Source organism: Rahnella sp. EDr1-12 (assembly GCF_049206505.1).
Taxonomy (GTDB): Bacteria; Pseudomonadota; Gammaproteobacteria; order Enterobacterales; family Enterobacteriaceae; genus Rahnella; species Rahnella rivi.
This window is the reverse complement of sequence record NZ_JBLZNY010000009.1, coordinates 57672-115342: the sequence shown is the minus strand read 5'-3', so window position 1 is coordinate 115342 and position 57671 is coordinate 57672. Positions and strand designations below refer to the sequence as shown.

Below are 57671 nucleotides of genomic sequence, written 5' to 3'. Positions count from 1 at the left end.
AACATTGCAGCAAACCATATTGATAACGTGCAGATCATCCGCATGGCGGCCGAAGATTTCACACAGGCGCTGAACGGCGTGCGCGAATTCCGCCGTTTGCAGGATGTCGATTTAAGCGGATACGAATGCAACACCATTTTTGTCGATCCACCACGCAGCGGGCTGGATGATGAAACCGTGAAGATGGTGGCGGGCTACGACCGTATTCTTTACATCTCCTGCAATCCGGAAACGCTGTGCGCGAATCTGGAAACGCTGAGCAAAACGCACCGCGTGACGCGTCTCGCACTGTTTGATCAGTTCCCGTACACCCACCATATGGAATCTGGCGTACTGCTGGAAAAAATCTGATCACGGGAAACTGAAATGCAAAACGGGCACCTCGGCGTGCCCGTTTTTATTTCTGTCGTTCTAAGACCGTCAGTATTACAAATAGACGCGCAGATATTCTGACAGGCAAAGGATCGCCATCGCCTGCCCGTAAGGCATTGAGGTCAGAGCTATTTCACGGTAGAAATCGAGATCATTGCCCATCGCCGTGCCGAATGAGGTTTGCGTCAGTTCCCCGGCCGGATTGATGTGTTTGATCACTCCCTGAATGGCTTTCTCCGCCACCGGCGCATAAGACGCATCGATATAACGTTTACGCACCGCCTTCAAAATACCGTACGCAAAACCGGCAGTGGCCGAACTCTCCAGATAGGACTGCGGATCGTCGAGCAGCGTATGCCATAAGCCGCTGTCGTCCTGACATTTCGCCAGCGCGCTGACCTGGCTTTCCAGTACCTGTAACAAATAGCGGCGTGTTGCATTGTTCTCCGGCAAATCCACCAGTTCGAGGAATTCCGGAATGGCAATCGTCAGCCAGCTGTTGCCGCGCGCCCAGCGGGCCTGCGCAAAGTTATGATGACCGTCGAAGGTCCAGCCGTGGAACCACAGGCCGGTTTCACGATCCATCAGATATTGCACATGAACCAAAAACTGGTACGTCGCCTCTTCAACATACTCGGGACGGTCAAGCAATTTGCCGATTTTTGCCAGCGGCAGCACGCTCATCATCAGCGTGTCATCCCACATCTGCTGATGGTTTTCGTTGTTATAAACGATGTGCTGCATTGCGCCTTTGTCAGTGCGCGGCATTTCATGCATCACCCATTCCGCCCAGCGTTCCAGATAAGGGCGCCAGGCTTCATTGCCGGTTTCCTCATAGCGATACGCCAGCGTCAGGAACGGACTCATGGTATTGACGTTTTTGGTCGGCGTGCCTTCTGCCAGGCGGGCAGTAAACCAGTCGTCGATTACCGCGCGCATTTTTTCGTCGCCGGTCTGCTGATAATACTGATAAATCCCGTAAAGCCCGATGCCGTGCGTCCATTCCCAGCCTGCCCAGCCTTTGGTGTCAATCACGCGGCCATCGTCGAGGCGCAACAGGAATTCCCCGGTTTTATCTTCGATATTCACCAGATTGTTGGTCACGTTGTGGATCAGCGCTTTCAGTTCATTACGTGAAATGAAATGTTCAGGCTGTCGCAGCAAGGCACTGTGTTTAACTTCAAAAACTTTCATGGCGTTCTCCTGTGAATTCAAAATTTTACAAACGTCCCTGAACCGGCATTTCAGCGGTATTTTCCCGGGTCAGCTTTTCAGGTGGCGGGTTATTGCGATGCAGATAACCGATATTGTTATTGCCCCACAGAGATTCGTATTTCATCCCTGTCAGCATTTCGACGGTGGCGCGGTCTTGCGGTGTGATTTGCTCCGGCACGATGCGGTTGGCTTCACGCATCTTGTGCGTTTCGCGGGTCAGTACGCCGTGCGTTTTCTGATTCAGGCGGAAGAACAATGAAATGATAAAGCCCATGCTGAGCATCAGCAGTGAACCGATCACCAGCACACCCAGAATGGTGTGGCCGACCGCAGGTACCTGCTGGCTCTGTCCGGAAACAAACCCGGCGAGTTGCAGAATTATCCCTACCAGCATAACGGCACCGGCCTGAGAGGCTTTGCGGGTCAGCGTCATGACGCCAGCGAAAATCCCTTCGCGGCGCTGGCCGGTGATGGTTTCATCCACGTCAGCGATATAGGTGTAGATATTCCACGGCACATAGTTGATACCGCCACGCCCCAGACCGGCCAGCGCGGAAATCAGCAACAACAGTGACATCGAATCATTCATACCGGCGTAGTACAGACCGCCGTAAGAAATCGCGGCCAGCCCGAACAGCGTCACAGCCAGACGATAAGACGGCGCAGGTCCGAAGCGGATACACAACGGGATCATCCCGATAACCGCCACAAATTGCAGAATCGCCATCATGCCCATCAGGTTTGAGGCCACGGAGGCGCTTTGCATCAGAACGAACACCACGTAATAAGTGAACACGGCATTAAACACGTCCTGCGCGATGTACCCCCCCAGATAAAGCCCGAGATGCTGGCGGAAAATCTTGATGCGCAGCGTCGAAGACAATTCGACTTTCAGGCGTTTCAGGCTTTGTCCCAGCGTCAGTTGCTGACGTTCGCGCTCGATTTTTTTCGTTGCTTCGGATTTAAGCTCTTCCGGGCGTTCCCAGGTAAAGAAATACACCAGCGTCAGCACCAGTGAACAAATCACCGCGAAGACCAGACTCGAATAGAAGAAAGAAATGGCGTTATCTTTGCCGAAATGCTGCAACAAAATACCCGGCAGGAAGGCGGCGAGGATGGCCGACAACTGTGCCAGCGCGATACGCGCCCCTGAGAATTTGGTTTTCTGTTTGAAATCATCGGTCATTTCCGGCACCAGTGTTTCATACGGCACCAGAATCATGGTGTAGACGATATCGAACAGCAGATAAGTCAGCAGATAATAGACGTATCCCATTTCGCCCACCCACATAAAGCTGTAGCTGAAGACGCAGGGAATACCGAGCAGAATAAAGAACTTACGACGCCCAAAACGCTTGCCGAGCCAGGTGTTGCCGAAGTTATCCGTGAGATAACCCATCAGCGGACTGAGCACCGCATCGGCCACGCGCGCGGTGGCGAAAATGAAAGTCGCCTGGATGGGCGAAAGCCCGCAAAACGTGGTGTAGAAATACAGCAGCCAGGCTGCGGTCAGTGCAGTGGTACCCGCACCGAGAAAATCGCCGGAACCATAAGCGATGTAGGTAAAGAATCCGATCTTACGTGTTTTCATTGCCGTCTTGCCCCTGTTAAATCACTTTTAGGCCTAGGCTGAATGCGAACGAAACGACTTCGTCCGGCCATGATTCAAATTAGCGAGGAGACAGTGTGAAAACCTTTTGGTTTTTGCCACCCGGATGCACTTTATGGCAAAGAAATGAAGAAGTGGGCGATCTACATCTAAATATTGAACATGGGTTTGATATTAATGAAATGACAGTTCATTAAATGAGCCTGGAATTGTCAGGCGGGAAAGGGAATGACGCGAGGTGAAAGATAAAAAGGCAATCCGTGGATTGCCTTAAAAGACGGTGAAACTGTGGCGGTGTTTACGTCGATGACTTGCGCTTTTTCAGCTTCAGCCCAATCCAGAATACCAGTACAACGCAGATAAGCGACGGCAGAAAGTTTGAACCCAATTCAGGGTATTCCGCACGAACGATTGTGCTGTACAGCAGCAGGCCAAGCAGGAAACAGGCCGCGGACAGCACCGGCAACCCTTTCGGCATTTCACCTTTGTGATAGCGAACGTGCAAACAGTACACCGCTAACACCAGAGCAATAATCGGGAAAATCGAAAACGCGACGACGGCGCTAAACAATGCATCAAACGTGCCGCTGATCGACAGCCCGGCAATCAATGCTAAAACCAGAGTGCCATTATCCTGGTTAGCTTGTTCGGTCATCTTCTTTACCTCGGGTCTTATTAATCGACGTGACCGCCGTGCGTTCCTGCTGACGGCGATACCAGTAATATGCGCCTTTGGAAATCATTCGCAGTTGCAGCACCAGACGTTCTTCAAGCTGGCGGCGCTGTGCGAGGTCGACATCCAGCGCTTCCGCACCGGCGTTAAACACGATGATGACCATGGCTTCAGCCTGCGCTTCGGTAAAACTGCGCGGCATATGGTTTTCGAGTTGCAGATAGTCGGCAAGTTCCGCAATGAAATGCTGAATTTCACGGGCGACGGCGGCACGAAACGCCGACGACGTCCCGGAACGTTCACGCAGTAACAGACGGAAGGCGTTCGGGTTGTTGCCGATAAACTCCATAAACGTGGAGACAGAGGTGCGGATCACGCTGCCGCCCTTGGCGATACGCTGACGCGCCTGACGCATCAGCTGTCGTAGCATCAGACCGCTCTCATCGACCATCGTGAGCCCCAGCTCATCCACATCCCGGAAGTGCCGGTAAAAGGACGTCGGTGCAATGCCTGCTTCACGCGACACCTCGCGTAAACTCAGACTGGCAAAGCTACGCTCGGCGCTGAGCTGGCTAAAAGCCGCCTCAATCAGCGTGCGACGCGTACGCTCTTTTTGTTGTGCTCTGACTCCCATAACCTTCATCCGGATAGTGTTCTTCTTTTTAGTTGTTCGCCCGATTTCGTTTCACTATACCAAAATTTTTATCGGTCCGAGTCATAGAAACCACAGCATAAAGTGGGTCTGAATGTTGCAACATTCCCATTAAATGACAACCGCATGTGGGGTGAATAGGTGTAATATGTTACTTTCTCGTTGTGATTTTGTATAAAAATAGGTTTCGAACAATGCAACAGCACTCACATTTTGATGCCATCATCATTGGCTCAGGCCCTGGCGGAGAAGGCGCCGCGATGGGACTGGTTAAACAAGGCGCCAGAGTTGCTGTCATCGAACGCTATAACAACGTCGGTGGCGGTTGTACACACTGGGGCACCATCCCTTCCAAAGCACTGCGTCACGCCGTCAGCAGAATCATCGAATTTAACCAAAATCCGCTCTACAGCGATAATTCCCGCACAATGAGCTCCAGTTTCCCGGATATCTTGCGCCATGCGGATTCTGTCATTAACCAGCAAACCCGTATGCGACAGGGTTTCTATGAAAGAAACCAGTGCCAGCTGTTTTCCGGCGACGCCAGTTTTGTCGATGCCAATACCATCAGCATCCGCTACGCCGACGGCACGCATGAACAGATTACCGCTGACAACATCGTCATCGCCTGTGGCTCGCGCCCTTACCGCCCGGCCAACGTCGATTTTGGTCATCCTCGCATTTATGACAGCGATTTAATCCTCGAACTCAGCCACGAGCCCCGCCACGTCATTATCTACGGTGCGGGTGTTATCGGCTGCGAATATGCGTCGATCTTCCGCGGTCTGAACGTCAAAGTGGATCTGATCAACACCCGTGACCGCCTGCTGTCATTCCTTGATCAGGAAATGTCAGACGCGCTTTCATATCACTTCTGGAATAACGGCGTCGTTATCCGCCACAACGAAGAGTTCGAGAAGATTGAAGGCGTGGAAGATGGTGTGATCATGCACCTGAAATCCGGCAAGAAAGTGAAAGCCGACGCCCTGCTTTACGCTAACGGACGCACCGGCAACACCGACAAGCTCGGTCTGGAAAACATCGGTCTGGAAGCTGACAGTCGTGGTCTGCTGAAAGTGAACAGCATGTATCAGACCGCACTGTCGCATATTTATGCCGTCGGTGATGTGATTGGTTACCCAAGTCTGGCTTCCGCGGCTTACGATCAGGGGCGCATTGCCGCACAGGCGATGATCCAGGGCGAAGCCAAAGTACATCTGATCGAAAACATTCCGACCGGCATTTACACCATTCCGGAGATCAGTTCGGTGGGTAAAACCGAGCAGGAACTGACGTCAATGAAAGTGCCGTACGAAGTAGGCCGTGCACAGTTCAAACATCTGGCCCGTGCACAAATCGCCGGGATGAACGTGGGCAGCCTGAAATTACTGTTCCACCGTGAAACCAAGGAAATCCTTGGTATTCACTGTTTCGGTGAGCGTGCGGCTGAAATCATCCACATCGGACAGGCCATCATGGAACAGAAAGGCGAAGGTAATACTATCGAGTATTTCGTCAATACTACCTTCAACTATCCGACCATGGCAGAAGCCTATCGCGTGGCAGCACTTAACGGATTAAACCGCCTTTTTTAACGCGGCGGCGCTATCCCAGTAAGCCTGCATATGTTCTTTAATGGCTTCGGCCAGCTGTTCGTAACGCCCGCGCAGTGGCGAACCGGGACGATAAACCAGCGCAATCGTTCGGCGCGGTTCCGGTTTGTCACACGTCAGATAAGTCACCCCATCACGGCTGCGCTCACGCGGTACGGCCAGTGAAGGCAGCAGCGTAATCCCGCTTCCTGCCGCCACCATGTTTCGCAGAGTTTCCAGACTGGTGGCGCGGAAGTGGGTATCTTCATCGGCACCCGCCTGGAAGCAGAATCCGAGTGCCTGATCACGCAGACAGTGGCCGTCTTCCAGCATCAGCAATTTTTCACCCGCCAGATCGGCCATCGCCACGCGATCGCGGGATGCCCACGGATGATCGTCGTAGATCGCCAGCTTCATCGGCTCGTCAAACAGTGGCACTTCGATAAACGCTTCGCTCTCTTTTACCAGCGCCAGAATGGCACAGTCGAGCTTCCCGCTGTCGAGTTGCGCCAGCAACTGATGGGTTTGCGCTTCGTGCAGGTACATCTCCAGCTTTGGAAAGGTTTTGTGCAGGGTAGGGATAATTTGCGGCAGCAGATACGGCCCGACAGTCGGGATAAGACCGATGTGCATCGGCCCTGACATCGCTTCCCCCTGCTGACTCGCCATCTCTTTGAGCACTTTCACTTCACGCAAGACCGTGCGGGCCTGATCGACAAGTAATAAACCGGCCTGAGTGAACAGCACTTTACGGCTGGTTCTTTCCAGCAACATGACGCCGAGCTCATCTTCAAGCTTACGGATTTGCCCGCTCAGCGTTGGCTGGCTGACGTGGCAGGAATCTGCGGCGCGGCGGAAGTGGCGGAACTCAGCCAGTGCTACCAGATACTCTAAATCACGAATGTTCATTTTTCCCCCAATCCCTCATAGGCAATGCGATAGCCGTTAACGATAGATAAGATAGCAACCAACGATTATATCTATCAACCACAATCGTTAATAATGCCCCCCATCGAAACGGCACCGCCGTAAAAATTATCCATTTCATAGATTAATTAAGAGGTTATTCATGTTTGCAAGCCAGGAAGGGAAGCAGGTTCCACACGTTACTTTTCATACCCGTCAGGGCGACAAATGGGTAGATCTCACCACTGACGAGCTGTTTAAAAATAAAACAGTGATTCTCTTTTCACTGCCGGGTGCCTTTACCCCGACCTGTTCTTCCAGCCATCTGCCGCGTTACAACGAACTGGCTCCGGTGTTCAAAAGCCACGGCGTAGACAGCATTCTGTGCGTTTCCGTGAATGACACCTTTGTGATGAACGCGTGGAAAGCGGAACAAAGCGCCGCCAACATTACCTTCATTCCGGACGGTAACGGTGAATTCACCAAAGGAATGAACATGCTGGTCGAGAAAGCCGATTTAGGTTTCGGTCCGCGTTCATGGCGTTATTCCATGCTGGTTCGTAACGGCGTGGTCGAGAAAATGTTCGTTGAGCCAAACAAACCGGGCGACCCGTTTGAAGTGTCTGATGCTGACACCATGCTGAAATACCTGGCACCAGAATATAAAGTGCAGGAATCCGTCTCCGTGTTCACTAAACCGGGCTGTCCGTTCTGTGCCAAAGCAAAACAGATGTTGCAGGAACGCGGTATTCAGTACGAAGAAATTGTATTAGGTAAAGACGCCACTACCGTCAGCCTGCGCGCCGTGACCGGCCGTGCGACAGTGCCGCAAGTCTTTATCGGTGGACGCCACATCGGGGGAAGTGACGACCTGGAGGTTTACCTCCATTCAGAAACTGAAGAAGTGTGTGCCGTGGCACAATAATTTTCGACAGCCATTGATTGTAAGAAGTAAGACAAGAAATCCCTGCATTACCAACAATAAGCAAGTATGACTACGTGAACTTTCGGCGGACCCTGGGTCCGCCTTTTTTTATTGCATCTTCCCTTCAGAAGGGAAGATGCTCAGGTTTACAAGCCCAAACGCGCTTTCGCATCAGCAATCGCCAGCGCGACCTGCTGCGGAGAAACACCGCCTTTGGCGGCACGTTTGTCGAGGCAGGATTGCAGTTCGAGAATGGCGTAAACGTCATCGCCGATCGTGCTGCTGAATTTCTGCAAATCTGCCAGCGGCAATTCTTCCAGCGCTTTGCCCTGATGAATCGCTTCGACGACCGCTTCACCCACAATATGGTGCGCCTCACGGAACGGAACGCCTTTGGCGACCAGATAATCCGCCAGTTCGGTGGAGTTGGCATAGCCTTGCTGCGCAGCTTCTTTGGCACGCGGGCGTTTCACCTGAATACCGTCCAGCACCAGCGATGCCATGTTCAGGCAATCCATCCAGGTGTCGAGCGCGTCGAACAGCCCTTCTTTATCTTCCTGCATGTCTTTGTTGTACGCCAGCGGCAGACCTTTCATGGTCATCATCATGCCGGTCAGCGCGCCTTGCACGCGGCCACATTTGCCACGGATCAGTTCCAGCGCGTCCGGGTTTTTCTTCTGCGGCATCAGGGAGGAACCCGACGTCACGCGGTCGGACAAATCGATAAACGCCGCTTCACCGGTGTTGAAGAAGATCAGGTCTTCGGCGAAACGGGAAAGATGCACCATGCTGATGGCCGCGTTAGAAAGCAGTTCCAGCACGTGGTCGCGGTCAGACACGCTGTCGAGGCTGTTACGGGTTGCTGATGCAAAACCTAACCAGCCAGCCAGTTGTTCGCGATCCATCGGATAGGCGGTACCCGCCAGTGCGCCACAACCCAGCGGGCTGACGTCCAGACGGGTCAGGGTATCTTTCAGGCGGCTTTCATCACGCGCCAGCATTTCCACGTACGCCATGCACCAGTGCGCAAAGGTCACCGGCTGGGCGCGTTGCAGGTGGGTATAACCCGGCATCACGGCGTCCTGATTGGCTTCTGCCGTGGCGACCAGCGCCTGCTGTAAATGATGCAGCGCCTCGCCCAGTTCAACCACCTGCGCTTTGCACCACAGTTTGATGTCGGTCGCGACCTGATCGTTACGGCTGCGGCCGGTATGCAGTTTTTTGCCAAGATTACCGACTTTGTCGATCAGTTTCCCTTCGACCCAGCTGTGAATGTCTTCGGCATCACTGGCTAAAATAGCGCGGGGATTGGCACGGACTTCTTCCAGCAGCACAGTCAGCGCGTCTTCCAGCTGGATCTGCTCGTCAGCCGTTAAAACGTTGACGGTCACCAGTGCTTTGGACCAGGCCACTGAGCCCACGATATCCTGCTCTGCCAGCCGGTAGTCAAAACGCAGTGAGTCATTCAGTTCTTTAAACCGTTGATCTGCTGCCTGTGTAAAACGTCCGCCCCAAAGTGCCATTTTCCTGCTCCTGAAATGTTATGCAAAAGGGCGCAGCATGCTGCGCCCTGTTATCAATCCGACAAACCCTGCGCTTATTGTTTTTTCTTTTCGTTCAAAGCACGAATGCGTGAAGACAGAGAGAACAGACGGATGAAGCCGCCCGCGTGGCTGTGATCGTACACTTCGTCTTCGCCGAAGGTGGCGAACTCTTCCGAATACATGCTGTTTGGCGATTGTTTCTGAATCGCTGTCGCAGTGCCTTTGTAGAGTTTGATCACCACTTCACCGTTAACGTCTTGCGCCAGGGAATCCGTGGCTGCCTGAATAGATTCACGCAGCGGCGCGAACCAGCGACCATCGTACACCACGTAGGACATTTCGTGGCCGAGCTGCTCACGCCATTTGAAGCTGTCGCGATCCAGCACCAGTTGCTCAACGCCACGCAGCGCAGCCATCATGATGGTGCCTCCTGGCGTTTCGTAGCAACCGCGGGATTTAATGCCCACCAGACGGTTTTCCACGATATCGATACGGCCAATGCCGTGTTTCACGCCCAGTACGTTCAGCGCTTCAAGGCACTGGAACGGGCTCAGTTCGACGCCGTTAACGGCAACAACTTCACCTTTAGCCACTTTCACGGTCACCGTTTCAGCCTGATCCGGTGCGTCTTCCGGCGCAACAGTCCATGCCCAGCAATCTTTGTTTGCTGCATTCCACGGGCTTTCCAGCACGCCGCCTTCGGTGGAAATGTGCCATGCGTTTTCGTCACGGCTGTAGATTTTTTCGAGAGACGCGGTGGTCGGGATATTACGTTCTTTCAGGTAATCCAGCAGCGCTTCACGGGAACGTAAGTCCCACTCACGCCACGGAGCGACCACTTTCAGCTGTGGTGCCAGCGCGGTGTACGTCGTTTCGAAACGCACCTGGTCGTTACCTTTACCGGTCGCGCCGTGGCACAGGGCATCGGCACCCACTTTCAGCGCCAGTTCAACCTGAGCTTTGGCGATCAACGGACGCGCCATTGACGTCCCCAGCAGGTAGCTGCCTTCGTACAGTGCGCCGGATTTCAGCACCGGATACACGTAGTCTTTGATGAACTCTTCACGCAGGTCAACCACGTGGCATTCAGATGCACCGGTACGCAGCGCTTTTTGTTCGATGCCTTCCAGATCGGCACGTTCCTGACCGATATCAGCCACGAACGCGACCACTTCGCAGTCGCCATAGTTTTCTTTCAGCCATGGAATGATCGCTGAGGTGTCCAGACCGCCGGAGTAAGCCAGAACAATTTTCTTAATGCCTTGAGTTGCTGCCATGATGATTTCCTTCAAAAAATTCAATTAATCCAATGGGTTTTAAACGTGTCGATAGTGAACTACGCCAGAATGCGTGTTCCGATCGCGACGCCGTTAAACAGTGCCGGCAATTGCTCGGCGTGACGCCAGCTGGCGATATCAACCGGACGTCCGAGAGAACGTGCGGCGTCCAGCGCAGCGTGAACTTTGACGATCATGCCGTCGGTGATGATGCCCTGATCGATCAGCTGTTCAGCACGTTCCGCGCTCATTTCAGGAATACGCTGACCTTTGCCGTCGAGGATACCGCTGACGTCTGACAGCAGAATCAAATCTGCGCCCAGCGTGGCGGCCAGCGCCGTCGCCGCCTGGTCGGCGTTGACGTTCATCAGCTCACCGGTTGCGGTGATGCCGATGGAGCTGACAATCGGCAGATAGCCTGCGTCGGTCAGCGTCGTGATAAGTGCCGGATTACCCGCTTCGGCTTTACCGACGAAGCCCAGAGATTCATCCAGCTGGGTCACGCTGACCGTACCGCCGTCGGCCAGAGACAGGCCGACCGCGTTAATGTGATTTTTGACCGCCCACGCCAGCAGCGTTTTGTTGGCGCTCCCGGCGAGTGCACCGGTAATAATATCAATCTGGTCGGCTGGCGTGACGCGCAGACCGGCCTTCTTTACCACCGGTAGATTCAGCTTTTTCATCAGCTCATCCACCAGGCAGCCGCCACCGTGGACGATGACCAGCGGGCGCTGATATTCCTGACGATAAGCGACGACCGCCATGAACAGACGCTCAAGCGCTTCTTCATTATCCAGCAACACACCACCCAATTTGATGACTAACGGATTCATAGCTGTTTACGCCCCGACCGGTTGATTATGTTAATTAATAACAATACGTTTAATTTAATCTAACATCCCTGCGCATCTGAATAAACGCTCAGGGACGGTTGTTTTCTGTTTACTGACAATCTAACTGATTGTTAAAGCAGTGATTGCGTCTCAGGGAAACCGAAACGGATATTCATACACTGCACCGCCTGCGCCGACGCGCCTTTCAGCACGTTGTCTTCCGTCGCCACCACAATCAGATGTTCACCTTTCACTGCAAAGCCAATGTCACAGAACGGCAATCCGACCACGTCTTTCAGCGCCGGAACGCCTTTGGTGTAAAGACGCACCAGCGGTTTATTGTGATACGCATTGTGGAAGGCTTCCGCCACGTCCTGCTCCGTCACACCCGCGTTCAGACGGCAGGTGATGGTCGCCAGAATACCGCGCGGGAAGTTACCCAGATGCGGAGTGAAAATGACCGGCACGCCGAGATGCTCTGCAATTTCAGGCTGATGACGGTGGCTGAAAAGTTTGTAAGGTTGCAGGCTGACTTCGCAGAAGCTGTTGCCGAGCGTGGCTTTACGGCCTGCGCCGCTGACGCCGCTGGTCGCGTTAATCACCGGCCACTGGCTGTCATTGAGCAAACCGTTTTCGATAAGTGGTTTCAGCGCCAGCTGTGACGCCGTCGGGTAACAACCCGGCACGGCAATCAGCTGCGCGTCTTTCAGTTTGTCTGCCTGCCATTCGGCCAGGCCGTACACGGCGCTGTCGAGCAAATCGAGGTGCTGATGCTCAAAGCCGTAGAATTCGGTGTAAAACTCAGGTTTGCTGACGCGAAAGGCCCCGGACAGGTCAAACACCACACAACCGGCCGCCAGAAACTGCGGCGCCAGATCGTGGCTGACTTCATGCGCGGTCGCCAGAAACACGACATCGACACCTTTTGCCGCACCGGCAACATCCGTCAGCGGCAAAACAGGCAGATCGACAATACCTTTTAATTGAGGATGCAAATCAGAAAGCAATTTTCCTGCATCTGCACTTTGCGCTGAAACCGTTAAACCGGTTATGTTCATATGTGGGTGGCGATTCAGGTAAGCAGCGAGTTCAGCTCCGGCATAGCCTGTGGCACCAACAATCAGCGTATTCAACATAGGGTCTGTTCACCTTCTCAACTTATCTGTATGGCTTTGCGATACAGGGACTTCAACAGGTAACAGGTGGTCACCGCGTTGTACGCCGCTCACCCGCGAGATTCAGCCGTGTCGTTTTGACTAACGCGGAATTTTTTCCGGTTTCCTTACGCGCTGGCTTATTGTATTTTTATTCACAATTATTGCATGAATATGAATACTACCCTAACTAAAGGCTGTCAACAGTGAAGATGAAATTACCTCCTTTTATTGAGCTCTACCGGGCGTTAATCGCAACCCCTTCCATCAGCGCAACCGATGCGGCTTTGGACCAGAGCAATGAAACGCTAATCAACTTACTGGCAGGCTGGTTCGGCGATTTAGGCTTTAAGGTTGAAGTGCAACCTGTTCCGGGAACCCGAAACAAATTCAATATGTTAGCCAGCACTGGCGAAGGCGCTGGCGGTTTACTGCTGGCCGGTCATACAGACACCGTGCCGTTTGATGATGGCCGCTGGACGCGCGATCCTTTCACCCTGACCGAGCATGAAAATAAGCTCTACGGTTTGGGTACCGCCGATATGAAAGGTTTCTTCGCCTTTATCCTCGATTCACTGCGCGACGTCGATCTCACCAAACTGACTAAACCGCTGTATATCTTAGCGACCGCCGATGAAGAAACGACCATGGCCGGTGCGAGCTATTTTTCCAAAAATGCCAAAATCCGTCCTGACTGCGCCATCATCGGCGAACCGACGTCACTCAAGCCCGTTCGTGCGCACAAAGGGCATTTATCAAACGCCATTCGTATCACCGGCCAGTCCGGTCATTCCAGCGATCCGGCGCGCGGCGTGAACGCGATTGAACTGATGCATGAGTCGATTACCCATTTAATGACCCTGCGCAATACCCTGAAAACGCGTTACAACCACAGTGGTTTCGTGATCCCGTACCCGACCATGAATTTTGGTTACATCAACGGCGGCGATGCGCCAAACCGTATTTGCGCCTGCTGCGAAATGCATATGGATATCCGTCCGTTACCCGGCCTGACGCTGTCCGAAATCAACGGCCTGCTAAATGAGGCGCTGGAGCCGGTGAGTCAGCGCTGGCCCGGTCGTCTGGTTGTTGAGGAACTGCATCCGCCGATCCCGGGATATGAATGCCCGCCAGATCATCCGCTGGTGCAGGTGGTTGAGAAGTTGCTGGGCGTGGAAACCGAAATCGTTAACTACTGCACGGAAGCTCCCTTTATTCAGGAGCTGTGCCCGACGCTGGTGCTGGGTCCGGGTTCAATCGATCAGGCACATCAGCCAGATGAATATATCGATACCGCGTTCATTAAACCGACACGCGAGTTGATCACTCAGGTTGTGCATCACTTCTGTTATCACTGATCCTGAATCAGGGTTGATGAACAAACAATCAGGGCGCTCAGGGGCGCCCTTTGCTACTGTACAAATCAGGTCAGCAAACGTGGATTAGCCAAACTGATATCGTCGCTGATGTAATTAAATTTCAGCGACATTGCCAAAAAGACCATTTTTCACGTGAGTGATCGGGGGTTTTTGGGTTAAAACAAGTGCTGCTTTTAAAAAGTGTGGCCAGGTTGGCAGGGTGAACGGGGCAAGAATGCCTGACGGGTGAAAGTTATTTACAGAATATAAAAATTAAACGAGAGAACGGGTCAGAGGTGATATGAACGAACAATATTCCGCAATGCGAAGTAATGTCAGTACGTTAGGTAAACTGCTGGGCGATACGATCAAAGATACGTTGGGAGAACATATCCTCGATCGCGTTGAGCAAATCCGTAAACTGTCGAAATCCTCCCGCGCCGGAAACGAAGCGGATCGTCAGGAATTACTGTCAACGCTGCAAAATCTTTCTAATGATGAATTGTTACCGGTTGCCCGTGCATTCAGTCAGTTCCTGAATTTAGCCAACGTGGCAGAGCAATATCACAGCATTTCGCCGCACGGCGAAGCCGCCAGTAATCCTGAAGCGCTGGCGCTGTTGTTCGATCGTCTGAAATCCAGGAATCTCTCTGACCAGCAATTACGCGATGCCGTTGACCAGCTTTCTATTGAACTGGTTCTGACCGCGCACCCGACCGAAATCGCCCGCCGTACGCTGATCCACAAACTGGTCGAAGTGAATAACTGCCTCAAACAGCTCGACCACAACGATCTGGCCGATTACGAACGTAAACAAATTATGCGCCGCCTGCGTCAGCTGATTGCGCAGTCATGGCACACCGACGAAATCCGCAAGAACCGCCCTTCTCCGGTTGATGAAGCGAAATGGGGTTTTGCGGTGGTCGAAAACAGCCTGTGGGAAGGCGTTCCGGCGTTCCTGCGCGAGCTGAACGAACAGCTGGAAACCTCACTGGATTATAAAATGCCGGTGGAAGCCGTGCCGGTGCGTTTCACTTCCTGGATGGGGGGTGACCGCGACGGTAATCCGAACGTTACCGCGGATATCACCCGCCACGTTCTGCTGCTGAGCCGCTGGAAAGCCACTGACCTGTTCCTGCGCGACATCGCAGTGCTGGTGTCGGAACTGTCGATGACCGAATGTACGCCAGAGCTGCGCGAGCTGGCTGGCGGCAAAGATATCATTGAGCCGTACCGTGAAATCATGAAGCAGTTGCGCGCGCAGCTGACCTCAACTCAGGTCTATCTGGAAGCACGCCTGAAAGGCGAACGTGTCACGCGTCCGCACGATTTACTGGTGAAAAACGACCAGCTGTGGGCGCCGCTGTACGCCTGCTATCAGTCGCTGCAGGCCTGCAACATGGGCATTATCGCTAACGGTCAGTTGCTGGACACCCTGCGCCGCGTGCGCTGCTTCGGCGTACCGCTAGTGCGTATCGACGTGCGTCAGGAAAGTACACGTCATACCGATGCGATTGCCGAAATTACCCGTTATCTGGGGCTCGGCGATTACGAGAGCTGGTCGGAGTCTGACAAACAGGCTTTCCTGATCCGCGAACTGAATTCGCAGCGCCCGCTGGTCCCGCGTCACTGGGAACCGAGCGCCGATACCAAAGAAGTGCTGGATACCTGTCAGGTCATCGCCGAAGCGCCGGAAGGCTCGATTGCGGCGTATGTCATCTCAATGGCGCGCACGCCGTCTGACGTGCTGGCGGTGCATCTGCTGCTGAAAGAAGCCGGTTGCCCGTTCCCGATGCCTGTCGCGCCGCTGTTCGAAACGCTCGACGACCTGAATAACGCCGACGACGTGATGAAGCAGTTGCTGAGCATCGACTGGTATCGCGGTTTCATTCAGGGCAAACAGATGGTGATGATTGGCTATTCCGACTCCGCAAAAGACGCGGGCGTGATGGCGGCATCATGGGCGCAATACCGCGCGCAGGATGCACTGATCAAAACCTGCGAAAAAGCCGGTATCGCACTGACCCTGTTCCACGGACGCGGCGGTTCTATCGGCCGTGGCGGTGCACCGGCACAGGCAGCGTTGCTGTCTCAGCCTCCGGGCAGCCTGAAAGGCGGCCTGCGCGTGACCGAACAAGGCGAAATGATCCGCTTCAAATTCGGTTTGCCAGAAGTCACCATCAGCAGCCTGGCGCTTTATACCTCTGCGATCCTGGAAGCCAACCTGTTGCCACCGCCTGAGCCAAAACAAGCCTGGGTGGATATCATGGAGCAACTGTCTGACGTCTCCTGCAAGATGTACCGCGGTTACGTGCGTGAGAACAAAGACTTCGTGCCTTACTTCCGCGCCGCCACGCCTGAGCAGGAACTGGCGAAACTGCCACTGGGTTCACGCCCGGCGAAACGTAAAGCCAGCGGCGGCGTTGAAAGCCTGCGTGCCATTCCGTGGATCTTCGCCTGGACACAAAACCGTCTGATGCTGCCAGCCTGGCTGGGCGCAGGTGCCGGTTTACAGGCCGTGGTGGATGGCGGGAAACGTGATGAGCTGGAAACCATGTGCCGCGACTGGCCGTTCTTCTCCACCCGTATCGGGATGCTGGAAATGGTGTTTGCGAAAGCTGACCTGTGGCTGGCCGAATACTACGATCACCGCCTGGTGGAAAAAGAGTTGTGGCCGCTCGGTCAGCAATTGCGTGATCAGTTAGCCAGCGACATCAAAGTGATTCTGGCGATTTCCAACGACGATCATCTGATGGAAGATTTGCCGTGGATTGCCGAATCTATCGCCCTGCGTAACGTCTATACCGATCCGCTGAACGTGCTGCAGGCTGAACTGCTGCACCGTTCCCGCGAGCTGGAAAAAGACGGCAAGCAGGATGCGAACATCGAACAGGCATTGATGGTGACAATTGCCGGCGTGGCCGCAGGTATGCGTAATACCGGTTAGTTGCTGCTAAAAGCAGGAAAGCAAAAACCCGCGAATTCGCGGGTTTTTTTGTATTCAGTTCAGGGTAAAAAGATTAAGCGCGAACCGGTACGGCCACTTCAGGGCGCACACCCAGCGTATGACAAATCGCGTAACTCATTTCTGCACGGTTCAGGGTATAGAAGTGGAAGTCTTTCACCCCTTCGCGGCTGAGGATTTTTACCATGTCCATCGCGATATTCGCGCCGACCATTTTGCGGGTTTCGGCATCGTCATCCAGCCCTTCAAACATGCTGTTCATCCAGTGAGGCACGCGCACGTTAGTCATGGTGGCAAAGCGGGTCAGCTGTTTGAAGTTGGAAACCGGCAGGATCCCCGGCACGATCTCCACATCAATGCCCTGCCCGGCGCAGCGGTCGCGAAAACGCAGGTAACTTTCCACGTCGAAAAAGAACTGGGTAATGGCGCGGTTTGCACCGGCGTCAATTTTACGTTTCAGGTTAATCAGATCAGACTGCGCGTTTTTGGCTTCGGGATGCACTTCCGGATAAGCCGCGACGGAGATATCAAAGTCGCCGACTTCTTTCAGCAAATGCACCAGATCGGTCGCGTACATGTCCGGCTTGCCGCCGCCAGCAGGTAAATCCCCGCGCAGCGCCACAATATGGCGGATACCGCTCTGCCAGTAATCCTGCGCAATCTGGCGCAGTTCATCACGGCTGGCATCAATACAGGTCAGGTGCGGCGCCGCTTCCAGACCGGTGCGTTCTTTAATGCCTTTGATGATGCTGTGCGTGCGGTCGCGCTCACCGGAGTTTGCCCCGTAAGTCACCGAAACAAACTTAGGTTTGAGGCTGCTCAGGCGGTCGATTGAGCTCCACAACGTGTCTTCCATCTCGCTGGTTCGTGGCGGGAAAAATTCGAAAGAGACGTTAATCTGACCCTGCAACTCTGCCAGGTTTTGATTCAGCGCTTCGCGCTGGTTTGCGTGGAAAAAGCTCATAAACACTACCTCATGGATCACTGCGTTTTTATTATGGTTCGTTATGATAGACGTTTGGACGTCTAAACGTATAGATAGAAAATGACGGAAAGCGGACAAGGTGTCAACGTTAAAATGATGGCAGAGGATGATTAATCTTCACGCAAACTGAAAGAATTTCACTTTGGTGAAAAGGTGCTGTGGGGAAGATGAGGAAAAGTGGAGGTTTTTCACTGCTTCCCCTCCAGAGAGGGGAAGCAGCAAAGGATTACAGAAGTTGCGTCAGGCGGTTAAGGTCTGACTGTAACGCACCTGCGGTTACATCACGCCCGGCACCCGGCCCGCGGATGACCAGAGGATTGTCGCGATACCAGCGGCTTTCGATGGCAAAGACGTTATCGCACGGCAGCAGAGACGCCAGCGGATGGTCTTCACGCACGGCTTCAACGCCGACGCGTGCTTTGCCGTTAGCATCGAAACGCGCCACGTAGCGCAGCACCAGCCCCATTTCACGGGCGGCTTCCAGACGCTGCAACATCTGCTGATTCAGCGCCTCGCCATCTTCAAAGAACTGATCGACTGAGCCGGTGGCACAATCTGCCGGGACCAGAGATTCAACGCGAACCTGCGTCGGCTCGATGTCATATCCCGCCTCACGCGCCAGAATCACCAGCTTGCGCATGACGTCCTGCCCGGATAAATCATCGCGCGGATCCGGCTCGGTCAGCCCCTGCTGCCACGCCAAATCCACCAGTTCAGTGAAAGGCAGCGTGCCGTCAAATTGCAGGAACAACCAGGATAACGTGCCGGAGAAAATGCCGCTGATCGCCAGAATACTGTCGCCGCTTTCGCGTAAATCACGCACCGTATGGTTGACCGGTAAACCCGCGCCGACGGTGGCGTTGTACAACCAATGGCTGTCAGTTTTGGAAAACGCATCACGGATCTGACGGTATTTATTGCTGTCAGACGCACCCGCCAGCTTATTGGCGCTGATCACGTGGAAACCGTAGCTGGCGAAATCGAGATACTGATCCGCCAGTTCAGCGCTGGCTGTCACATCCAGCACCACCAGATCGTCATAAGGGTGCGCACGCATCCACAGGAACAGCGACTCTTCATCGTGTGCCTGAGATTCATCATCAAAGAAGGCCAGCGCGCGACTGGCGTCAAGACCTTCGTAATTGAGCAGGCTGCGTTTACTGTCCACCACACCGGCCAGCACAAATTCAAAACCGCTGCGCGCGGAAATGTTCTTTTGCTCACGGGCAAACAGCTCCAGCCAGCGCGAACCGATATTGCCTTTACCAAACAGCATCAGACCGATTTGTTTTTCAGCGCGGAACAGCGTTTTGTGCAGCCCCTGAATCAGGTGCGCCGTCGGACCGACGCGCAGAACAGCCACCAGGCTGATGCCGTCTTCGGCCTGCCAGATAAATTCGACCGGCTGATCTTTCATTTCCTGATAGAAACGATGGCTGTGCAGCGGATTTTTACACACGCCCGCACCGACCAGCGCCACCAGCGCCAGCCCTTCCCGCAGCGTCAGACGCCCCGGAAGTGCCGCCTCTTCCAGCACCTGCAATGCACTGCCCGCCACTTCGGAGGTGTAGCACAGTTGCAGTAAATTACGGTCGGGATGCACACCGGTACACAGTGGCTTGACCTGCGCACGCTTGAGCAACAGCTCGACGTCTTTGTGCGCCAGACCAAAATCATGACCGGAAGGGATCGCTACTTCGATAAGGCAAATATCATCATGGCTGGTGACAATCTTCGCGCCGGTGCCGGACGCCAGCACGCGTTCAATACGCGTCGAGCCCTGCTCAGGCTGGTAGCTGCAACGCAGCTGCAAATCGATATCACTGCCGGAAACGGGCTGCAAAGTGCGGGTGTGTAGCACCGGAGCGGCCAGTCGCGCCAGTTCGCTGGCTTCGTCCAGACGCAGCAACGGCAGCAGACAGGCATCTTTGACCTTACGCGGGTCAGCACTGTACACACCGGCAACGTCACTCCAGATGGTCACGCGGCTGGCATCGGCCAGTGCACCGATCTGTGTGGCGGAATAGTCGCTGCCGTTACGGCCAAGCAGCACGGTTTCGCCCGCGTCATTGCGCGAGATAAAACCGGTGACCACCAGATATTGCTGAGGATGTTGTGCAAGAAGCTGTTGCAGCAACGGATAAGAACGGCCTTCATCCACCTGCGGTTGCGCGGCGCGTTCGGCACGCAGGAATTCGCGCGCGTCCAGCCAGGCTGCCGGTAATTCGAGTTTGCACAAGACTGCAGACATCAGTCGGGCAGACCAGATTTCACCGTGGCCGACCACTTCGGCATAAATCGCATCGGTGATCTTGCCGTCGAGCAGCACGGCCAGACGTTCGAGATCGTGAATAAATGAAGCAATAAGCGGCTCGGCCATTTCCGGCGGCAGCAGGCCGGAAATCAAATCACTCTGATAACGGCGCAACGTCTGCTGGACCTGATGCGCGGAAATCCTGTCGGTCTGGCTAAGCTTCAGCCAGCTGATCAGCTGGTTAGTGGTGCTGCCCGCCGCCGAGACAACCATCATGTCGCCCGGTTTGGCGTATTCGGCCATAATGCCTGCGACGCGCAGATAACATTTCACGTCGGCCAGACTGCTGCCACCAAATTTGTGCAACTGCCGGCTTCCCGCCGGTGCTGCGACCGCTATTGCATTCATACTTACCTCGTTGCCACTGACTGGAATGCGTGTTCCAGATCAGCAATCAAATCTTCACTGTCTTCAAGACCTACAGAAATTCGGAGCAAGCTGTCAGAAATCCCGGCGGCTTTACGCGCTTCGGGCGCCATACCCGCGTGCGTCATGGTTGCGGTATGAGAAATCAGGCTTTCGACACCTCCCAAGGATTCTGCGAGGGTAAATAACTTCAATTCTTTCAGGAAATGACGCAGCTGCGCCTCATCACCGTTAAATTCAAAACTAATCATGGCACCAAAACCGCGTTGCTGGCGGCGGGCAATATCATGCCCCTGGTTTTCCGGCAGCGACGGATGATACAGCTTTTTGACCTGCGTTTGCTTCTGTAAATAGGCAACAATCGCCAGCGCATTTTCCTGCTGCTGCTTCACGCGCACCGTTAAGGTACGCAGGCCACGCAACAACAGATAACTGTCGAAGGCCGCTGCCGTCACGCCGATGTTATTCGCCCACCAGGCCAGTTCAGTCGCATGTTCAGCGGTCTTAGATATTACCGTACCGGCGACCACATCAGAATGCCCGTTAAGATATTTAGTACAAGAATGGACGACTAAATCCGCGCCAAGCTGCAACGGGTTCTGCAAGGCCGGGCTGAGGAAGGTGTTATCCACCACCGTTAACGCACCCGCTGCGTGCGAGGCGGCGCAAATAGCCTCGATATCCACCACACGCAATAGCGGGTTGCTTGGCGATTCGATCAGCACCAGCGCCGGCTTTTCCTTCAGCGCGTCAGCCAGCGCCTGCGGATCGCCCTGATCGACAAACAGCACGCGATACGCGCCGCGCTTGCTCAGGCTGTCAAACAAACGGTAACTGCCGCCGTAGCAATCGTGCGGGGCCAGCAGTAAATCGCCGGGTTTCAAAAAGACCGTACACACCAGATGAATCGCAGACATGCCACTGCTGGTCAGTACCGCGCCCGCACCGCCTTCCAGATCGGCCAGCGCACGCTGCGCAATATCACGCGTCGGATTACCGCGGCGTGAATAATCGTGGGCCCTTGGCTGATTGAAATCTTCAAAGTTGTAGGTGCTGGAAAGCGAGATTGGCGGAACTACACAACCATATTGCTGATCATTGTTCAGGCCACTGCCCACGGCAATGGTGGCTTGCTTGTGCGTCATAGTCTTTTTCTTCCTGCGATGTGCGAAGGGTGAGATGACAAAGAGTAACGCCCGGAGTTATAGACGTCAATACATCTGGACATCTAAACTTCTTTGCGTATAGATTGAGCAACAGAGCAATACCCGCTAAAATTATGGCGTTATGCGAATGTCTGGCCGATCCCGGACGCACAGGTAACCGGTCACGGCCCTGCGTCAGGCGACAAAATGAAGAATGCCACGGGGAAAATCGTGAGATAACCCTGTTAAATACGGACATTTATTTAGTGAGAACAGTGAAAATCGGGCATAATCACCGGGTTTTCAGAATTTTATTTTTTGATAAATTTAAGGTGTCCCATGGCTGAGTGGAACGGCGAATATGTCAGCCCTTACGCTGAACACGGTAAGAAAAGCGAACAAGTTAAGAAAATTACGGTATCCATTCCGCTGAAAGTCCTCAAAATCCTCACCGATGAACGCACTCGTCGCCAGGTGAATAACCTGCGTCACGCGACCAACAGTGAATTATTGTGCGAGGCTTTCCTGCACGCCTTTACCGGTCAGCCTTTACCGAATGACGAAGACCTGCGTAAAGAACGCAGTGACGAAATCCCGGAAGCGGCGAAGATCCTGATGCGTGAACTGGGTGTGGATCCTGATACCTGGGAATATTGATAGCGCTGAGCGCTGCTGAACATGCCCGTGCGGACGATTGTGCGGGTTTCAGTGTCTGTGATGATTAACGCTGAGTCGTGATCAGGAAGATGTGTCTGGCGGGAAGTGAAACGGCAGGCAACAAAAAAGGCGCCGTCGGCGCCTTTTTTTGCTCTCAAGCCAGCAATATTACTTGCTGCTTGGCATGCTGAAACGCTTGTTGAAGCGGTCAACACGGCCACCGGTAGCGACTTCACGTTGCTTACCAGTGTAGAACGGGTGACATTCGCCACAAACGTCCAGGTTCAGATCGTGACCCACAGTTGAGTGAGTTTTGATAACATTACCGCATGAGCAGTTTGCAGTAATTTCTACGTATTTAGGGTGAATACCTTGTTTCATGGGAAAACCTCTTCTTAAGGCCGCGTCGCTATCCAACCCTGTTCCGTCAGACACCACGCGTAGTGGATGATAGGCTTTGAGTACGAAATGCACCAAAGGCGGCGAATCATACAGAATCTCTGAGAACCGCGCAATCATGTTCATGCATTTCGAAGGACTCAGTGTACACTATCTCGTCATTTTTTTAAAGTCTGGACCCCCAATGCCTGTTGCCCACGTTGCTTTACCTGTTCCGCTTGCCCGTACTTTTGATTATTTATTGCCGCCCGACATGCAGGTCACGCAGGGTTGCCGGGTCAGTGTGCCTTTTGGTAAACGCGATGCAATTGGCATTGTCACGAAGATCAGCGATTCCAGCGAGTTTGGCCTGGAGAAGCTGAAACCAGTGCGTGAGGTCCTCGACCGTACCAGCCTCTTTACTCCCGACCTGTGGCGCATTCTGTTCTGGGCTGCCGACTATTACCATTTTCCGATTGGTGAAGTGCTGTTCCACGCGCTGCCGGTATTATTGCGCCAGGGAAAACCCGCTGAACTGACGCCGTTGTGGCAGTGGTTTGCCACTGAACAAGGCCGCGCGACCCCGCTCGACAGCCTGAAACGTGCGCCAAAGCAGCAACAGGCGATGGCCGCGCTGATGCAAAAGCCGGTGTATCGCCATCAGGTCGCCGATCTTGATCTCACGGATACCGCGTTGCAGGCATTGCGCGCCAAAGGGCTGACCGATTTACGCAGTATCGCGCCCGATGCAGCGGACTGGCGCAAAGATTTTTCAGTCGTGGGCGAGCGTTTGCGGCTTAACACCGAGCAGGCCACTGCCGTCGGTGCTATCCGCAGCGAAGATCAGCAGTTTTCCGCCTGGCTGCTGGCCGGGGTGACGGGTTCGGGCAAAACCGAAGTGTATCTCAGCGTGCTGGAAAATATTCTCGAACAGGGCCGGCAGGCGCTGGTGATGGTGCCGGAAATCGGCCTGACGCCGCAGACTATTGCCCGCTTCAGGGAGCGTTTCAGTGCGCCGGTTGATGTCCTGCATTCCGGCCTCAATGACAGCGAACGTCTTGCCGTCTGGCTGCGTGCACGTAACGGTGAAGCGGGGATCGTCATCGGCACGCGTTCTTCTTTGTTTACGCCGTTCGCCCGCCTCGGGGTGATCATTATTGATGAAGAACACGACAGCTCTTATAAGCAGCAGGAGGGCTGGCGCTATCACGCCCGTGATCTGGCGGTGTATCGTGCCCATGCCGAAAATATTCCGATTATCATGGGCTCGGCCACACCGGCGCTGGAAACGTTGCACAACGTCGAGTTGGGGAAATATCGCCAGCTGAAACTGACCAAACGTGCCGGTAACGCCAAACTCGCCCGCCAGAATTTGCTCGATCTGAAAGGAATGCAGTTGAAAGTCGGGTTATCGCAGCCGCTGATCCAAAAGATGCATGAACATCTGAAAGCCGATAATCAGGTGATGCTGTTTCTCAATCGCCGTGGCTATGCGCCTGCCCTGCTGTGCCATGAATGCGGCTGGATTGCCGAATGTCAGCGCTGCGACCACTATTACACGATTCACCAGAACCAGCGGCAGTTACGCTGCCACCATTGCGACAGCCAGCGTGCGGTGCCGCACCAGTGCCCGCACTGCGGCTCGACGCAATTGGTTTCGGTGGGCGTCGGTACGGAACAGCTGGAAAATGAGCTGGCCCCGCTCTTTCCCGATACCCCCATCACACGTATCGACCGCGATACCACCAGCCGTAAAGGCTCGCTGGAACTGCATCTGAATGAAATCCATCGCGGCGGAGCACGTATTCTTATCGGTACGCAAATGCTGGCGAAAGGGCATCACTTCCCGGACGTCACACTGGTGTCTTTATTAGACGTCGACGGCGCGCTGTTCTCGGCGGATTTCCGTTCTGCCGAGCGATTTGCCCAGCTCTATACGCAGGTTTCAGGACGCGCAGGCCGCGCCGGCAAACAGGGCGAAGTGGTGCTGCAAACTCATCATCCTGAACACCCGCTGTTGCTGGTTCTGTTGCAAAAAGGCTACGACGAATTTGCTCGGCAGACGCTTGCTGAGCGTAAAAGCGTCTTCCTGCCGCCTTATACCAGCCATATTCTGATTCGCTCTGAAGATCATGATAATCAGCAATCGGCGCTGTTCCTCCAGCAGTTACGTAATCTTCTGGAATCCAGCCCCCTGAAAGATGATTCGCTGTGGATTTTGGGGCCGGTTCCGGCGCTTGCCGCCAAACGTAACGGACGCTTCCGCTGGCAATTGTTATTGCAGCACCCTTCCCGCCGGGTTTTACAGCATCTGATCAAGAGTTCTCAGCCACTTATCGCCAGCCTTCCTCAGGCCAGAAAAGTGAAATGGACGCTGGATGTGGATCCGATTGACAGCTAATCCGCATGTAGCCCCGGTTTTTCTGCGGGGTGGATCGAAAAAAAGCATCTGCATCACACTTTTAATGCAAATTAGGTAACAAATCCTACTCACATTCTGTTTAGAATGTGATGAGCTACACAGCACGCAGGGGTAGCAGGTGAGGAATGTTGATGTTGTCGTGTCCGTTTGATGCAGTTGCAAGGAGAGATGCGTTGGAGCACAAGAAAGAATTACCCGCCGCGACAATGAAAGATGTGGCTGAACAGGCAGGCGTTTCAACAGCAACGGTATCCCGCGCGTTAATGAATCCGGAAAAAGTTTCCGCTTCCACCCGTCAGAAAGTGGATCAGGCCGTCATGGCCGTGGGCTATTCGCCCCATGCCATGTCGCGCAATTTAAAACGCAATGAATCACGCACCATTCTGGTGATCGTCCCGGACATCTGCGATCCGTTTTTTGCAGATTTGATCCAGGGGATCGAACGCACCGCCGCGCAAAGTGGCTATCTGGTGCTGATCGGCGATTGCGCTCACCAGAACCAGCAAGAAAAAACCTTCATCAATCTGATCATCACCAAACAGATTGACGGCATGCTGCTGCTCGGCTCGGATTTACCTTTCGATGCCAGTAAAGAAGAACAGCGAAATTTGCCGCCGATGGTGATGGCCAATGAATTTGCCCCGGAACTTGAACTGCCGACCGTTCACATTGATAACCTGACTGCCGCATTTGAAGCCGTACATTACCTTCTGAAACTGGGTCATCAGCGAATTGCCTGTATCGCCGGGCCGAAACATATGCCGCTGTGCCAGTACCGTTCACAAGGTTATATTCAGGCGTTGCGTCGTAATGGCATGAGCGTTGAGAGCGCTCTGACCGTTCATGGTGATTTCAGCTATGAATCAGGCGCGCTGGCGCTGACAGAGCTGATGTCACTGCCGACACCGCCGACGGCGATTTTCTGTCACAACGATGTGATGGCGATTGGCGCCATGTTCCAGGCAAAGAAAATGGGGCTGCGTATTCCGCAAGATCTGTCGATTGTCGGCTTCGATGACATCAAGGCCAGCCAGTTCACCGATCCTCCGCTGACCACCGTGGCGCAGCCAAGGTTCCAGCTGGGTCGTCAGGCCATGTTATTATTACTCGAGCAGTTGCAGGGAAATCCGGTACAAAACGGTTCACTGCTGCTCGACAGCGAACTCATCGTGCGTGAAAGTACCGCGGCGCCCAAAGCGTGAGTCATTTTTTATCCCACCATGAAGTTTTAATTTCAGTAAATGTTCAGGGTTAAGTAACATGACGCACTTCTTCTTTAATCATCACGACACAGCGAAACGATAGTGGCACAGAAAGACTATGTAAGCCGTGGGCGCTCAGGAGCGCGGCGGAAAAGTACCAGCCGGAGTAAAAAACGCAATTCCACAACGATCTCCAAAACCATGGTGGTGTTAGCCGTTGCGGTGCTGGTGGTGTTTGTCGGTGGCCTCTATTTTATTGCTCACAATAAGCATGAAGAAGCGGTCGTGGTGCCAACGCATCCTGTCCGTCCGGGTAACGGATTGCCTCCTAAGCCTGAAGAACGCTGGCGTTATATTAAAGAACTGGAAAACCGCCAGATGGGTGTGACCACGCCGACAGAACCGACGGCGGGTGGTCAGGTGGAATCCAAAACTCAGCTGACGCCGGAACAGCGCCAGTTGCTTGAGCAAATGCAGGCCGATATGCGCCAGACGCCGACACAGCTGTCTGAAGTGCCGTATAACGATCCAAATCAGGTCACGCGTACGCCGACGGCACCTGCGCAGCGTCAGGTTCAGCAACAGCAGCAGCAACCGACCTATGCACAGCAGCAGCCGGTGCAGACTCAGCCACGCCAGGTTCAGCAACAACCTGCGTACACGCCGCAAACGCAGCCAGTACGCGCACCGCAGGCTCAGGCTCAGACACAACCGGTACAGCAGAAACCTAAACCTGTGCCGAAAGAAACCGTGAAAGAACAGCCTAAAACACAGCAACCGGCCGCCATCACACAGGTGACGCCGGAGAAACCTAAAGAGCAGGAAAAGACCCAGCGCTTTATGGTTCAGTGCGGTTCTTTCCACGGCACCGAGCAGGCAGAATCTCAGCGCGCGAAGCTGGCCTTTGAAGGTTTTGAAGGCCGTATCACGACCGGCGGTGGCTGGAATCGTGTGGTGATCGGCCCTTATAACAATCGTTCCGGTGCCGACAGCACCTTAGCCCGCCTGAAGAACGCAGGCATCTCCGGTTGCATTCCCCTCGCAACCGGGGGTTGAAAACCCGTAATCCTTCCCCAATCTATACTTTCAATATGCCTCGTAAGCTTGTGAGACACCCAGCGTGTCCCACAAGCCTGCGGGGATCTTTCCCGTCTGCAACGAGGAACCGCTCGTGACAACAATTGTAAGTGTACGCCGAAACGGCAAGGTCGTTATCGGTGGTGATGGCCAGGCCACATTGGGAAATACCGTCATGAAGGGCAACGTCAAAAAAGTACGTCGCCTGTATAACGATAAAGTGATCGCGGGCTTTGCTGGCGGTACAGCGGATGCGTTCACGCTGTTTGAGCTGTTCGAGCGTAAGCTGGAGATGCATCAGGGTCATCTGGTGAAAGCGGCCGTAGAACTGGCGAAAGACTGGCGTACCGACCGTATGCTGCGCCGTCTCGAAGCGCTGCTGGCCGTCGCCGATGAAAACGCGTCGCTTATCATCAGCGGCAACGGTGATGTTATTCAGCCAGAAAACGATCTGATCGCCATTGGTTCCGGTGGCCCGTATGCACAGGCAGCAGCCCGCGCACTGCTGGAAAATTCAGAGCTGGGCGCCCGCGACATCGTGGAAAAATCGCTGAGTATCGCCGGTGACATCTGCATCTACACCAACCAATTCCACACCATCGAAGAATTGTCTTCTAAAGCGTAAGGATCGAAAATTATGTCTGAGATGACCCCGCGCGAGATCGTCAGCGAACTAGACAGCTACATCATTGGCCAGGACAAAGCGAAACGTGCCGTGGCCATTGCCCTGCGTAACCGCTGGCGTCGCATGCAGCTCGACGAAGCGCTGCGCCATGAAGTCACCCCTAAAAACATTCTGATGATCGGTCCGACCGGTGTGGGTAAAACCGAAATCGCCCGCCGTCTGGCGAAACTGGCGAACGCACCGTTCATCAAAGTCGAAGCGACCAAATTCACCGAGGTCGGTTATGTCGGTAAAGAAGTGGATTCTATTATCCGCGATTTGACCGACTCCGCCGTGAAAATGGTGCGCCTGCAATCCATCGAAAAGAACCGTTTCCGCGCCGAAGAACTGGCCGAAGAACGTATTCTGGATGTGCTGATCCCGCCGGCGAAAAACAACTGGGGCCAGGCAGACGAAACGCAGGAACCTTCTGCCGCGCGCCAGAATTTCCGCAAAAAATTGCGTGAAGGCCAGCTCGACGACAAAGAAATTGAAATCAGTCTGGCTTCCGGTCCTGTTGGCGTGGAAATCATGTCCCCGCCGGGCATGGAAGAGATGACGAACCAGCTTCAGTCCATGTTCCAGAACATGGCCGGACAGAAACAAAAACCGCGCAAACTGAAAATCAAAGAAGCCTACAAGCTGTTGGTTGAAGAAGAAGCGGCAAAACTGGTGAATCCGGAAGATCTGAAAGAACAGGCGATCGAAGCCGTCGAGCAGCACGGTATTGTGTTTATCGATGAGATCGACAAAATCTGTAAACGCGGCGGCCAGAGCTCCGGCCCGGATGTTTCGCGCGAAGGTGTGCAGCGCGACCTGCTGCCGCTGGTGGAAGGCTGCACAGTCTCTACCAAACACGGCATGGTGAAAACAGATCACATCCTGTTTATCGCTTCCGGTGCGTTCCAGACTGCCAGCCCGTCAGATTTGATCCCTGAACTGCAGGGGCGTCTGCCTATTCGTGTTGAACTGCAGGCGCTGTCGACTGAAGACTTCGAACGCATTCTGACCGAACCGAGTGCTTCGCTGACTCATCAGTACAAAGCATTGATGGCGACCGAAGGCGTCACCATTGATTTCACCGCTGACGGTATCCGCCGTATCGCCGAAGCCGCATGGCAGGTCAACGAAACCACCGAAAACATTGGTGCCCGTCGTTTGCATACGGTTCTTGAGCGTCTGATGGAAGATATCTCTTACGACGCGAGCGAAAGCAACGGTATTTCCATAAACATTGATGCAGATTATGTTAGGAGCCACCTTGATCAGCTGGTAGCTGATGAAGATCTGAGCCGTTTTATCTTATAATTTGCTCATACGTTCCGAAAGTGATCTTCAGGGAGGCGTTTGCCTCCCTGATTTTTTTTAGATTTCGGACTGACTTGTTCACCTGAGCGAATCCATCTATGAGCACTATGACTCCCTGCACTCCGACGACGCCCGCCCGCGCCTGGCTCGAAAGCCTGCGTCCCAAAACGCTGCCTCTGGCTTTTGCCTCTATCGTGATGGGTTCGGCCATTGCCAGCCTGCAAGGCGTTTTCCATCCGCTGACGGCGTTGCTGGCGCTGCTCACCGCCGGGTGTCTGCAAATCCTGTCCAATCTGGCGAATGATTATGGCGATGCCGAAAAAGGCAGCGATACGCCTGATCGCGTCGGGCCTTTGCGCGGCATGCAAAAAGGGATGATTACCGCCTCACAAATGAAACACGCGATTATGCTCACCATCGCGCTGACCATTATTTGTGGCGTCGCGCTGATCGCCGTGGCCTGTCATAAACCCAGCGACGTAGTCGGTTTTCTGATCCTCGGGCTGCTGTCGATTGGCGCGGCAATCACCTATACCGTGGGGACGCGCCCTTACGGTTATATGGGCCTCGGTGATATTTCGGTGCTGATTTTCTTTGGCTGGATAAGCGTTGCCGGTACGTTCTATTTGCAGGCGGGATACTTCGACTGGATTGTGATGCTGCCAGCAACGGCGACCGGCCTGCTCTCCACTGCAGTGCTCAACATTAACAACCTGCGTGATATCGACACCGACAGCGCCAATGGCAAGAACACGCTGGCCGTCCGTCTGGGGCCGGTCAATGCGCGTCGTTATCACACGGTCATCCTGACTGCCGCCGCAATTTGTCTGGCGGTATTCTCTGCCGTATATCTGCATCACTGGACCGGCTGGCTGTTTCTTCTGGCCGTACCGGTGCTGGCAATCCATATCCGCCGGGTGAATCGCGCAAAAACCTCAATGGAAGTACGCCCTCTGCTGGAGCACATGGTAAAAGCTGCGTTACTGACTAACGTATTGTTTGCAGTGGGTCTGTTACTGAATTGAAGAAAAGTGGCCTGGCGTGCGCTAATCGGGTCACTTTTCACATTTAACAATTGATGATTTTGCCAACATCCGCCGATAAGGGATATACTGAACGTTCATGCAGCAACCAGATGAAATCCTATGAAATACGATACTTCCGAACTTTGCGATATCTACCATGAAGAAGTGAATGTTGTCGAACCCCTGTTCTCCAACTTTGGTGGCCGTACTTCATTTGGCGGGCAAATCACGACAGTGAAGTGTTTCGAAGACAATGGCTTGCTTTATGACCTGCTGGAAGAGAATGGTCGTGGCCGCGTGTTGGTGGTCGATGGCGGCGGTTCTGTTCGTCGTGCATTACTTGATGCCGGTCTGGCACGTCAGGCATTGCAAAACGAATGGGAAGGCATTTTGATTTACGGTGCGGTTCGTCAGGTGGATGACCTGGAAGAGCTCGACCTTGGCATTCAGGCTATGGCAGCCATTCCGGCTGGCGCAGGCAGTGAGGGGATCGGCGAAAGCGACATTCGTGTTAATTTCGGCGGCGTGACCTTCTTCTCCGGCGACCACTTGTATGCTGATAACACCGGTATCATCCTGTCAGAAGACCCGCTCGATATCGAATAACCTTCGCTTACAGCAACAAAAAAGGACGCCTGGGCGTCCTTTTTTATTTGGAAAATGAAGCCGTTAGACTTCTTCCATTTTTCCCAACAGTGCACGCAGACGATCCTGCCAGACGTGTTGCTCTTCTTTCAGCTGTGCGTTTTCGCGCACCAGCGACTCGTGATTACCACTCGCCTGCTGAACTTCATGAGACAAGGTGTTGTTTTGCTCTTTCAGTTCTTCGATTTCCATCTGCAACAGAGTAATGGTATCGATCGCTTGCTGAACTTTAGCTTCTAGTTTCTCAAATACTTCAAATGACATTTTTCGGTCCCCTTATGTTCGCAAGGCGCACATCTTATGTTCTGCCGCATCGTCCGGACACGGCTCAAAAATTCCTGCACTTCGCCGATTTCTATAATAAATTCAAATCGCAATGACGTTTGAACTTCACCGGGATTTCAAAAAAACGGCGGGTGTCTTAACGAGTGATTGTATGTAGCCAGCCTTGCCCTGTCTACCAAGAACCCCTCTCTGCACGCAGTCTGTTGCAATTTTCACAGGCTGAGTATCAGGAAATGCTTAAAAAGCAGAGTCACCCTCCAGAAATGTCAGCGAATACCGAATACCCTGAGCGCCATCCGACATGCGCCTTTAGCTTCACAGCCTTCACGGGAATGTCACGGTGTGGGCTTTTTACCGGTCGGCAGGACCTTTCAACACGCGAAATCGCTCATTTTTATGACACAACACACAAAAATCGATTTCGCTATTTCTCGTTTATGCTCGTTAACGATAAATTCACATTACGTTCTCATTTAATGATGAACGGCAAAATCCGATTACGTTCACGTACGCATAACAGAAAAACTATAACTAACCATTAACATCATCCTTAGCAGGATCCAACTATGAGCCAAACCATGAGTTCCACATTAAAAGGTCAGTGCATCGCTGAGTTTCTGGGTACCGGGCTTATCATTTTCTTTGGTGCGGGTTGTGTCGCAGCAATGAAACTGGCCGGTGCTACCTTTGGCCAGTGGGAAATTAGCATTATCTGGGGTCTGGGTGTGGCAATGGCCATCTACCTGACCGCAGCGATTTCAGGCGCACACCTGAACCCGGCGGTGACCGTCGCGTTATGTTTGTTTGCAAACTTTGAAGGACGCAAAGTTCTGCCTTACATCGTGGCGCAGGTCGCCGGTGCCTTCTGTGCCGCAGCGCTGGTCTACGGTCTTTACTACAACCTGTTCTTCGATTTCGAGCAAAGCCATAATATGGTGCGCGGCAGTGTCGAAAGTCTGGATCTGGCCGGTATCTTCTCCACCTATCCAAACCCGCACATTAGCGTACTGCAGGCCTTCCTGGTTGAAACGGTGATCACTGCCATTCTGATGGCGCTGATCCTCGGCCTGACGGATGACGGCAACGGCATTCCACGCGGCCCGCTGGCTCCGCTGCTGATCGGTATTCTGATCGCGGTTATCGGTGCTTCAATGGGCCCGTTAACCGGCTTCGCACTGAACCCGGCGCGTGATTTCGGTCCGAAAGTGTTCGCTTACTTCGCTGGCTGGGGCAAAGTCGCCTTCACCGGTGCACGTGATATTCCTTACTTCCTGGTTCCGATTTTTGGCCCGCTGCTCGGCGCTTCACTCGGTGCCATCGCGTACAAAGCGTTGATTGGTCGTCATCTGCCACATCAGATCAATGATATTGCAGATGAAAAAGCGCCTCAGCCTTCCAAACAGCGTAAAGCCTGATCGGCTAAACTGTTCCAAAGCTAACTTATTCGCAGGATGAAAATTATGTCAGCAGATACGACTCACGAAAAAAAATACATCGTCGCACTTGATCAGGGTACAACCAGCTCACGCGCCGTAGTTCTGGATCACGATGCCAACATCGTCAGCGTTTCACAGCGCGAATTCACCCAGATCTACCCGAAATCCGGCTGGGTGGAACACGACCCGATGGAAATCTGGTCTTCCCAGAGCTCGGTGCTGGTAGAAGTGCTGGCGAAAGCCGACATCAACTCCGATCAGATCGCCGGTATCGGTATCACCAACCAGCGTGAAACCACCATCGTGTGGGAAAAAGAAACCGGCAAGCCGATTTATAACGCGATTGTGTGGCAATGCCGTCGTACTGCTGACATCTGTGAAAAGCTGAAGAAAGACGGGATGGAAGAGTACATCCGTCATAACACCGGTCTGGTGGTTGACCCGTACTTCTCTGGTACCAAACTGAAATGGATCCTCGACCACGTTGAAGGTTCCCGTGAACGCGCTGCACGCGGCGAGCTGTTGTTCGGCACCGTGGATACCTGGCTGGTGTGGAAAATGACTCAGGGACGTGTTCACGTAACTGATTACACTAACGCCTCGCGTACCATGATGTTCAACATTCATAATCTGGAATGGGATGAACGTATGCTGGAAGTGCTGGATATTCCGCGCGCCATGCTGCCGGAAGTTCGCCCTTCTTCTGAAATTTACGGTCAGACCAACATCGGGGGTAAAGGCGGTACGCGTATTCCTATCGCCGGTATCGCCGGTGACCAGCAGGCCGCGCTGTATGGTCAGCTGTGCGTACAACCGGGTATGGCGAAAAATACCTATGGTACTGGCTGCTTCCTGCTGATGAACACCGGCACAGAAGCGGTAACCTCCAAAAATGGTCTGCTGACGACGATTGCCTGTGGTCCGCGAGGCGAAGTGAACTATGCGCTGGAAGGTGCGGTATTCGTCGGGGGTGCCTCCATTCAGTGGCTGCGCGACGAACTGAAACTGATCAGCGATGCCACAGACTCCGAATATTTCGCCAGCAAAGTGAAAGACACCAACGGCGTGTATGTGGTGCCTGCCTTCACCGGCCTTGGCGCCCCTTACTGGGACCCGTATGCCCGTGGCGCGATCTTCGGTCTGAGCCGTGGTGCAAACAGCAACCACATCATCCGTGCAACGCTGGAGTCTATCGCCTATCAGACGCGTGACGTGCTTGATGCCATGCAGGCTGATTCCGGTACCCGCCTGCAGTCTCTGCGCGTGGATGGCGGTGCGGTAGCGAACAACTTCCTGATGCAATTCCAGTCAGACATTCTCGGTACCCGCGTTGAGCGCCCTGCCGTTCTTGAAGTCACCGCGCTGGGTTCTGCTTTCCTTGCCGGGCTGGCCGTCGGTTTCTGGAACGATCTGGACGAAGTGCGCAGCAAAGCGACCATCGAACGTGAATTCCGCCCAAGCATTGAAACCACAGAACGTAATGTACGCTACAAAGGCTGGCAAAAAGCCGTGGCACGCGTTCGTTCATGGGAAGATCACGACGAGTAATCGCCGCTTTTTTTTCGCCAACACCGTCCTAAAAAACTCCCCGCCGGGGAGTTTTTTTATGCGCCTTTCCCATTGTGCTAAAATCCCCCGCACAGATGAGCCTTTGCCTCACCGATCTCTTTTTTCTTCCTACAGGCTTTCCAATGAAACGTGAATTAGCAATCGAGTTCTCCCGCGTGACCGAAGCGGCCGCCCTGGCTGGGTATAAATGGCTTGGCCGTGGCGATAAAAACCTCGCTGACAACGCCGCCGTTCAGGCGATGCGCATCATGCTTAATAACGTCGATATCGATGGCACCATCGTGATTGGCGAAGGGGAAATTGACGAAGCGCCAATGCTGTATATCGGCGAAAAAGTCGGAACAGGCCGCGGCGATGCCGTGGATATCGCCGTCGATCCTATTGAAGGTACCCGCATGACGGCAATGGGGCAATCCAATGCACTGGCCGTTCTGGCCGTCGGCGATAAAGGCTCGTTCCTCAATGCGCCGGATATGTACATGGAAAAAATCGCCGTCGGGCCCGGCGCAAAAGGCGCGATTAATCTGGATCTGACGCTGGCGGAAAACCTCGTAAATGTTGCCCGCGCGCTGAACAAACCGCTGACCGAGCTGACCGTAGCCGTGCTGGCGAAACCGCGTCACGACGAGGCGATTCGTGAAATGCTGGCGGCCGGAGTACGGGTTTTTGCCTTCCCGGACGGCGATGTGGCAGCCACTATTCTCACCTGCATGCCGGACAGTGAAGTTGATGTGTTGTATGGCATCGGCGGCGCGCCGGAAGGGGTGATTTCCGCCGCGGTGATCCGCGCGCTGGATGGTGACATGCAGGGCCGCTTACTGGCACGCCATGACGTGAAAGGCGATACCCCGGAAAACCGCCGCATAGGCGAAGAAGAGCTGACACGCTGTCAGGCGATGGGCATTGAAGCAGGCAAAGTGCTGCAGCTGGATGACATGGCGCGTAATGACAACGTGATTTTCTCTGCGACCGGCATTACCAAAGGTGATCTGCTGGAAGGCATCAGCCGTCAGGGAAATATGGCGACGACCGAAACGCTGCTGATCCGGGGTAAATCCCGCACCATCCGTCGTATACGTTCGACGCATTATCTCGACCGTAAAGACGCCGCACTGCACGCGTTTATCATCTGACGCGAGACAAGAAAGGCAAAAGCAGAGCACCTGGCTCTGCTTTTTTTTCACCTGAGGAGAGGCTTAAACCCGATGCCCTTGCTCCTGAAGACGATTCGACATCGGCCACCAGCACAGCAAAATCAGTAACGACATCGCAAACATCAGCAACCCCAGACTGAACTGACCGGTTTGCGGCAACATCGCCGATAACCATGCCACCAGCCCCGATCCCATATTTTGTAATCCGCCCACCAGCGCACCGGCCGCACCGGCGAGATACGGGAAAGGCTCCATCGCGCCGGTGGTCGCCAGCGGGAATAACATCCCTGCGCCAAAGAAGAACAGGGAGGCCGGAACGATCAGCGTCCAGATGTTCATGATGCCCAGCCAGCCGGGGATCCACATCGTCAGCCCCGCCAGCAGACAGCTGATCACAGAATGCCACATGAGCTGCTGGAAACTTTTCTCAGACCGACCGGCATACCAGGCGCCAAAAAATGCCGCCGGGATCGGCAGAATAAACAGAATACTGACCATGACGCCGCTCAGCCCGAGAACGCCACCCATCAGCACGCCACAGCTGGCCTCAAACACCGCCACACCGGCCAGCGCACCCACCAGCATCACCAGATAACGACTGAAGTTACCGTCCGCCAGCAGCAGGCGCAGACTGCTGAGCATTTTACGAGGCTGATGGTCAGCAGTGAATTCAGGACGGGTTTCCGGCAACCAGCGGTACATTGAAAATGCAACGCCTGCGCAAAGCATCAGCAGAAAACCAAAGCTGGCGCGCCAGCCTAACCATGCAGACAGCGCGCCACCAATCACCGGCGCAAGCAACGGGCTGATCAGAATCCCCATATTCAGCAAACTGTTGGCGTGGCGTAACGCCCCACCACTGTAAAGGTCACGCGGCATTGTCCGCGCCATGACGCCCGCTACGCCGGTTCCCATTCCCTGCACCGCACTGGCCACGATCAGCATATTGAGGCTGGAGGACATCATCGCGCCCGCGGCACCCACCAGAAAAACCATCAACCCGGCCAGGATCACCGGCTTGCGACCAATGTTGTCTGACAGTGGCCCATACACCAGCTGCGAAGCCCCGTAGGTGATGAGATACGCAGCCATCACCCGCTGTACCGCGCCGGGTTTAACCGACAGACTGGTGGCCATATCGGCGATATTCGGCACGTAAATGGTTTGCGCCATCTGACCGACGGCCACCAGCAAAATCAACATTACCAGCAGGTGAATGTTTTCGAGATTTTTCATTTTTCAGTTCATTATCAAATGGAGTAGGGAAAGTGCAGAATAAATAACCGGTAAATCCGTTTATCTTACGGCGGCGCATAAGTTAACAAATTAAGATGAATAAGCGAGTGTTGCGGCAAACTCTCCGGTGCAACGGCTGGCAGCAAGGGGAGCCACTGGTGTAACGCACAGTGTACGGATTTCGACAGCAGATAACGGCAGAGGAACAGGCTGATAACATTTAACCGATAAGGGATCGTAAAAAATTGAAATAAAATCAGCACCTACATTCGGTAATCAAAAAAGACGGGAGTTTTTATGGCTGACTGGGTCACGGGAAAAGTCACAAAAGTTGAGCACTGGACGGATAATTTGTTCAGCATCACGGTCAATGCGCCAGCCGATCCTTTTACCGCAGGTCAGTTTGCGAAACTCTCTCTGGAGATAGGCGGCGAGCGGGTACAGCGCGCCTATTCTTATGTAAATCCCCCTTCCAGCGCTGATTTGGAGTTCTATCTGGTCAACGTGCCGGAAGGGAAGCTCAGCCCTAAACTGCACGTCATGCAGCCCGGCGACGAGATTCAGATCACCAAAGAGGCCGCAGGATTTTTCGTGATTGATGAAGTTCCGGAATGCGACCAGCTGTGGATGCTGGCCACCGGCACCGCCATCGGGCCGTATCTGTCCATTTTGCAGGAGGGCCAGGGGCTGGAACGTTTTAAACACATCGTTCTGGTTCACGCCGCGCGTTTCTCCGCCGATCTCAGCTATTTGCCTCTGATGCAGGAACTACAACGCCGTTACGAGGGCAAACTGCACATTCAAACCGTCGTCAGCCGGGAAGAAATCTCAGGTTCACTGTCTGGCCGTGTACCGGCACTGATTGAAAGCGGTGCGCTCGAGGAGGCCGTTGGCCTGAAAATGTCAGCGGAAGACAGCCACGTTATGCTGTGCGGAAATCCTCAGATGGTGCGCGATACCCAGCAAGTTCTGAAAGATACCCGGGGCATGCGCAAACACCTGAAACGTAAACCGGGCCATATGACCAGCGAACATTACTGGTAGGTTTCGCCGCAACGTTATTTGAATTTGACCTCGTCCGGCTCCGGGCCAAAGCGATTTGTGCCCGGCGTACCCACGAAAGCACCACAGTCGACGATCAGCATGATGAAAATCACCGAAGGCGCCAGACGGCCTAATACCCAGCTCCATGTCTGCGGCATCGCTGCCGCCCAGTTTCCGGCCACCAGCATCCATGCCAGCACAAACAGCAGCGCCCACCATGCCGATTTATTACGGTCATGCAACCTTTTCACCAGCACAGCGGCGGTCGGCCACAGTAAAACCACCAGTGCAAATCCGGCAGACTGATAGGTGACCCATCCCTGTGCAGCAAAGAAAAAATCTGCCGCCATCAGAATCAGCCAGCTGACCATCCAGAGCCAAAAATCCCGTCGGCCCATGCGGCCATTAAAAGAAAACAGTGCGTGCTGTAACGTCATTGACAATCAGTTCCGTAGAAGACAATGGGAGTAAAAAGTGAAGCCGGAGCGAGTGTAACCCAGCGATCGCCGCCATGAGAATGTTTACGGTCTCCTTTTGACATTACCCCCTGATCCCCGCTTTAATCGGTCTATACAGAGAGGATAAGAAAAATACTATGAATGCTGCAAAATCCATTTTATCTCTGGCGCTACCGGTTTTGCTGACGCTCGCAGGCCCGAACATTGCCCTTGCCGATCCGCCCGCTGAACATTCTGGCGCAGAAGAGATGCCGAAAGCACCTTACCTTTTGGCCGGCGCCCCGACGTTCGAAACAACCCTGATCAACTTTCGGGCAAAGTACAATGAAGCCAATCCAACGCAACAGATTGGTGAATTCCGCTCGATAAATGAAAAAGCGGCCAACAGCCCTCTGACCCGCGCGGCCAGTAAAATTAATGAAAATCTGTATGCCTCTACTGCACTTGAAAAAGGCACCGGTAAAATCAAAACGCTGCAAATCACTTATCTTCCTATCCAGGGGGCAGAAGAAAAGGCCGCCCGCACTCTGGCGATGAGCTATATGGCTAACCTGATGCGCCAGTTCGATGCCACCCTTTCGACAGAGCAAAGCGTGGCAAAAGTGGCGTCGTTGATCCAAAAAGGGAAAGGCCAGCAGTTTTATCAGCAGGAAGTTGGCGCGGTCCGTTTTGTGGTTTCGGATAATGGCGAAAAAGGCCTGACGTTTGCCGTTGAGCCGGTCAAGCTGGCCCTGGCTGAGCCATGAGATGACGGTTTTTAATGACGAAAAGCAAAGCCTTTATCTTCAATGATCTCTATACTGTTGCACAGGTAATCTGCTTGTTTGGCAGAAATTTTAATCGACATTCGCGTCCCCTTTTGGAGGAAAAAACATGCGACATCCATTAGTGATGGGTAACTGGAAGCTTAACGGTAGCACCCACATGGTTAACGAACTGATTGCTGCTCTGCGCACTGAACTGAGCACGGTCGAAGGTTGTGGCGTTGCGATTGCTCCACCAGAAGTTTACCTGTCACAGGCTAAACACGCTCTGGCTGGCAGCCGCATTGCGTTGGGCGCTCAGAACGTTGACGCTAACCTGTCCGGCGCATTCACCGGTGAAATCTCTGCCGACATGCTGAAAGATATCGGTGCGAAATACATCATCATCGGTCACTCAGAACGCCGCACTTACCACAAAGAAAGCGATGAGTTCATCGCCAAGAAATTCGGCGTGCTGAAAGACGCTGGCCTGATCCCTGTTCTGTGCATCGGCGAAACTGAAGCAGAAAACGAAGCGGGTCAGACTGAAGCCGTTTGCGCTAAACAGCTGGACGCCGTTCTGACCACCCTGGGCGCAAAAGCGTTCGAAGGTGCGGTTATCGCTTACGAACCCGTATGGGCGATCGGTACCGGCAAATCAGCCACGCCTGCCCAGGCTCAGGCTGTACACAAGTTCATCCGTGACCACGTTGCAAAACAAGACGCTGCGATTGCTGAACAAGTGATCATCCAGTACGGCGGTTCTGTTAACGCGGCTAACGCGGCAGAACTGTTCACTCAGCCAGACATCGACGGTGCACTGGTTGGCGGCGCGTCACTGAAAGCAGATGCTTTCGCTGTGATCGTTAAAGCGGCAGCTGAAGCTAAACAAGCGTAAGCCTGTTTCTTTCGCGCACAAAAAACCCCGGCACGCCGGGGTTTTTTATTGCCTGAATTTACTTCTCGGCATTAACGCTTAGAGATTTGGTCGAAAATCCCGTCAGTCGCGAAGTGCTCTTTCTGTGCCTGAGCCCAGGTGCCTGCAACCTGATCAATGGTGAACAGCTTCAGTTTAGGGAATTCAGACGCGAACTTTTTCTCTACTTCAGGATCTCGTGGACGATAATAATTTTCCGCCGCGATAGTTTGGCCTTCCGGTGAATACAGGTATTTCAGATAAGCGTCTGCTACGGTGCGACTGTCACGCTTGTCGACCACTTTGTCCACCACAGAAACTGTCGGTTCAGCCAGGATTGACTCACTCGGTGTCACAATTTCAAACTTGTCTTTGCCGACTTCCTTGGTCGCCAGCAGCGCTTCGTTTTCCCATGCGATCAGCACATCACCGATACCACGCTCAACGAAAGTGTTGGTTGCGCCACGGGCGCCGGAATCCAGCACTTCGACGTTTTTATACAGCGCTTTCACAAAGTCCTGCGCTTTGGCTTTGTCATTATTGTTGTGATGCAGGGCATAACCCCACGCAGCCAGATAGTTCCAGCGTGCGCCGCCTGACGTTTTAGGGTTCGGCGTAATCACTGACACGCCCGGTTTGATCAAATCATTCCAGTCATGAATTTGTTTCGGGTTGCCCTTACGCACCAGGAACACAATGGTGGAGGTGTAAGGTGCGGAGTTATCCGGCAACCGGGTGATCCAGTTCTTGTCGATGCGACCACGCTCAGCAATCGCATCAACATCATAGGCCAGTGCCAGGGTCACAACGTCTGCTTCAATACCATTGATGACCGAAGTGGCCTGCTTGCCCGAGCCGCCATGCGACTGGCGTACTGTGACCGTGTCGCCGGTTTTTCCCAGCCAGTATTTGCTGAAGGCTTTATTGTATTGCTCATAGAATTCGCGGGTTGGATCGTACGACACGTTCAGAATCTGAATGTCTTTGGCAATCGCCCCTGTTGCTACCAGCAGTAAAGCCAGGCCTGCACCCCATTTACGCATCGCACTCTCTCCCAGAAGTAGTTTCTATGAATTTCATTTGTTTGGTCTGATGAAGAGAGCCTGCCAGAGAAAAAGAAAACGAATAAAGAATAAAAGGTTTTTTACTATTACTTTATGGAATAACCAGAAAACAGGTCAAAAAAAACCTCCTGTTAAGGAGGCTCTTTCACACAAGTAAAATTCTGTTTTAGAACAGTTTTTTCGCTGTGTCGTACCAGTCTTCTTTGAATTTACTTTTCTTGTTCTCTGGGGAAATACACACAGAGATTAATTCATGAACCATTTTCTCGTTTTCAACACCGACGCAGAAACCGCCATGGGTGTAGTCACGGCCTTCTTCCAACAGCAGGTCGACGGCATAAGCACCCATGCGGGAAGCCAGGATACGGTCGTAAGCGACTGGCGCACCACCGCGCTGGATGTGGCCCAATACGGTGCCACGCGTTTCACGACAGGTTTCTTTCTCGATGTATTTAGCCAGCTCATCGATATCATCTAACTTTTCAGTGATAGCAACGATGGCGTGCTTTTTACCTTTCGCGATACCGGCTTTAATTTCAGCAACCAGATCATCACGTTTGAATTCAACTTCAGGAATAGCGATAAACTCGCAACCACCGGCAATGGCAGCTGCCAGAGTCAGGTCACCGCAATAACGGCCCATCACTTCCACGATAGAAATACGCTGATGTGAAGAAGAGGTATCACGCAGGCGGTCAATCGCTTCTACCACAGTACCCAGCGCAGTGAAGAAACCGATGGTGTAGTCGGTACCCGCTACGTCGTTATCGATAGTTCCTGGCAGGCCGATGCAACGAATGCCGCCTTCTTTGGTCAGCAGGTCTGCACCTGCGTAGGAGCCATCACCCCCGATCACCACCAGGCCGTCGATACCGCGATCTTTCATATTCTGCAGGGCAACTTTACGCATGTCCGGATCACGGAACTCAGGGAAACGCGCAGAACCCAGGAAAGTACCACCGCGGTTGATCATATCTGACACGCTATAGCGGTCCAGTTTTCTCATGCGGTTTTCATACATGCCGAGGTAGCCATCTTCAATACCGAAAACTTCCAAATCTGCCGATAAAGCCGCACGCACAACGCCACGGATCGCAGCATTCATGCCTGGGGCATCGCCACCGCTTGTCAGTACACCAATTTTTTTGATCATGACTACCTCTGAACTTGTAGATGCAATTTCTTAAGAATTTTGAGCCTGCCTGTTGGGCGAATTTAATTTATGCAGCCAAAGGGCTTATTAGCATTTGAGCCTATAGTATAACAAAACACCGGAGCTGAATTGATTCAAGTCAGCAAGAACTCGCTTACAACGCTCTGTACTTCGCAATTTACTGATTCATACGGCTTTTACAACATATTTCCCGTTCGTTACAGACAGATTTCCAGCTTGTTAATTCAGCTTTATGAGAAAGAGGGCAAACTCAGGACAAAAAAAACCCCACCTTTCGGTGGGGGAAGACAGGGATGGTGTCTATGGCAAGGAAAAACAGGGATCTTACTCGGTCGTGCTGGTACTACTCGTCTTCTGGGCAGAAGAGGGTTGTAAGCCAGATAACTGCATTTGCATTTGTTTAATGCGCTGCTCGTGTTTCTGGTTCAATACGTTTTTTTGCTCAGGCGTCAGCAGATTAAACATCTGATTGCGGATGCGGGCCATTTCAACCTGTCGATCCACCTGCTCCTGAGCCATCAATTCGGCTTGCGCCCGAACAGCCTGCTGATCGAATTTCTCAGCGGTAACCAGTCGGTGCATTGTTTCTAACTGTTCTACATTAATATCAGGCAAATCTTTACGCGCCTGGTGCATGAGGTCACGCATTTGCTGTCGTTGTTGCTCCGTCAGATTTACACCATCAAACATGGTGTTGCGATCCTGAGGCTTCTCCAACATCGTGCTATTATGTTCTGCTGGCATCGCCGACATCGGTTTTGCACCCTCTGCTAAAGCGACACCTGAACCCAGTGTCAGTAGCGTGGCCAAACCCAGTGAAGCTGCCTTAAACATCACACACTCCTAAAGTCTTTATCGCTTATCGCGAATCATTGAAAAGCAGTCTAAACCTGCTGCTGCAAACAAGCGTCAGTGCTTGTAAAAGTACGTAAAGTCATGGAATAGCGGCAATTGATGACGTATTTTGCGTCTAGAGGTAAATACAATGAATAAAATTTTGTTAGTTGATGATGACCGTGAACTGACTTCACTTTTGAAAGAATTGCTCGAAATGGAAGGCTTTAATGTTGTGGTTGCTCACGATGGTGAGCAGGCATTAGAGAAAGTTGATAACACCATCGATCTGCTGTTGCTTGACGTCATGATGCCGAAGAAAAACGGCATTGAAACCCTTAAAGAATTACGCCAGCGCCATCAGACGCCGGTGATTATGTTAACCGCTCGCGGCAGTGAATTAGACCGTGTTCTTGGCCTCGAACTGGGTGCCGATGACTATCTGCCAAAACCGTTTAATGATCGTGAACTGGTTGCCCGCATTCGGGCGATGTTGCGTCGTTCCAACTGGAGTGAACAACAGCAAACCAATGAGAACAACGGTTCCCCTACGCTGGAAGTGGATGGCCTGCAACTTAACCCGGGGCGTCAGGAAGCCAGCTTCGATGGTGAGGCGCTGGACTTAACGGGTACCGAATTTACCCTGTTGTATTTACTGGCAAAACATCTCGGCCAGGTGGTTTCCCGTGAACATCTGAGTCAGGAAGTGTTGGGTAAACGTCTGACGCCGTTTGACCGCGCTATTGACATGCATATCTCGAATTTGCGCCGTAAATTGCCCGACCGTCAGGACGGACATCCGTGGTTTAAAACCTTGCGCGGACGCGGCTATCTGATGGTTTCTGCTTCATGATAAACAGCCTTACGGCACGCATTTTTGCCATTTTCTGGTTCACATTAGCCCTGGTGTTAATGTTGGTACTGATGGTGCCGAAACTCGATTCACGCCAGATAACGCCGTTGCTCGATAACGAACAACGGCAAGGCCTGATGATTGAACAACACGTCGAAGCTGAGCTGGTGAACGATCCGGCAAATGATTTGATGTGGTGGCGCAGATTGTTTCGCGCAATTGATAAGTGGGCTCCGCCCGGCCAGCGTTTACTGCTGGTCACCAGCGAAGGTCGTGTGATAGGCGCACAACGCAATGAAATGCAGATTGTGCGTAACTTTATCGGTCAGTCTGATAACTCAGATCGTCCGAAAAAGAAAAAATACGGTCGTGTTGAAATGGTTGGCCCGTTCTCAGTTCGGGACGGCGAAGACAATTACCAGCTCTATCTGATGCGCCCGGCCAGCAGTTCTCAGTCTGATTTCATCAACCTGATGTTCGACCGCCCACTGTTGCTGCTCATCGTGACCATGCTGATAAGCGCCCCGCTGCTGCTTTGGCTGGCGTGGAGTCTGGCAAAACCGGCACGTAAGCTGAAAAATGCGGCAGACGACGTGGCGCGGGGAAATCTGAAACAGCATCCGGAGCTTGAAGCCGGACCGCAGGAATTCCTCGCTACCGGCGCCAGCTTTAATCAGATGGTGAGTGCACTCGAACGCATGGTGACGGCACAGCAACGCCTGATTTCGGACATCTCGCATGAGCTGCGAACACCTCTGACGCGTCTGCAACTGGCTACTGCACTGATGCGCCGTCGTCACGGTGAAGGTAAAGAGCTGCAACGTATCGAAAACGAAGCCCAGCGTCTTGATAGCATGATCAATGACTTACTGGTGCTTTCACGCAGTCAGCATAAGAATGAGTTGTCCCGTGAAACACTGAAAGCCAATGAGTTGTGGGCTGGCGTGATTGACGATGCGCAGTTTGAAGCCGAGCAAATGGGCAAAACGCTGGAGGTAACGTCACCTCCGGGTCCGTGGAAACTCATCGGTAATGCGGCTGCTCTCGACAGTGCACTGGAGAATATCGTGCGTAACGCCCTGCGTTATTCACATCACCATATCGCACTGAATTTCGCCCACGACAGTGACGGGATCACCATTACCGTAGACGATGATGGTCCTGGCGTCAGTGAAACCGACCGTGAACAGATTTTCCGTCCGTTCTATCGCACTGATGAAGCGCGCGATCGCGAGTCTGGCGGTACCGGGCTTGGCCTGGCTATCGTCGATACGGCCGTTCAGCAGCACCGTGGTAAGGTCAGGGCGGAAGACAGCCCGTTGGGTGGCCTGAGACTGATTATCTGGCTGCCACTGCACCAGCGTTAAGTTTCTGCTATTCTGCGTCCCTCTATCAGGGGGACGCATGCTTAACATCGTTTTATTTGAACCAGAAATCCCGCCAAATACCGGCAACATTATCCGCCTTTGTGCCAATACCGGCTGTCAGCTTCATCTCATCGAACCCCTGGGTTTCGGCTGGGACGATAAGCGTCTGCGCCGTGCCGGGCTGGATTACCATGAATTCGCCAATATCAAACATCATGCGAATTACGACGCCTTCCTCAGCAGCGAAAATCCACAACGCCTGTTTGCACTGACCACCAAAGGTACGCCCGCGCACAGCGCCGTCAGCTATCAGGACAATGATTTTTTGGTGTTCGGCCCCGAAACCCGCGGCCTTCCGGCATATATCTTAGATAACCTGCCCGCCCGACATAAAATCCGCATTCCAATGCTGGCAGAAAGCCGCAGCATGAATCTGTCGAATGCCGTTTCGGTGGTGGTGTATGAAGCGTGGCGCCAGCTGGGATACCCTGGCGCATTACTGAAGGAATAACGGGGCAGCAAGAGAAGAGAATGGCATGCAGAGGCATGCCATCAAAGTGTCAAATCCCATCTCCGAATTCGAAACCCTGCACAATACCGTTAAAGTGCTGATCCATATCCATTGAAGGGCGTTCGCTCTCCGGCCTGCCGACGATGCGTGCCGGCACACCTGCAGCGGTGGTGTGTGCGGGTACTGACTGCAATACCACTGACCCCGCACCGATTTTTGCACCCACGCCAACTTCAATGTTACCGAGAATTTTCGCGCCTGCGCCAATCATCACACCTTCACGAATTTTCGGGTGGCGGTCGCCGCAAGTTTTACCGGTACCGCCGAGTGTGACCGATTGCAGAATCGAAACGTCATTTTCTACCACGGCAGTTTCACCAATCACAATCCCGGTGGCATGGTCGAGCATGATGCCGCAACCAATGCGTGCCGCCGGGTGGATATCCACGCCAAAGGAAACGGAAATTTGATTCTGGAAATATATCGCCAGCGCTTTGCGGTCCTGCTTCCACAGCCAGTTGCCGATGCGATAGGCCTGCAACGCATGGAACCCTTTCAGGTAAAGCAGCGGGGTGGAATATTTGTCGACGGCGGCATCGCGCTGATGCACCGCCAGGATGTCGCGCGCGGCTGAAAGGATCATTTGTTCATCGTTGCGATAGGCTTCTTCGACAACTTCACGGATCGCCATCGCAGGCATGATCGGGTTACCCAGCTTGTTGGCAAGGATGTAGCTCAGCGCGCCGCCCAAGGTTTCATGCTTAAGTAACGTCGCGTGGAAGAAGCTCGCCAGCATAGGTTCACACTCAGCCAGTGCTCGCGCCTCTGATTTAATGTTATTCCAGACCAGCTCTAATTCTTCTAACGACATCACTGTTCCTTACGACTTTGCAAGTTCGGATAATAAAAAGCCGCCCTGTCGGGAACACCAACAAGGTGGCTATTCTTCTCATTCGCCTGTCAGTGGCTGTGTTTTTCGTCCTTGCTCGCACGGGCAAGTAAACTGATTGCGGCCTCACGGGCATCTTTACCGCAGTAAAGCACCTGATAAATCTGTTCCGTGATCGGCATTTCAACGTTATTACGCTGCGCCAGAGCCCGTACTTCTTTGGTATTGCGGTAACCTTCAACAACCTGGCCGATGGTGTCCTGAGCGGTCTGAACATCCTTGCCTTGCCCCAGCATAATGCCGAAACGGCGGTTGCGGGACTGATTGTCTGTGCAGGTTAACACCAAATCACCTAAACCTGCCATGCCCATAAAGGTGGCAGGATCGGCGCCTAAAGCGGAACCTAAACGCGTCATTTCCGCCAGACCACGGGTGATTAACGCCGTTCTGGCATTGGCACCAAAGCCAATACCGTCAGACATCCCGGCTCCGATGGCAATCACGTTTTTAATCGCCCCGCCCAGCTGCACACCGATAAAATCAGGGTTGCTGTAGACACGGAAGCTTTTGCCGCAATGCAGCAACTGCTGTAAATCTTCGGCAAAACTGGCATCGGTCGCCGCCAGAGAAATTGCCGTTGGCATACCCGCCGCCAGTTCTTTGGCGAAGGTTGGGCCAGAGACAACCGCTAACGGAATAGCATCACCCAGCTCTTCACGCGCGACATCCTGCAACAACCGTCCGGTTTCTGCTTCAAGACCTTTCGTCGCCCACACGACTCGCGCATCAGGGCGCAGATGTGGTTTCAGCTGACGCAGCACATCACCAAACACATGGCTCGGCACAACAACCAGCACATTACGGCTGGCCGCTAACGCGACGGACAGATCAGTCTCAAGCAGTAAATTGTCAGGGAAAGGGACATCAGGAAGGAATTCCTGATTACAACGGGCACGTTGTAAGGCGTTGATGTGGTCGGGATTGTGTCCCCACAGCACAACGGGATGGCCATTTCTGGCAAGAGTAATTGCTAAAGCGGTGCCGTACGATCCGGCACCGATTACAGTCATTGACGCATTGACGGTTTTCATCAGGCATCCTGATGTGGTTCAGCACCTTCGGTTTCAGCTTGCTGTTGCAGATAGTTCATGAACAGCGCGTCGAAGTTAACAGGTGCCAGATTCAGTTGCGGGAAGGTACCGCGGGAAACCAGGCTGGTGATGCACTCACGGGCATACGGGAACAGGATGTTCGGGCAATATGCGCCCAGGCAATGTGCCATCTGGTTGCCATCAATACCGGAGATGCTGAAGATACCGCCTTGCTGAACTTCGCACAGGAACGCCGTTTCGTCGCCCAGTGAAGAAGTTACTGTTACACGCAATACCACTTCGTACACGCCTTCAGCCAGCTGGCTGGATGCGGTATCAAGATCCAGTTTCACTTCTGGTTGCCAGTCTTGCTGGAAAACCTGAGGTGCATTTGGCGCTTCGAAAGAGATGTCTTTGGTGTAAATACGTTGGATCTGGAAAGCCATCTCGGTGTTGTTTTGTTCTGACATGTGAGTAGTACCCTTGAGTTAATAGTCCTTTTAAACACTTAACGAAAATACGCTGCCGCCAAATTAACCCAGCAACGGGTCAAGGCCACCGCGTGCATCAAGTGCATGTAAATCATCGCAACCGCCAACGTGCTGTCCATCGATAAAAATCTGAGGAACGGTGGAACGACCGCTACGGGCGATCATTTTTTCACGTTTATCTGCATCGCCATCAATGGCAATTTCATCGAATGAAGCGCCCTTGCTGTTCAGCAAAGCTTTCGCACGATGGCAATAAGGACAGGTTGCCTTGGTGTAGATTTCAATTTTAGCCATGTGTTCCACCTCTAAGTCGTAGATTTTAATGCCGTTGCGATTGGGCTGAGATCTTACTTACCGCGCGCCAGTGGCAGGTTTTCACCGCTCCAGCCGCTGATGCCTTCTTTCAACGTGAACACACGCTCAAAACCGGCGGCGATCAGGCCTTCAGCTGCAGTACGGGAAGTCTGGCCCGTTGCACATACCACGATGACCGGCTGTGCTTTGTGTTTTGTCAGCTCACCCAGATTGTTGCTTTTAATGTCTGTGGTCAGCACATTTAAAGAGGTGGCGATGTGGCCTTTGCGGAACTCTTCACGCGTACGCACATCGACAACGACGGCATCTTCTTTGTTGATCAGGCGGGTTGCTTCACCACGGGTGATCTCTTTCACTTTAGAAAAACGTGTTTTAAAGGTGGTCACAATTACTGCAATCAGTAACGCAACCCACGCCAGGCTGAGAACCGGATGCGCACTGATGAATGGCATAATATCTTGCATGGGGTGTAGCAACTCCCGTCAGTTGGGGGAAAATTCAAGGCTTCAGAGTATACCTGCGCGTCGGAGCAAATACAGCCAGTATGCGCGGGCTAATGCCACAATCTGCGGCACATCCCGAGAAATTAGCACGCCTTTATGGCGAAAGTTAACCCTCACCTCACCCCATCTTTGATCTCTCACGGCTATTCACCTTTCCCGCTGAGGTAAAATCAGCCCGCGTAAATGTCCATAGCCGCGCCCGTTTCCCCTGTTGAGCCGGCGAGGCTATTGAGCATTTCATCTTTCAAACTGAGGTCAATTGACATGTCGAGCAACAAAAAACCGATGGTTCTGGTGATTCTTGATGGTTACGGCCATCGTGAAGAGCAACAAGACAACGCCATTCTGAATGCCAAAACACCGGTGATGGATTCTCTGTGGGCGACCCAGCCTCATACACTGATCGCCGCCTCCGGCCTGGACGTTGGCCTGCCTGACGGCCAGATGGGTAATTCTGAAGTCGGCCATGTCAATTTAGGCGCGGGTCGCATTGTGTATCAGGACCTGACCCGCCTTGATAAAGAGATCAAAGAAGGCGATTTCTTTAATAATAGCGTACTGACTGCCGCTGTTGATCGCGCCGTCAGCGCGGGCAAAGCTGTCCACATCATGGGTCTGCTGTCTGCAGGCGGCGTGCACAGCCATGAAGACCACATCATGGCGATGATTGAACTGGCAAACCGTCGCGGCGCAAAAGCGATTTATCTGCATGCATTCCTCGATGGCCGTGATACACCGCCGCGCAGCGCAGAATCCGCTTTAAAACGCTTCTCTAAAAAATTCGCTGAAATCGGCACTGGCCGTATCGCCTCCCTTATTGGCCGTTACTACGCCATGGATCGTGATAACCGCTGGGATCGCGTACAACTGGCCTATGACCTGATGACACAGGCAAGCGGCGCGTTCACCGCCGATACCGCGTTAGCAGGCCTGCAAGCTGCGTATGCCCGCGATGAAAATGATGAATTCGTGAAACCTACCGTCCTGCAAACAGCCGGTGAAGAAACCGCAGCCATCAACGATGGCGATGCGATGATCTTCATGAACTTCCGTGCTGACCGTGCACGTGAAATTACCCGCGCCTTTATCAGCCCGGACTTCGACGGTTTTACCCGCGAAAAAGTGATTAACTTCGGCGATTTCGTGATGCTGACCGAATATGCCGCTGACATTGATGCTGCCTGCGCCTACCCACCAGCGTCGTTGAAAAACACCCTGGGCGAATGGCTGATGGCGCATGACAAAACGCAACTGCGCATCTCCGAAACCGAAAAATATGCCCACGTCACCTTCTTCTTTAATGGCGGGATGGAAGATGCGTTTACGGGCGAAGATCGTATTCTGGTGAAATCACCGAACGTCGCCACGTATGATTTACAACCGGAAATGAGCTCTGCTGAACTGACAGACAAACTGCTCGGCGCCATCGCCAGCGGTAAGTACGACGCCATTATTTGTAACTACCCGAATGGCGATATGGTCGGCCATACCGGTGTATATGAGGCCGCAGTCAATGCCGTGGAAACGCTGGATAAATGCGTCGCGCAGGTTGTTGATGCAGTGAAAGCCGTCGGCGGCCAATTGCTGATCACCGCTGACCACGGTAACGCAGAGCAAATGCGTGATCCCGCGACCGGTCAGGCGCACACCGCGCACACCAGCCTGCCGGTTCCACTGATTTATGTGGGTGGCAACGCAGTGGCAGTGGAAGGCGGTAAACTGTCTGATATCGCACCGACCATGCTCTCACTGATGGGAATGGACATTCCGCCAGAAATGAGCGGCAAACCGCTGTTTATCGCGCGTTAATTTCCGAAAAAACGCTGAAACACAGGCGTATCAGCTCAGGCTGGTACGCCTTTTTTGTTTGTGCATCAGCCGGTTGATTAGTGTTACGATACGGCCAGGGACAGCCATATTGTCTATCATCCACGGTCGACAAGCGGAAAAAAGTTTGAGCAAATTCATTCATTTCAGCCTGATGAGAAATCGCCTTTCCGCTTCGGACAAGGGCGCATCCGCCTTCCCATCTTCAGCCTTATTACTCTGTGCCTCATTACTGACGCTTTCCCTGAATGCCCACGCTGATGACAATAAAGATCAGCTCAAAACCATTCAGCAAAACATCGCAGAAAAAGAAAAAAGCGTTAAGCAGCAGAAACTGCAACGCGGCACGTTGCTGCAACAATTGCAGGCGCAGGAAAAAACCATTGCTTCAGCCAGCAGCGAACTTCGCGGCACGCAATCCACGCTAACCACGCTCGGTAAAGAGATCTCCGGGCTGACGGCGTCTATCGACAAGTTGCAGAAACAGCAAAAAACCCAGGAAGCCATCCTCGCCAAACAGCTCGATTCCGCTTTTCGTGTGGGCCAGCATAAAGGTCTGCAACTCCTACTCAGTAGTGAAGAAAGCGAACGCAGCGAGCGGATCCTGGCGTATTTCGGCTACCTGAACGAAGCCCGGCAGAAGAGCATCGAAGAACTGAAACAAACGCGCACCACCCTTGGAGAACAGCGGGTTTCTCTGCAATCCAAACAAACCCAACAGAAAAGCCTGTTAGGCGAGCAGCAAACCCAGCAGCAAAAGCTGGAGCAAGCTCGCTTAGCACGTAAGAAAACGCTGACGGCGCTGGAATCCTCTTTGCAAAAAGATGAACAGAGCCTGACTGAGCTGCGCGCCAACGAATCCAGTCTGCAAAACAAAATTGCCGCCGCTGAACGTGCGGCAAAAGCCCGTGCAGAAAAAGAAGCACGTGAGGCCGCGGCGGTCAGGGCCAAAGAGCAGCAGGCGAAGAAAAAAGGGTCAACCTATAAACCTACCCAAAGCGAGCAATCACTCATGGCGCGTACGGGCGGGTTGGGCAGGCCATCAGGCCAGAATATGTGGCCAGTGAATGGTTCGTTGATACACCGTTTCGGCGAACAGTTACAGGGTGAACTACGCTGGAAAGGCATCGTGATTTCAGCGCGTGAAGGCAGTGATGTCCGGGCGATCGCTGAAGGCCGCGTCATTCTGGCAGACTGGTTACAAGGCTATGGTCTGGTTGTGGTCATTGATCACGGCAGGGGCGATATGAGTTTGTACGGATACAACCAGGATGCGCTGGTCAGCGTAGGCGACCAGGTGAAAACCGGTCAGGCTATTGCCAAAGTAGGGAACAGCGGCGGACAAGGCCAGCCATCGCTGTATTTTGAAATTCGTCGTCAGGGCCAGGCCGTTAATCCACAGCCGTGGTTGGGAAGATAGCATTGCGATACAAAAAGTCCGTTTTAGTTGCCCTCTGTGGTACTGCGTTATTCGTTTGTCAGGTTCAGGCAGCGAAATTATCCATCCTGATCGATGACTTTGGTTATCGTCAGCATGAGGAAAACCAGGTACTTCAGATGCCAAAAGCGGTATCCGTCGCCATTTTCCCCAATGCCCCTGATTCGCAAATGATGATGAACAAAGCCCATCAGCAGGGACGTGAGATCCTCATTCACCTGCCGATGGCGCCGCTCAGTAAGCAACCGCTGGAAAAGGATACCCTCACGCCGTCAATGAGCGCGGCTGAGGTCAAACGTATCGTTGATCAGGCCATCCGCAATATTCCCTACGCCATCGGCATCAATAACCATATGGGCAGCGCGATGACCTCAAGCCGCAGCGGCATGGACAATGTCATGCAGGCGATGAACGCCCACAATCTGTTTTTTCTCGACAGCATGACTATCGGCAATACCCAGTCGGTCAATGCGGCTCAGGGAACGCGCGTGAAAGTCATCAAGCGCAATGTCTTTCTGGATGATGTGCAAAATGAGGGCGAGATCCGCCGTCAGTTTGAACGCGCCATTCAGCTGGCACGTAAGAATGGCTATGCGATTGCCATCGGGCATCCGCATCCGGCGACAGTAAAAGTGCTGCAACAAATGCTGCCGAATTTGCCTTCCGATATTGTTCTGGTACGGCCAAGTGAGTTACTTAACGAGCCGGTACGCAGCTCATCATCAGCGGGTAAACCGCCGAAATCGACATCGGTAAAATCCACGAGCAAAGGCATCAGCGTGTGCCGTGTGAAACAGCCTGCTCCGCAGATTTACGCAGACACGATGTTTAAAGTTATCGGTGAAAGCCTGGCAACATTACCGGCTGTCGTATTCGTTGAACGTCAGTATCATATTTTGACCACGTCTGTGGGATCGGCACCGGTTGAGCCGCATGCCGACACCACACCCGAGGCGAAGAAATAAAACACGTACGCAACGTATTGATAAGCAAGCTCATAGCGCCTAAAAGCAAATAGGTAGAGCTTAAAGAATTTGCCCCTTATAATGGGCGCTGCATGTTTTTGGATTCAGACTGCGCAGGGGCGCTCATAAATGGGACAAGATCGATCTAAAATTCTGCTGCTCGACAGCGGCAAAGAATGGGGAGGTGGCACTAACAGTATGTTAGAGCTGCTGAAAAGAATCGATCGGGAAAAATTTGAAATCAGCTGCTGCTTTTATAACGATTACGCGCGTGATAATGGGGAAACCATCAGCCAGATCCTGAACTCGCTGAATATTCCGGTCTTCTTCATTCCGCAGGTTAAGCAACCTGCATGGGCAAAAATCAGTAAAGAAGTGCTGCGTACCCTGTTTTTCTTCAGCAGTGCCCTGCGCCAGAAAGCCATTTACTCCATCGATAAAATCTGGCGCATCAATCCCAATATCCGCAAAATCCACTCCCTGCTGGAGCTTGGACAGTTCGACATTTTATATATGAATAATCAGCCCAGCTCTAACGTTGAAGGCTATTATTCCACCGCCGGTTTACCGACAGAAATTGTGCAGCATTGCCGCATTGAGCCGGTCCTTAACCGCGATGTCGTGCGGATTGTGAATAAGTTCTGCCACAGCATTATTTCTGTGTCCCAGGGCGTTCAGGAACAATTGCTTAAGCGCGGCGTGCGCAGCGAATTATGTTTCACCGTTTTCAACGGCATTGATATTAATCAGCCGCTGCCTGATGGCAAAAATATTCGCCGGGAGCTGGATGCTAAAGACGATACCTTCATCTTTGGCAGCATCGGCTCTCTGATCAACCGCAAAGCCCATCACTTCACCTTGCTGGCGCTGGATAAATTCAACCGCGCCTTTCCTGAAGCAAAATGGAAGATGGTTTTTGTAGGCGAAGGCCCAAATTTGCGTCGCTTAATCCAGCAGGCTGCCAGCCTGAATATGATGGATAAAGTGGTATTCACCGGCTTTCAAAATAATGCGCTGGAATATCTTTCCGCTTTCGATGCCTTTATCCTGGGATCGAAAAGTGAGGGCCTGCCGCGTGTTGTTCTGGAATCTATGTTATTGAAAACCCCAGTGATTGGTTCCAATGTCACCGGCACGGCCGAGCTTGTGAAGAATACTGAAACGGGCATGTTGTTCGAGTACGGCGACGTTGAGATGCTGTTTAACCATATGAAAACGCTGTATCTCAATGAGCATCTCCGCCACGAGATCGCGCAGCGGGCGAACCTTAATGTTCGCGATAAATTTGCCATTGAGAAGTATGTCTCTGGCGTAGAAACCGTTTTAAGCAGTGTCAAAAAGAAACAAGGCTGAACATGTTCAAATTTCTGAATTCAAAATATCGTCATATTCTTTCGCGTCACAATCTGCCTTACGCGCAGACGCTGACTGCCGGTATGCCAAAGAACAGCGTGACGTCTGTGGTGATCCCTTCCACGGGCGCTGACTATATTGAAGAAGCCTGTTTGTGCGCCGAGTTTGCCGACAAATTTGCCACTGAGTTACAGGAAATCGTCATTGTTACCGATCAGGACGCCAGCCAGTTCAGAACGCTGCCAGAGAAAGTCCGTATTGTGACGCTCAGTCCTGAAACAAAATCCGGCGACTATCGCTATAAGCAAATTTACCTGAGCCGGTTGATCAAACTGATGGCGCCCTTGCAGGCCAGAACTGACGGTATTTTGATGATCGATTCAGATTTGAATCTCCTGAAAATGCCGGAAATTCAGTTGCATGAAAATCACATTTATTCGAGTTTCCGTCAGGGCAAAATGATCGCAAAACTCGACGGTTGCGATCCGGCCAGCATTCCGGCTTATTACAAAGACAGCGTGCGACCTTACATCGTTGACCACGTTAACGGGGCATTCTTGGCGGCAACGCGCAAAACCTGGGAACGCCTGTGCCCGCTGTGGATTATGTTTTTCCGCGATACCTGGAATATTCTGCCTGATAACCAGCCACCCACGGATCAACTGCCGCTCGCTGCCATGCTCGATACGCTGGACATCCAAAGCGTCAATTTAGGCGACTGGATGAACTGGCCGGTGTCGAAGAAAATTGGTGGCACGCCGTCAGTCATTCCAAAAGAAGTGATTGGCGCGCACGGGGGTTTCCCGCTGTCTGAATGGCAGAAATATCTGGCCTCGCCGGATAATGAGTTGCTGTTTAAAGGGCAGGATTACACCCGCAAAGTGCGCTACCTCACCGATGCCGAGAAGCAAGCGGCAGATCCCACGCTGTAGAATGTATTGTGGTACGAAAATAAAAGGCCCGCTGATTTTGCGGGCCTTTGTCATTGAAGCGTTGTGTTACCAGTCGAGAATAACTTTGCCTGAATGCCCTGAACGCATGGCATCGAAGCCTTTCTGGAAGTCATTAATGGGGAAATGATGGGTAATCAGCGGTGTGAGATCTAAACCAGACTGGATCAGCGCCGCCATTTTGTACCAGGTTTCGAACATCTCACGCCCGTAAATCCCTTTGATAAACAGACCTTTGAAGATTACCTGATTCCAGTCGATCGCCATTTCGGTCGAAGGAATGCCCAGCATCGCAATCCGGCCGCCGTGATTCATCGCGCTGAGCATGCTGCGAAATGCAGCCGGCGCACCGGACATTTCCAGACCGACGTCAAACCCTTCCGTCATTCCCAGCTCTTCCATCACTTCAGGCAGGCTTTGCTGGCTGACATTCACCGCACGGGTGACGCCCATTTTTCGCGCCAGCTCCAGCCGGTATTCGTTCATATCCGTGATGACCACGTGGCGCGCACCGACGTGCTTGCAGATGGCCGCCGCCATGATACCGATCGGCCCGGCACCACTGATCAGTACATCTTCACCCACCAGATCAAACGACAGTGCGGTATGCACCGCATTGCCCAGCGGGTCGAAAATAGCGGCCAGATCATCAGAAATGTTATCCGGAATTTTAAAAGCATTGAACGCGGGCAACACCAGATATTCAGCAAACGCACCAGGCCGGTTAACGCCGACGCCCTGCGCATTTCGGCACAAATGCGTGCGGCCACCGCGACAATTGCGGCAATGCCCGCAGGTGATATGCCCTTCGCCGGAAACACGGTCGCCGAGACTAAAGCCTTTAACTTCCTGCCCGATCCCGACCACTTCACCGACGTACTCATGGCCGACCACCATCGGCACCGGAATGGTTTTTTGTGACCATGCATCCCAGTTGTAGATATGCACATCGGTGCCACAGATCGCCGTTTTGCGGATTTTAATCAGCAAATCGTTATGGCCCATTTCCGGCACCGGCGCATCGGTCATCCAGATGCCTTCTTCACGTTTCAGTTTCGCTAACGCTTTCATGGACATTCCTCAGGCGATCACGCCAAGTTTTTTACCGATACGGATGAAAGCGTCAACGGCCTGTTCGATCTGTTCAGTCGTATGGGCGGCTGACATTTGGGTGCGGATCCGCGCCTGCCCCTGAGGCACAACCGGGTAGAAGAACCCGGTCACGTAAATCCCTTCCTGCTGAAGTTGGGCAGCAAAATCCTGCGCCAGCCGTGCCTCGCCCAGCATCACCGGAATGATGGCGTGATCGGCACCTGCCAGGGTAAACCCCGCCGCCGTCATTTTTTTGCGGAACAGTTTGGAATTGGAGAGCAGCTTCTCGCGCAGCTCACTGCCGGCTTCGAGCATGGATAACACTTTTATCGAGGCAGCAACGATCGAAGGGGCCAGCGAATTCGAGAACAGATAAGGTCGCGAGCGCTGGCGCAGCCAGTCGATGACCTCCTGTCGTGCGGCGGTATATCCACCCGATGCCCCACCCAGCGCTTTGCCGAGCGTACCGGTGATAATATCAACGCGGCCCATCACATCGCAGTATTCATGCGTTCCGCGCCCTTCTGCACCGACAAAACCGACCGCATGGGAATCATCGACCATCACCAGCGCATCAAAACGCTCCGCCAGATCGCACACGCCTTTCAGGTTGGCGATCACCCCATCCATCGAAAATACACCGTCGGTCGCGACCAGAATATGGCGCGCACCGTCGTCTTTTGCCTGCTGTAAACGGGCTTCCAGCTCGGCCATATTGTTGTTGGCGTAACGATAGCGTTTCGCTTTGCATAACCGTACACCGTCAATAATGGAGGCATGGTTGAGTGCGTCCGAAATAATCGCGTCTTCTTCTCCCAGGAGGGTTTCGAACAGGCCGCCGTTTGCATCG

53 protein-coding genes (2 of these 53 cut by a window edge) are annotated in these 57671 nt (G+C 53.2%); 27 read left to right on the top strand and 26 right to left on the bottom strand.

The window, feature by feature from the left end:
* A protein-coding gene (gene trmA, locus ACO0U8_RS22885) for a tRNA (uridine(54)-C5)-methyltransferase TrmA (protein ID WP_421671666.1) crosses the window boundary here: on the top strand, window positions 1-351 show its 3' portion. Its footprint begins 750 nt before the window's first position; the window shows 351 of its 1101 coding nt (coding positions 751-1101); its start codon lies beyond the left edge, outside the window; its stop codon occupies window positions 349-351.
* A gap of 75 nt (window positions 352-426) precedes the next feature.
* Here the strand turns inward: trmA and ACO0U8_RS22880 are convergent, their stop codons facing one another.
* From ACO0U8_RS22880 to fabR, 4 genes are all read right to left on the bottom strand, one after another.
* Window positions 427-1566: a glycoside hydrolase family 88/105 protein gene (locus tag ACO0U8_RS22880; protein WP_056774662.1), complete on the bottom strand. Its 1140-nt coding sequence runs from the start codon at window positions 1564-1566 to the stop codon at window positions 427-429.
* Between the two features lie 25 nt (window positions 1567-1591).
* Window positions 1592-3178, bottom strand: a complete 1587-nt coding sequence (locus ACO0U8_RS22875) for an MFS transporter (RefSeq protein ID WP_056774658.1) — start codon at window positions 3176-3178, stop codon at window positions 1592-1594.
* A 316-nt stretch (window positions 3179-3494) separates the two neighbouring features.
* Window positions 3495-3851, bottom strand: a complete 357-nt coding sequence (locus ACO0U8_RS22870) for a YijD family membrane protein (RefSeq protein ID WP_056774653.1) — start codon at window positions 3849-3851, stop codon at window positions 3495-3497.
* Window positions 3835-4503, bottom strand: a complete 669-nt coding sequence (gene fabR / locus ACO0U8_RS22865; RefSeq protein WP_056774650.1) for an HTH-type transcriptional repressor FabR — start codon at window positions 4501-4503, stop codon at window positions 3835-3837. The genes ACO0U8_RS22870 and fabR overlap by 17 nt, the downstream gene beginning before the upstream one ends.
* Window positions 4504-4715: 212 nt before the next feature.
* Between fabR and sthA the strand changes: the two genes are divergently transcribed.
* Entirely contained in the window at window positions 4716-6116 is a 1401-nt protein-coding gene (sthA, locus tag ACO0U8_RS22860) for a Si-specific NAD(P)(+) transhydrogenase (RefSeq protein WP_056774645.1), read from the top strand.
* On the opposite strand, the gene oxyR is transcribed toward sthA, so the two are convergent.
* Window positions 6099-7022: a DNA-binding transcriptional regulator OxyR gene (gene oxyR, locus ACO0U8_RS22855; RefSeq protein WP_056774641.1), complete on the bottom strand. Its 924-nt coding sequence runs from the start codon at window positions 7020-7022 to the stop codon at window positions 6099-6101. The genes sthA and oxyR overlap by 18 nt on opposite strands.
* A gap of 160 nt (window positions 7023-7182) precedes the next feature.
* On the opposite strand from oxyR, the gene ACO0U8_RS22850 reads away from it, so the two are divergent.
* On the top strand, window positions 7183-7944 hold the full coding sequence (locus ACO0U8_RS22850; RefSeq protein WP_056774638.1) for a glutathione peroxidase: 762 nt from the start codon (window positions 7183-7185) through the stop codon (window positions 7942-7944).
* Window positions 7945-8090: 146 nt separating this feature from the next.
* Here ACO0U8_RS22850 and argH read toward each other — a convergent pair whose 3' ends face one another.
* The 4 genes from argH to argC all read right to left on the bottom strand — a co-directional run bounded on the left by argH (window position 8091) and on the right by argC (window position 12734).
* Window positions 8091-9467 carry an argininosuccinate lyase gene (argH, locus tag ACO0U8_RS22845; RefSeq protein ID WP_056774633.1) on the bottom strand — a complete coding sequence of 459 codons (1377 nt, stop codon included), beginning with the start codon at window positions 9465-9467 and terminating at the stop codon, window positions 8091-8093.
* Between the two features lie 74 nt (window positions 9468-9541).
* Window positions 9542-10765: an argininosuccinate synthase gene (locus tag ACO0U8_RS22840; protein WP_056774630.1), complete on the bottom strand. Its 1224-nt coding sequence runs from the start codon at window positions 10763-10765 to the stop codon at window positions 9542-9544.
* A 59-nt stretch (window positions 10766-10824) separates the two neighbouring features.
* Window positions 10825-11598 (bottom strand): acetylglutamate kinase, encoded by a 774-nt coding sequence (argB, locus tag ACO0U8_RS22835; protein WP_056774627.1) that lies wholly within the window; start codon window positions 11596-11598, stop codon window positions 10825-10827.
* Window positions 11599-11729: 131 nt separating this feature from the next.
* Window positions 11730-12734, bottom strand: coding sequence for an N-acetyl-gamma-glutamyl-phosphate reductase (gene argC, locus ACO0U8_RS22830; protein ID WP_421671665.1), 1005 nt, complete (start codon window positions 12732-12734; stop codon window positions 11730-11732).
* 224 nt (window positions 12735-12958) lie between these two features.
* Here argC and argE point away from each other — a divergent pair, with 224 nt between their 5' ends.
* Window positions 12959-14110 carry an acetylornithine deacetylase gene (argE, locus tag ACO0U8_RS22825; protein ID WP_072158086.1) on the top strand — a complete coding sequence of 384 codons (1152 nt, stop codon included), beginning with the start codon at window positions 12959-12961 and terminating at the stop codon, window positions 14108-14110.
* Window positions 14111-14411: 301 nt separating this feature from the next.
* A complete protein-coding gene (ppc, locus tag ACO0U8_RS22820; RefSeq protein WP_122097076.1) occupies window positions 14412-17057 on the top strand; it encodes a phosphoenolpyruvate carboxylase in 2646 nt (881 codons plus the stop codon).
* Between the two features lie 73 nt (window positions 17058-17130).
* Here ppc and metF read toward each other — a convergent pair whose 3' ends face one another.
* From metF to metB, 3 genes are all read right to left on the bottom strand, one after another.
* The gene (metF, locus tag ACO0U8_RS22815) at window positions 17131-18039 is read right to left on the bottom strand and encodes a methylenetetrahydrofolate reductase (RefSeq protein ID WP_056774615.1); all 909 of its coding nucleotides are present in this window, start codon (window positions 18037-18039) and stop codon (window positions 17131-17133) included.
* 247 nt (window positions 18040-18286) lie between these two features.
* Window positions 18287-20722, bottom strand: coding sequence for a bifunctional aspartate kinase/homoserine dehydrogenase II (locus ACO0U8_RS22810; RefSeq protein ID WP_056774613.1), 2436 nt, complete (start codon window positions 20720-20722; stop codon window positions 18287-18289).
* Between the two features lie 2 nt (window positions 20723-20724).
* The gene (gene metB / locus ACO0U8_RS22805; protein ID WP_217203029.1) at window positions 20725-21885 is read right to left on the bottom strand and encodes a cystathionine gamma-synthase; all 1161 of its coding nucleotides are present in this window, start codon (window positions 21883-21885) and stop codon (window positions 20725-20727) included.
* Between the two features lie 339 nt (window positions 21886-22224).
* On the opposite strand from metB, the gene metJ reads away from it, so the two are divergent.
* Window positions 22225-22542, top strand: a complete 318-nt coding sequence (metJ, locus tag ACO0U8_RS22800; protein ID WP_004392248.1) for a met regulon transcriptional regulator MetJ — start codon at window positions 22225-22227, stop codon at window positions 22540-22542.
* A gap of 168 nt (window positions 22543-22710) precedes the next feature.
* On the opposite strand, the gene rpmE is transcribed toward metJ, so the two are convergent.
* Window positions 22711-22923, bottom strand: a complete 213-nt coding sequence (gene rpmE, locus ACO0U8_RS22795) for a 50S ribosomal protein L31 (RefSeq protein ID WP_072158085.1) — start codon at window positions 22921-22923, stop codon at window positions 22711-22713.
* Window positions 22924-23125: 202 nt separating this feature from the next.
* Here rpmE and priA point away from each other — a divergent pair, with 202 nt between their 5' ends.
* The 7 genes from priA (at window position 23126) to rraA (ending at window position 31224) form a co-directional block, all read left to right on the top strand.
* Complete coding sequence (priA, locus tag ACO0U8_RS22790; protein WP_421671664.1) at window positions 23126-25321, top strand: primosomal protein N'; 2196 nt, start codon at window positions 23126-23128, stop codon at window positions 25319-25321.
* 194 nt (window positions 25322-25515) lie between these two features.
* Window positions 25516-26544, top strand: a complete 1029-nt coding sequence (cytR, locus tag ACO0U8_RS22785; protein WP_056774605.1) for a DNA-binding transcriptional regulator CytR — start codon at window positions 25516-25518, stop codon at window positions 26542-26544.
* Window positions 26545-26646: 102 nt separating this feature from the next.
* Window positions 26647-27600: a cell division protein FtsN gene (gene ftsN / locus ACO0U8_RS22780; protein ID WP_072158084.1), complete on the top strand. Its 954-nt coding sequence runs from the start codon at window positions 26647-26649 to the stop codon at window positions 27598-27600.
* 115 nt (window positions 27601-27715) lie between these two features.
* Complete coding sequence (gene hslV / locus ACO0U8_RS22775; RefSeq protein ID WP_056774599.1) at window positions 27716-28246, top strand: ATP-dependent protease subunit HslV; 531 nt, start codon at window positions 27716-27718, stop codon at window positions 28244-28246.
* Between the two features lie 12 nt (window positions 28247-28258).
* Entirely contained in the window at window positions 28259-29593 is a 1335-nt protein-coding gene (gene hslU / locus ACO0U8_RS22770; RefSeq protein WP_056774596.1) for an HslU--HslV peptidase ATPase subunit, read from the top strand.
* 98 nt (window positions 29594-29691) lie between these two features.
* A complete protein-coding gene (locus ACO0U8_RS22765) occupies window positions 29692-30618 on the top strand; it encodes a 1,4-dihydroxy-2-naphthoate polyprenyltransferase (protein ID WP_136375876.1) in 927 nt (308 codons plus the stop codon).
* A gap of 120 nt (window positions 30619-30738) precedes the next feature.
* Window positions 30739-31224, top strand: coding sequence for a ribonuclease E activity regulator RraA (gene rraA / locus ACO0U8_RS22760; RefSeq protein WP_056774588.1), 486 nt, complete (start codon window positions 30739-30741; stop codon window positions 31222-31224).
* A gap of 63 nt (window positions 31225-31287) precedes the next feature.
* Here rraA and zapB read toward each other — a convergent pair whose 3' ends face one another.
* Complete coding sequence (gene zapB / locus ACO0U8_RS22755) at window positions 31288-31527, bottom strand: cell division protein ZapB (RefSeq protein WP_056774584.1); 240 nt, start codon at window positions 31525-31527, stop codon at window positions 31288-31290.
* Window positions 31528-32114: 587 nt separating this feature from the next.
* Between zapB and ACO0U8_RS22750 the strand changes: the two genes are divergently transcribed.
* The 3 genes from ACO0U8_RS22750 (at window position 32115) to glpX (ending at window position 35686) form a co-directional block, all read left to right on the top strand.
* Window positions 32115-32963, top strand: coding sequence for an MIP/aquaporin family protein (locus tag ACO0U8_RS22750; RefSeq protein WP_056774579.1), 849 nt, complete (start codon window positions 32115-32117; stop codon window positions 32961-32963).
* A 45-nt stretch (window positions 32964-33008) separates the two neighbouring features.
* Window positions 33009-34532, top strand: coding sequence for a glycerol kinase GlpK (gene glpK, locus ACO0U8_RS22745; RefSeq protein ID WP_056774575.1), 1524 nt, complete (start codon window positions 33009-33011; stop codon window positions 34530-34532).
* A 143-nt stretch (window positions 34533-34675) separates the two neighbouring features.
* Entirely contained in the window at window positions 34676-35686 is a 1011-nt protein-coding gene (gene glpX, locus ACO0U8_RS22740) for a class II fructose-bisphosphatase (protein WP_421671663.1), read from the top strand.
* A gap of 63 nt (window positions 35687-35749) precedes the next feature.
* Here the strand turns inward: glpX and emrD are convergent, their stop codons facing one another.
* Window positions 35750-36943 (bottom strand): multidrug efflux MFS transporter EmrD, encoded by a 1194-nt coding sequence (gene emrD / locus ACO0U8_RS22735; RefSeq protein ID WP_122097082.1) that lies wholly within the window; start codon window positions 36941-36943, stop codon window positions 35750-35752.
* A 297-nt stretch (window positions 36944-37240) separates the two neighbouring features.
* On the opposite strand from emrD, the gene fpr reads away from it, so the two are divergent.
* Window positions 37241-37987 carry a ferredoxin--NADP(+) reductase gene (gene fpr / locus ACO0U8_RS22730; RefSeq protein ID WP_421671662.1) on the top strand — a complete coding sequence of 249 codons (747 nt, stop codon included), beginning with the start codon at window positions 37241-37243 and terminating at the stop codon, window positions 37985-37987.
* Between the two features lie 14 nt (window positions 37988-38001).
* Here fpr and ACO0U8_RS22725 read toward each other — a convergent pair whose 3' ends face one another.
* Window positions 38002-38424 carry a DUF805 domain-containing protein gene (locus ACO0U8_RS22725; protein ID WP_056774563.1) on the bottom strand — a complete coding sequence of 141 codons (423 nt, stop codon included), beginning with the start codon at window positions 38422-38424 and terminating at the stop codon, window positions 38002-38004.
* Window positions 38425-38582: 158 nt separating this feature from the next.
* On the opposite strand from ACO0U8_RS22725, the gene ACO0U8_RS22720 reads away from it, so the two are divergent.
* Entirely contained in the window at window positions 38583-39191 is a 609-nt protein-coding gene (locus ACO0U8_RS22720) for a DUF1454 family protein (protein ID WP_056774560.1), read from the top strand.
* A gap of 127 nt (window positions 39192-39318) precedes the next feature.
* Window positions 39319-40086: a triose-phosphate isomerase gene (gene tpiA, locus ACO0U8_RS22715; RefSeq protein WP_056774557.1), complete on the top strand. Its 768-nt coding sequence runs from the start codon at window positions 39319-39321 to the stop codon at window positions 40084-40086.
* A gap of 71 nt (window positions 40087-40157) precedes the next feature.
* Here the strand turns inward: tpiA and ACO0U8_RS22710 are convergent, their stop codons facing one another.
* From ACO0U8_RS22710 to cpxP, 3 genes are all read right to left on the bottom strand, one after another.
* A complete protein-coding gene (locus ACO0U8_RS22710; RefSeq protein WP_056774555.1) occupies window positions 40158-41147 on the bottom strand; it encodes a sulfate ABC transporter substrate-binding protein in 990 nt (329 codons plus the stop codon).
* A gap of 187 nt (window positions 41148-41334) precedes the next feature.
* A complete protein-coding gene (gene pfkA, locus ACO0U8_RS22705; protein ID WP_056774553.1) occupies window positions 41335-42321 on the bottom strand; it encodes a 6-phosphofructokinase in 987 nt (328 codons plus the stop codon).
* A gap of 345 nt (window positions 42322-42666) precedes the next feature.
* Window positions 42667-43176: a cell-envelope stress modulator CpxP gene (cpxP, locus tag ACO0U8_RS22700; protein ID WP_056774550.1), complete on the bottom strand. Its 510-nt coding sequence runs from the start codon at window positions 43174-43176 to the stop codon at window positions 42667-42669.
* Window positions 43177-43327: 151 nt separating this feature from the next.
* Here cpxP and cpxR point away from each other — a divergent pair, with 151 nt between their 5' ends.
* From cpxR to trmL, 3 genes are read left to right on the top strand one after another with little or no spacing between them, the layout of a single operon-like run.
* Window positions 43328-44029 (top strand): envelope stress response regulator transcription factor CpxR, encoded by a 702-nt coding sequence (cpxR, locus tag ACO0U8_RS22695; RefSeq protein ID WP_056774547.1) that lies wholly within the window; start codon window positions 43328-43330, stop codon window positions 44027-44029.
* The gene (gene cpxA, locus ACO0U8_RS22690) at window positions 44026-45396 is read left to right on the top strand and encodes an envelope stress sensor histidine kinase CpxA (RefSeq protein WP_056774544.1); all 1371 of its coding nucleotides are present in this window, start codon (window positions 44026-44028) and stop codon (window positions 45394-45396) included. The genes cpxR and cpxA overlap by 4 nt, the downstream gene beginning before the upstream one ends.
* 37 nt (window positions 45397-45433) lie before the next feature.
* Window positions 45434-45907 carry a tRNA (uridine(34)/cytosine(34)/5-carboxymethylaminomethyluridine(34)-2'-O)-methyltransferase TrmL gene (gene trmL / locus ACO0U8_RS22685; RefSeq protein WP_056774541.1) on the top strand — a complete coding sequence of 158 codons (474 nt, stop codon included), beginning with the start codon at window positions 45434-45436 and terminating at the stop codon, window positions 45905-45907.
* Window positions 45908-45956: 49 nt separating this feature from the next.
* On the opposite strand, the gene cysE is transcribed toward trmL, so the two are convergent.
* The 5 genes from cysE to ACO0U8_RS22660 form a co-directional block, all read right to left on the bottom strand.
* On the bottom strand, window positions 45957-46778 hold the full coding sequence (gene cysE, locus ACO0U8_RS22680) for a serine O-acetyltransferase (protein ID WP_056774538.1): 822 nt from the start codon (window positions 46776-46778) through the stop codon (window positions 45957-45959).
* 89 nt (window positions 46779-46867) lie between these two features.
* Window positions 46868-47887 carry an NAD(P)H-dependent glycerol-3-phosphate dehydrogenase gene (gene gpsA, locus ACO0U8_RS22675; protein WP_056774536.1) on the bottom strand — a complete coding sequence of 340 codons (1020 nt, stop codon included), beginning with the start codon at window positions 47885-47887 and terminating at the stop codon, window positions 46868-46870.
* Window positions 47887-48357, bottom strand: coding sequence for a protein-export chaperone SecB (gene secB, locus ACO0U8_RS22670; protein WP_056774533.1), 471 nt, complete (start codon window positions 48355-48357; stop codon window positions 47887-47889). The genes gpsA and secB overlap by 1 nt, the downstream gene beginning before the upstream one ends.
* Before the next feature lie 63 nt (window positions 48358-48420).
* A complete protein-coding gene (gene grxC / locus ACO0U8_RS22665; RefSeq protein ID WP_056774530.1) occupies window positions 48421-48672 on the bottom strand; it encodes a glutaredoxin 3 in 252 nt (83 codons plus the stop codon).
* 53 nt (window positions 48673-48725) lie between these two features.
* Complete coding sequence (locus ACO0U8_RS22660) at window positions 48726-49157, bottom strand: rhodanese-like domain-containing protein (protein WP_056774527.1); 432 nt, start codon at window positions 49155-49157, stop codon at window positions 48726-48728.
* 303 nt (window positions 49158-49460) lie between these two features.
* Between ACO0U8_RS22660 and gpmM the strand changes: the two genes are divergently transcribed.
* The 5 genes from gpmM to ACO0U8_RS22635 all read left to right on the top strand — a co-directional run bounded on the left by gpmM (window position 49461) and on the right by ACO0U8_RS22635 (window position 55711).
* On the top strand, window positions 49461-51005 hold the full coding sequence (gene gpmM / locus ACO0U8_RS22655; RefSeq protein ID WP_421671661.1) for a 2,3-bisphosphoglycerate-independent phosphoglycerate mutase: 1545 nt from the start codon (window positions 49461-49463) through the stop codon (window positions 51003-51005).
* A gap of 172 nt (window positions 51006-51177) precedes the next feature.
* Window positions 51178-52443: a murein hydrolase activator EnvC gene (envC, locus tag ACO0U8_RS22650; RefSeq protein WP_238485073.1), complete on the top strand. Its 1266-nt coding sequence runs from the start codon at window positions 51178-51180 to the stop codon at window positions 52441-52443.
* 2 nt (window positions 52444-52445) lie between these two features.
* Complete coding sequence (locus ACO0U8_RS22645; RefSeq protein ID WP_390973807.1) at window positions 52446-53426, top strand: divergent polysaccharide deacetylase family protein; 981 nt, start codon at window positions 52446-52448, stop codon at window positions 53424-53426.
* Window positions 53427-53555: 129 nt separating this feature from the next.
* Complete coding sequence (locus ACO0U8_RS22640) at window positions 53556-54779, top strand: glycosyltransferase (protein WP_056774513.1); 1224 nt, start codon at window positions 53556-53558, stop codon at window positions 54777-54779.
* Window positions 54780-54781: 2 nt separating this feature from the next.
* Window positions 54782-55711 (top strand): hypothetical protein, encoded by a 930-nt coding sequence (locus tag ACO0U8_RS22635; RefSeq protein ID WP_217203034.1) that lies wholly within the window; start codon window positions 54782-54784, stop codon window positions 55709-55711.
* A 66-nt stretch (window positions 55712-55777) separates the two neighbouring features.
* Here ACO0U8_RS22635 and tdh read toward each other — a convergent pair whose 3' ends face one another.
* Window positions 55778-56800, bottom strand: a complete 1023-nt coding sequence (tdh, locus tag ACO0U8_RS22630) for an L-threonine 3-dehydrogenase (protein WP_217203035.1) — start codon at window positions 56798-56800, stop codon at window positions 55778-55780.
* A gap of 9 nt (window positions 56801-56809) precedes the next feature.
* Window positions 56810-57671: the 3' portion of a glycine C-acetyltransferase gene (gene kbl, locus ACO0U8_RS22625; protein ID WP_217203036.1), read on the bottom strand. 335 nt of this gene lie beyond the right edge of the window; the window shows 862 of its 1197 coding nt (coding positions 336-1197); its start codon lies off the right edge, out of view; the stop codon is at window positions 56810-56812.

What these genes read in the sequence shown, in the direction of transcription:
- emrD (WP_122097082.1), bottom strand. Translation starts at nt 36,943, where the DNA reads ATGAAAAATCTCGAAAACATTCACCTGCTGGTAATGTTGATTTTGCTG.
- glpX (WP_421671663.1), top strand. Translation starts at nt 34,676, where the DNA reads ATGAAACGTGAATTAGCAATCGAGTTCTCCCGCGTGACCGAAGCGGCC.
- zapB (WP_056774584.1), bottom strand. Translation starts at nt 31,527, where the DNA reads ATGTCATTTGAAGTATTTGAGAAACTAGAAGCTAAAGTTCAGCAAGCG.
- ACO0U8_RS22875 (WP_056774658.1), bottom strand. Translation starts at nt 3,178, where the DNA reads ATGAAAACACGTAAGATCGGATTCTTTACCTACATCGCTTATGGTTCC.
- ACO0U8_RS22850 (WP_056774638.1), top strand. Translation starts at nt 7,183, where the DNA reads ATGTTTGCAAGCCAGGAAGGGAAGCAGGTTCCACACGTTACTTTTCAT.
- fpr (WP_421671662.1), top strand. Translation starts at nt 37,241, where the DNA reads ATGGCTGACTGGGTCACGGGAAAAGTCACAAAAGTTGAGCACTGGACG.
- ACO0U8_RS22870 (WP_056774653.1), bottom strand. Translation starts at nt 3,851, where the DNA reads ATGACCGAACAAGCTAACCAGGATAATGGCACTCTGGTTTTAGCATTG.
- envC (WP_238485073.1), top strand. Translation starts at nt 51,178, where the DNA reads ATGAGAAATCGCCTTTCCGCTTCGGACAAGGGCGCATCCGCCTTCCCA.
- ACO0U8_RS22640 (WP_056774513.1), top strand. Translation starts at nt 53,556, where the DNA reads ATGGGACAAGATCGATCTAAAATTCTGCTGCTCGACAGCGGCAAAGAA.
- argH (WP_056774633.1), bottom strand. Translation starts at nt 9,467, where the DNA reads ATGGCACTTTGGGGCGGACGTTTTACACAGGCAGCAGATCAACGGTTT.
- rraA (WP_056774588.1), top strand. Translation starts at nt 30,739, where the DNA reads ATGAAATACGATACTTCCGAACTTTGCGATATCTACCATGAAGAAGTG.
- cpxR (WP_056774547.1), top strand. Translation starts at nt 43,328, where the DNA reads ATGAATAAAATTTTGTTAGTTGATGATGACCGTGAACTGACTTCACTT.
- gpmM (WP_421671661.1), top strand. Translation starts at nt 49,461, where the DNA reads ATGTCGAGCAACAAAAAACCGATGGTTCTGGTGATTCTTGATGGTTAC.
- pfkA (WP_056774553.1), bottom strand. Translation starts at nt 42,321, where the DNA reads ATGATCAAAAAAATTGGTGTACTGACAAGCGGTGGCGATGCCCCAGGC.
- trmL (WP_056774541.1), top strand. Translation starts at nt 45,434, where the DNA reads ATGCTTAACATCGTTTTATTTGAACCAGAAATCCCGCCAAATACCGGC.
- tdh (WP_217203035.1), bottom strand. Translation starts at nt 56,800, where the DNA reads ATGAAAGCGTTAGCGAAACTGAAACGTGAAGAAGGCATCTGGATGACC.
- ppc (WP_122097076.1), top strand. Translation starts at nt 14,412, where the DNA reads ATGAACGAACAATATTCCGCAATGCGAAGTAATGTCAGTACGTTAGGT.
- ACO0U8_RS22880 (WP_056774662.1), bottom strand. Translation starts at nt 1,566, where the DNA reads ATGAAAGTTTTTGAAGTTAAACACAGTGCCTTGCTGCGACAGCCTGAA.
- cpxA (WP_056774544.1), top strand. Translation starts at nt 44,026, where the DNA reads ATGATAAACAGCCTTACGGCACGCATTTTTGCCATTTTCTGGTTCACA.
- hslU (WP_056774596.1), top strand. Translation starts at nt 28,259, where the DNA reads ATGTCTGAGATGACCCCGCGCGAGATCGTCAGCGAACTAGACAGCTAC.
- ACO0U8_RS22810 (WP_056774613.1), bottom strand. Translation starts at nt 20,722, where the DNA reads ATGAATGCAATAGCGGTCGCAGCACCGGCGGGAAGCCGGCAGTTGCAC.
- cysE (WP_056774538.1), bottom strand. Translation starts at nt 46,778, where the DNA reads ATGTCGTTAGAAGAATTAGAGCTGGTCTGGAATAACATTAAATCAGAG.
- ACO0U8_RS22840 (WP_056774630.1), bottom strand. Translation starts at nt 10,765, where the DNA reads ATGGCAGCAACTCAAGGCATTAAGAAAATTGTTCTGGCTTACTCCGGC.
- argC (WP_421671665.1), bottom strand. Translation starts at nt 12,734, where the DNA reads ATGTTGAATACGCTGATTGTTGGTGCCACAGGCTATGCCGGAGCTGAA.
- metJ (WP_004392248.1), top strand. Translation starts at nt 22,225, where the DNA reads ATGGCTGAGTGGAACGGCGAATATGTCAGCCCTTACGCTGAACACGGT.
- ACO0U8_RS22660 (WP_056774527.1), bottom strand. Translation starts at nt 49,157, where the DNA reads ATGCAAGATATTATGCCATTCATCAGTGCGCATCCGGTTCTCAGCCTG.
- ACO0U8_RS22725 (WP_056774563.1), bottom strand. Translation starts at nt 38,424, where the DNA reads ATGACGTTACAGCACGCACTGTTTTCTTTTAATGGCCGCATGGGCCGA.
- ACO0U8_RS22710 (WP_056774555.1), bottom strand. Translation starts at nt 41,147, where the DNA reads ATGCGTAAATGGGGTGCAGGCCTGGCTTTACTGCTGGTAGCAACAGGG.
- secB (WP_056774533.1), bottom strand. Translation starts at nt 48,357, where the DNA reads ATGTCAGAACAAAACAACACCGAGATGGCTTTCCAGATCCAACGTATT.
- fabR (WP_056774650.1), bottom strand. Translation starts at nt 4,503, where the DNA reads ATGGGAGTCAGAGCACAACAAAAAGAGCGTACGCGTCGCACGCTGATT.
- ACO0U8_RS22720 (WP_056774560.1), top strand. Translation starts at nt 38,583, where the DNA reads ATGAATGCTGCAAAATCCATTTTATCTCTGGCGCTACCGGTTTTGCTG.
- ACO0U8_RS22635 (WP_217203034.1), top strand. Translation starts at nt 54,782, where the DNA reads ATGTTCAAATTTCTGAATTCAAAATATCGTCATATTCTTTCGCGTCAC.
- ACO0U8_RS22765 (WP_136375876.1), top strand. Translation starts at nt 29,692, where the DNA reads ATGAGCACTATGACTCCCTGCACTCCGACGACGCCCGCCCGCGCCTGG.
- rpmE (WP_072158085.1), bottom strand. Translation starts at nt 22,923, where the DNA reads ATGAAACAAGGTATTCACCCTAAATACGTAGAAATTACTGCAAACTGC.
- ACO0U8_RS22750 (WP_056774579.1), top strand. Translation starts at nt 32,115, where the DNA reads ATGAGCCAAACCATGAGTTCCACATTAAAAGGTCAGTGCATCGCTGAG.
- cpxP (WP_056774550.1), bottom strand. Translation starts at nt 43,176, where the DNA reads ATGTTTAAGGCAGCTTCACTGGGTTTGGCCACGCTACTGACACTGGGT.
- tpiA (WP_056774557.1), top strand. Translation starts at nt 39,319, where the DNA reads ATGCGACATCCATTAGTGATGGGTAACTGGAAGCTTAACGGTAGCACC.
- priA (WP_421671664.1), top strand. Translation starts at nt 23,126, where the DNA reads ATGCCTGTTGCCCACGTTGCTTTACCTGTTCCGCTTGCCCGTACTTTT.
- grxC (WP_056774530.1), bottom strand. Translation starts at nt 48,672, where the DNA reads ATGGCTAAAATTGAAATCTACACCAAGGCAACCTGTCCTTATTGCCAT.
- metB (WP_217203029.1), bottom strand. Translation starts at nt 21,885, where the DNA reads ATGACGCACAAGCAAGCCACCATTGCCGTGGGCAGTGGCCTGAACAAT.
- glpK (WP_056774575.1), top strand. Translation starts at nt 33,009, where the DNA reads ATGTCAGCAGATACGACTCACGAAAAAAAATACATCGTCGCACTTGAT.
- gpsA (WP_056774536.1), bottom strand. Translation starts at nt 47,887, where the DNA reads ATGAAAACCGTCAATGCGTCAATGACTGTAATCGGTGCCGGATCGTAC.
- argB (WP_056774627.1), bottom strand. Translation starts at nt 11,598, where the DNA reads ATGAATCCGTTAGTCATCAAATTGGGTGGTGTGTTGCTGGATAATGAA.
- oxyR (WP_056774641.1), bottom strand. Translation starts at nt 7,022, where the DNA reads ATGAACATTCGTGATTTAGAGTATCTGGTAGCACTGGCTGAGTTCCGC.
- metF (WP_056774615.1), bottom strand. Translation starts at nt 18,039, where the DNA reads ATGAGCTTTTTCCACGCAAACCAGCGCGAAGCGCTGAATCAAAACCTG.
- sthA (WP_056774645.1), top strand. Translation starts at nt 4,716, where the DNA reads ATGCAACAGCACTCACATTTTGATGCCATCATCATTGGCTCAGGCCCT.